This is a genomic window from Olsenella sp. HMSC062G07, from assembly GCF_001811895.1.
In the GTDB taxonomy this organism is placed as follows: Bacteria; Actinomycetota; Coriobacteriia; order Coriobacteriales; family Atopobiaceae; genus Olsenella_F; species Olsenella_F massiliensis.
Map to the genome: position 1 here is coordinate 259,165 of NZ_KV806944.1, position 41,070 is coordinate 300,234.

The following is a 41,070-nucleotide window of genomic DNA, read 5'->3' on the forward strand; positions in this document are numbered from 1 at the left end:
CCTGGCGCTGGGGGCATCCCCATAGGTTAGCGGGTGCCGCGCGTGGGTTCCTATAGGTTCCCATAGGCTCGCGGACGCCACGCGCGGATTCCAATAGGTTTGAGAGTCCCGCGCGCGGATTCCAATAGGTTTGAGGGCGGCACGCGCGGATTCCTATAGGTTTGAGGGCCTCTCCCGTGCAGAGCTATAGGCTTGAGGAAAAAGGAGAATTCCTACCTGGGCAAACGCCGCGACGATTCCTCAAACCTATAGGTCTGTCTCCTCCGGCCTCTCAAACCTATAGGTGCGCGGTGTCGCCGCCCTCAAACGTATAGGTGCGACTCGTCGCGGCTCTCAAACGAATAGGTGTGGCACGATGCTGCCCTCAAACCTATAGACGCCCGCCGCCGCGGCCCTCAAACGTATAGGTGCGGCAGGTCGCCGCCCTCAGGCCCAGAAGACGGCCCGCGCGTCGCGCGCTGCGGCCTCCACCCATGTTGCGCGTCGCCGGCGTCAACGACCTGTTGGTGCGCAACGGCTAGGCGGGGCATGGCTGAGCGGCCGTCATCGGTTGCCGACGACCTCCGCGTCCGCCGGCCTGCGTCGGGGCGTACCTGGTACGATGTGCGCACGTCAAGTTCGCGGGCATGTCCATGATGGGAGGCACCATGGTCCAAACGCTGGTGTTGGTACGCCATGGGGACGCCGAGCGGCGGGGTCCCGAAGGCGACCGAAGCCGCCGGCTGACGCCGGGCGGTCTTGAGACGCTGCAAAAGACGTATCCTCGGGCGTTCGCGCCCCTGCGTGGGGTGGCGGGTCTTGAGCTCTGGTCAAGCCCCGCCGTGCGTGCGCTGCAGACCGCCGAGGTCGTCGCCGACGCCCTCGGCGTCGACCGTGCCGACATACGCCAGATACCTTGCCTCTACGATCAGGATGACCGCGCGTTTCTCGACGAGCTGGAGGCGTGTCCCGCTCAGACGCTCGTGGCGGTGGGGCACGTGCCCTTCATGAGGGACCTTGCCGCTCGCCTGGCCCAGGCGAGCGGGCCCTTCCCAAAGGGGCAGGTCATGGCCGTCTCCTGGGACGAGGGCCGGCCGTGGCCGTGCGGCGGGCGCGTCCTATGGACCGTGACGCCCTGACGCGAGCCTGCGCGCAAGGGGAGTCCTCATTCTCGCGTCACGAGGCATTCGCGCCACGAGACATCCGCGCCACGAGGTAGCGGCGCCCGTCCGTGCCTGGCGGCCGCCGCCCGCGTCCAGCCACCCCGCGCCTGCGCCTGACGGGCCACCCCTGGCCTGGCGAGTCCCCGTCGCGCTATCCCTTGCGTCGAGGCGCCCGCGAGCCGGCGCTCGTGCCGGCCCCCTCCTGCAGCCCGTTCGCCACGGTCGAGGGGTCGCCTCCCGCATCGACGGTGGCCATCAGCGCCATCGTCGCGTCCTCGTCGGCTATCACGTAGCTCACGCTACCGATGACGGCCGTGGATGACGGAATGCTCGCCGACCAGATCGTGGGCGACTGGAGCGACATGCGCAGCAGCAGGGGTATGAGGTCATAGCAGTGATAGGTCGTCGAGAGGGTGCCTCCCAGCGCGTTCGCCGCGGCGGGCATGAGCGTGGGGTTGGCGCGCAGCTTCTGCACGATTGCCTGCATGAGCAGGCGCTGGTCCGCCTGACGCTGATAGTCGCCCAGGGCAAAGCCATGGCGGACGCGTGAGAACAGCGTCGCGGTGGCACCGTCCATCTCGTGGGTGCCCGCAGGGAGCACCAGGCCGGTATAGTCGGGGTCGTTGACGTCCACGGGCACGTTGACCGTCACGCCGCCGATGGCGTCGATGAGCGAGGACAGGCCGTCGAAGTCAATGACCGCCACCTGGCTCACCCGGATGCCCAACAGGTCCTCCACGGCGGCGACTTCGCCCGAGACGCCCCCAAACGCGTAGGCGGCGTTGATCTTCTGGGTGCCGTGACCGGGGACTTCGACCTTGGTGTCACGGGGCACGGACACGAGCGTGACCTTGTTGGCGATGGGGTCGACGCGGGCGACCATGATGGTGTCGGTGCGGGAGGAGTCGCCGTCCTCGCGGCGGTCAGAGCCCAGAAGCAGCGCATAGTAGGGCGTCACGGGCGTGCTCGGCGAGAGCATCCCCGAAAGCGCCCGGCTGTCTTCGTCCCCTAAGGCGATCTTGCGGTCGATGGGGGAGAGCAGCACGACATAGGCGACGATCGCCGCCGCCATCAGCCCCAACAGGACGAGCAGGACGATGCGCCCTGGACGCCGTTTCCGGGACGGCTTGCCGGCCGCCGCGCCAACGCGCTGCGCGGCCTGTGCGCCCCTCGCAGGCCTATGCACCATCTTCCGCTCGCCCGCGTCGCCCAAGCGCGCCTCGACGCCCCGTCGGACGCTCTTGGCGGCGCTTCGCGCCTCGTGCCTGCTGCGGTTGGCCCCAACGTAGCGGGCGGGGTCGCTGTACGGCGAGCCGTCCGCCTCGCCGCGCGCGTGGGGGGCGGCCTGCGCCTCTGCCTGACGTTGGCGTCGAACCAAAGGAACGTTTGCGGGAGCGCCCGCGCCGTGCCTGCTGAACCTGCTTCCCTGCTGGAAGGACCCTTTGGGATGCTGGGGTCGCATTTCGTCGTCAGTCATGTCACTCCATGGTGCGCTTGGTCAGGTCTGGCGCTCCCTAGCCTACCATGAACGGTTCATGGAGCCGTCACCGACGCCGCGACCCTCAAGGAACCACACGCCGAAAGTCACGCGTCACGCTCGGCGGCGTTTTCGCCCTCGAACGCGAGAAACCCGTCCCATCGCACGTTCGCGCCCGAAAAGCGCACGCTCGCGGAAAGCGGACGCCTGTCTCGACGGGACCGTGACGGCTTGTTCGTATACTGCGGATAAGGAATTGGAAACGTTTCCGGGAACGTTGCCAGAATCGTTTTCAGCACATGTTCGCGCTGAGCTGAGAGGGGGAGGGCATGACGATCAAGGATGTCGCGGCGTACTGCGGCGTGTCAATCAGCACGGTCTCGCGCGTCATGAACGACCATCCCGACGTCTCGCAGGCCGTGCGCGAGAGGGTGCTCGACGCGGTCGAGCGTCTTGGGTACGTTCCCAACCGGACGGCGCAGGACCTGGTGCGTCCCCAGGAGGATTGTGTGGGCGTGGTGGTCCGCGGCATGGGCAACCCCTTCTACGCCCCCATCATCCTCGCCATCGAGCACGCCTGCCGCGAGCGGGACTATACGATGCTCACCCACTTCATCAGCGAGCAGGACGACGAGGTCGCCCTTGGCGCGGAGTTCGCCAACGCGAAGCGCGTCAAGGGACTCATCTTCCTTGGCGGCCACTTTGACTACGGCAGGCGCGAACAGGCGCTCATCCGCCTGCCCTTCGTCTGCTGCACCTACACCAACCAGTTTGGACATCTGGACGAGATAGCCTACTCCTCAGTCTCCATCGACGACGTGACTGAGGCGATGCGCGCCGTGCGCCTCCTCACCGAGCTCGGTCATCGCAAGGTCGCCATTCTTCTGGGCTCGCCCACGGACCAGTCCATCAGCGAGCTGCGCTATCAGGGCTACGCGAACGCCCTGGCCTCCGTCGGCGTCTCCGTTGACCCCGCGCTCGTGTGCGAGGTCTCCTCGTTCTCCATGGCCGACGCCTACCGGGCCGTGAGCGGTCTCCTCGAGGCCCGCCCGGACGTGACGGCGGTGTTCTCGGTCTCGGACGCCATGGCGATGGCCGCCATCAAGGCTCTCGCAGACCGGGGCCTCAGGGTCCCCGCCGACGTGTCGGTCATCGGCATCGACGGCATCGAGTCGTCAATCTACACCATTCCCACGCTGACGACGCTCGTCCAGCCCAAGGAGGAGCTGGGCGCGTGGGCGGTGAGCGTGCTCGTGGACCAGATCGAGGGCAGGGAGGCGGCGGGACATCGCATCCTCACGGCCGACCTGCGCGCGGGCGGCTCCATCGGCCCGGTCAGGGCGAGCTCGGCCCGGGACGGCTGATGACGCGCCTTCAGGGTGTGCAGGGGGCAGGCAGGCGATTCCGCATCAACGGGATGCGTGAGAAGCATATCGACAGGACAAGAAGGGCACGACGAGAGGAGCGACAATGAGCGTCAACGGATGGAAGCTTTCGAGGAGGTCGTTTGTGGGCGGCGCCGGCCTGGCCGTTGCCGCGGGGCTTGCCGCCTGCAGCTCGGGAACCTCGAGCTCGGGCGGATCAACCTCAGGGTCAGACCGTGCGGGCAACGTGTACTGGCTCAACTTCAAGCCCGAGCTTGATGCCACCCTGCAGAAGCTTGCCGGGACCTATATGGAGAAGTACCCCAACGTCAAGGTGAAGGTCACGACGGCGGCGGCGGGCACGTATGAGCAGACCCTGACCTCCGAGATGGACAAGTCCGACGCCCCCACGCTCTTCGTCATCGGCAACACCGCCGGGGTCAAGGAGTGGGGCGACTTCGCGATGGACCTCAAGGACAGCGACATCGCCAAGCTCCTGAGCACCGAGGACTACAACCTCTCCGATGACGCGGGCAAGCTCGTCTCCATCCCGTACTGCTATGAGTGCTTCGGCATCGCCGTCAACACCGACCTCATCGAGAAGGCCGGTCACAAGCTGGATGAGATCAAGGACTTCGCCTCGCTCAAGGCGGTCGTCGAGGACCTGCACGCCAAGGCGGCCGAGAACGGCTTCGACGCCTTCGTCGCCACCGACATGGACGACTCCTCGAGCTGGCGCGTGACCGGCCATCTCACGAACCTCATGTTCTTCTACGAGGCGCGCGACGACGGCGGCTGGGAGGAGGCCCCCGCCACCATCAAGGGTACCTACGTCCCCAACTACCGGAAGCTCTACGACCTCGCCATCAACAACGGCACCGTGGAGCCCAGCGCGCTCGCGACGGGCGGTCATGACCCCCTGACGCAGTTCACGAGCGGCAAGGCCGCGTTCTTCCTCACGGGCTCGTTCGGTTATGCCGACGTCAAGGACAAGGTCACGAACACGGCCTGCATCCCGTACTACTGCGGCGTCCAGGGCGAGGAGAAGGCCGGCCTCAACTGCGGCACCGAGAACTGCTGGGCCATCAACGACAACGCCTCCGACGAGGACAAGAAGGCGACCATGGACTTCATGGTCTGGCTCGTCTCCGACGCCGACGCCGCGCAGGCCATGGTGGACGGCCTGGGCATCCTTCCCTACAAGAACGCCCCCGCCAGCGCGAACGTGTATCTCGCGAACGCCCAGAGCTACGCGGACGCCGGCAACTACAACCTCGACTGGGACTTCAACTACACGCCCAATGTCGAGCAGTACCGTGCGAACCTCGTCTCCGCGCTCAACGCCTACAACGCCGCTCCCTCCGACGCCAGCTGGGAGGGCGTCAAGACCGCCATCGTCGATGGGTGGGCGACGCAGTACAAGGCCGCCAACGCCTAGGGTCCCGCGCGTCCGACGCGCATGACAGTCGCGGCGGGGGTTGGGAGGGTGCTCCTGGCCCCCGCGCGCCGAGGAAGTGATGACATGAGCACCAAGCCAAGGAGGGAGACCTCGCGCGTTCGTGCCACCCGACGCTGGAGCTGGCTCTTCATGGGCCCCGTCGTCGCGGCCTTCTCCATTGGGTTCGTGTGGCCGTTCCTGCAGGGAATCTACCTCTCGTTCTGCAGCTTCAAGACCACGAGCAACGCCAAGCTCATCGGCCTCTCCAACTATGCCTCCGCGCTGGCGGACCCGAGCTTCCAGTACTCGTTCTGGTACACGGCGGCGACGGCCCTCATCAGCCTGGTGCTCATCAACGTCGTCGCGTTCGCCGTCGCCTACGTGCTGACGCAGTCGGTGAGGGGGTCCAACCTCTTTCGCACGGTGTTCTTCATGCCCAACCTCATCGGCGGCATCGTTCTGGGCTACATCTGGTCGATGATCTTCGACGGCATCCTCCAGGCGTACGGGACGTCCATCCTGCTTGACACGACCCTCGGGTTCTGGGGCCTGATCATTCTCATGTGCTGGCAGCAGATCGGCTACATGATGATCATCTACATCGCCGGCATCCAGGCCGTTTCCGAGGACATGATCGAGGCGGCCCGCATCGACGGCGCATCGAACCTGCAGACGCTCTTCAAGGTCATCATCCCCAACGTGATGCCCTCGATTACGATCTGCACGTTCCTCTCGCTCACCAACGGATTCAAGCTCTTTGACCAGAACCTGGCGCTCACGGGCGGGCAGCCCTTCAAGTCCACCGAGATGCTGGCGCTCAACATCTTCAACACGTTCTACACGTCGGGTGCCGCGAGCCGCGGCACTGCCCAGGCCAAGGCGGTCGTCTTCTTCCTGCTCGTGGCGGGACTGGGCCTGGCGCAGCTCGCCTACACCCGCAAGAGGGAGGTGCAGCAGTGATGGCAGGTTCAAACTCCACCGCGCTCAAGGGGGAGAGGCGCACGCAGCGGCTCCTCTCCGCGCTGTTGGCCGTCGTGTGCGTCATCTGGGTGCTTCCCGTGATCTCCGTCATCGTCAACGCGTTCAAGCTCAACACCTACGTGAAGACCGAGACCTTCGCCCTTCCCACCGCGGAAAGCTTCGCGGGGCTCTCCAACTTCGTCACGGGCATGACCTTCGGCAACTACCCGTTCTGGAAGTGCATCGCCTACAGCTCGCTCATCACCATCGCCTCCACCGCCCTCATCCTGCTGTTCTGCTCGATGGCGGCCTGGTACATCGCGCGCGTCGACTCGCTGTTCTGCAAGGTCGTCTACTTCCTGTGCATCTTCTCGATGGTCGTGCCGTTCCAGATGGTCATGTTCACGCTCTCGAAGACGGCGGACATGCTCAGGCTCAACACGCCGATCACCATTCCCATCGTCTACCTGGGCTTTGGCGCGGGCCTTGCCATCTTCATGTTCGTGGGCTTCGTGAAGTCCATCCCGCTCGAGATCGAGGAGGCGGCGGCGATCGACGGTTGCGGCCCCCTGCGCACCTTCTTCCTCGTCGTCCTGCCCATGCTCAGGCCCACGCTCATCTCGGTGGGCATCCTCGAGATCATGTGGGTGTGGAACGACTATCTCCTACCGTACCTCGTGCTCGACATCAACACCTACCGTACGATTCCCATCCACATCCAGTACCTCAAGGGCAGCTATGGCACCGTTGATCTCGGCGCGACCATGGCCCTCGTGCTGCTGGCCATCATCCCCGTCGTCGTCTTCTACCTCTGCGCGCAGAAGTACATCATCAAGGGCGTCGCCGCCGGGGCTGTGAAGGGGTAGGCATGAGACGGTCGAGTGGGGTGCTGCTCCCCCTGTCCTCCCTGCCCTCGCCGTATGGCATCGGGTCCTGCGGAAGGGAGGCGCGCGAGTTCGTCGACTTTCTCGCCCGTGCGGGTCAGAGCTGGTGGCAGCTTCTGCCCGTGGGACCCACGAGCTTTGGCGACTCCCCCTACCAGAGCCCCTCGAGCTTTGCCGGCAACCCGTACTTCATCGACCTCGACGAGCTCGTCGTCCGCGGCGTGCTGAAAAGGCGCGAGGTCGAGGCCGTAAGATGGGGCGCCGACGCGTCGAGCGTGGACTACGCCGCCCTGTACGAGCGCAGACTGCCCCTGCTCAGGACCGCCTTCGAGCGCTCCCGAGGCGAGGACGTGCGAGAGGTGGATGCGTTCGCGCGCGCGAACGCATCCTGGCTGGCAGACTACGCGCTCTTCATGGCCCTCAAGCGACACTTTGGCATGGTCTCCTGGACACAGTGGCCCAACGAGGCGCTGCGCCTGCGCGACGAGGGGGAGCTCGACCGCTGGCGCGAGCGGCTCGAGGACGACGTCGCGTTCCACTGCTGGCTCCAGTGGCTGTTCCTCGCGCAGTGGCAGGCGCTGCGCGCCTACGCCCAGGTGCGCGGCGTGGGCATCATCGGCGACGTCCCCGTGTACGTCGCCCTCGACTCCGCCGACGTGTGGGCCTCTCCCGAGGTCTTCCAGCTGGATAAGGACAAGCGGCCCGTCGCCGTCGCCGGCGTGCCGCCCGACTACTTCAACGCCGAGGGCCAGCTCTGGGGAAACCCCCTTTACGACTACAAGGCCATGGCTCAGGACGGCTTTGCGTGGTGGGTGCGGCGGATGGGCGGCGCGGCGCGCCTCTTTGACGTCGTGCGCATAGACCACTTCCGTGGGTTCGAGAGCTACTGGCGCGTGCCGGCCGGCGCGGCCACCGCGCGTGGAGGCACGTGGGAAAAGGGGCCGGGGATGGCGCTCGTCGGCAGGCTCATCCAGGCGTACCCCGAGGTCAGCTTCATCGCCGAGGACCTGGGCTATCCGTCTCGTCAGGTGGAGCAGCTGCTGGCGGACTCCGGGCTGCCTGGCATGAAGCTCCTCGAGATGGCGTTTGACGCCCGCGACGAGAGCGACTACCTGCCCCATCGCTACGAGCGCAACAGCGTCTGCTATGTAGGCACCCACGATAACGCGCCCATCATGGGATGGCGCGACGAGGCCGACCCCGCAGACGTGCAGAAGGCCGTCGACTACCTGGGCATCGGACCGAACGAGGGCTTCAACTGGGGCGTCATCCGCGGCGGCATGGGCAGCGTCGCCGACCTCTTCGTGGCGCAGATGCAGGACCTCCTGGGACTCGGCAGCGAGACCAGGACGAACACGCCGGGCACGCTCGGCGTCAACTGGCGCTGGCGCCTCCGCGCGGACCAGCTCACCGACGAGCTCGCGGACCGCCTGGCCACCATGACCCGGATGTACGGACGATAAGGAGCGAACCATGGCAGAGGTAACTCTCAGGCACATTCAGAAGGTCTATCCCAACGCCGAGCGCGGCAGCAAGGCGCGCAAGGGCAAGGGCCGATTGGCCACCAACCTCAAGGTCACCGACGAGGGCGTCGTCGCCGTCGATGACTTCAACCTCGACATCGCCGATCGAGAGTTCGTCGTGCTCGTGGGTCCGTCGGGCTGCGGCAAATCGACCACGCTCAGGATGGTCGCGGGACTCGAGGAGATCTCGGGAGGCGAGCTCTCCATCGACGGCAGGCCCATGAACGACGTCCCCGCCAAGGACCGCGACATCGCCATGGTCTTCCAGAGCTACGCGCTCTACCCCCACATGTCCGTCTACGACAACCTGGCGTTTCCCCTCAAGCTGCGCAAGCTCCCCGCGAGCGAGATCGACGAGAAGGTGCGCGAGGCGGCGCAGATCCTGGGAATCACCGAGTATCTCCACCGCAAGCCGAAGGCGCTCTCGGGCGGGCAGCGCCAACGCGTCGCCATCGGGCGTGCCATCGTGCGCAACCCCAAGGTGCTGCTCATGGACGAGCCCCTCTCGAACCTTGACGCGAAGCTGCGCAACCAGATGCGCGCCGAGCTCATAAAGCTGCGGCAGAGCATCAACACGACCTTCATCTACGTGACGCACGACCAGACGGAGGCCATGACCCTGGGCGACCGCATCGTCATCATGAAGGACGGCGTCGTGCAGCAGGTGGGGACACCCCAGGAGGTCTTCGATCGGCCCCAGAACATCTTCGTGGCCGGCTTCATCGGCGTGCCGCAGATGAACTTCTTCGATGCCACGCTCTCGGTCAAGGCGGGGAGGGTCTCGCTCGCCGCCCCTGGGTACGACGCCGTGGTGCCCGCCGACGTGGCGAGCCGCATCGAGGGCAACGGCGGCGCCGACGGCCAGGACGTCACGGTGGGCGTCCGTCCTGAGCAGCTCGTCATCAGCAAGAGTGGCGAGGCGGGGGCCCTCTCGGGCTTCGTCGAGGTCACTGAGCTCATGGGATCGACCGTTCACGTCCACGCCACGACGGAGCTGGGCCCCTTCGTCCTCGTCGTTCCGACCGTGGACCTGGGAGGCGCCAGCTACCTTCCGGGAACCCCCCTGAGCTTCAGGTGCGCGCCCGGCGCCCTTCATGTGTTCGACCGCGCGACGGGGGAGAGCCTCACGCGCTAGTCGCGCACATGGTCGCAGCTCGAGGGGGCGCGTCCCGGGACGCGCCCCCTTGCGTCCTGCCGCGCGCGCCTGCCGTTCGCCCGCCACGTCGGCAATCCGGCGCCCTGGGGCCGGCCGACTTGCTAGCATGGACGCACAAGCGCATAGCTCGGATGACGGGGTCGGGAGAGGTCGTCGCGCGGTCGGTTGCGCGGACGAGGCCGAAGGGGAGGCAGAAACTCTCAGGCAAAAGGACCGATCCTCGACGAGAACCCGGAAAGGCACCGACACCGAAGAAGCAATCCCGGCGTGGCCCTCGCGGCGCGCGCGAGAGAATCTTTCAGGTCAAAGACGGGAGCATGGACGCCAGGGCGGCCCTCGGGACGCCAGGCGCCCATACCGCTCGCCCGCTTTGGAAGGCTGCCCATGGACCTGAAGACGCCCCTGTACGAGACCCACGTGAGGGAGGGCGGCAGCATCGTGCCCTTCGCGGGGTACCTTCTCCCCGTGCAGTATCCCGACGGCATCCTCGCCGAGCACGAGGCCGTGCGCGCGGCCTGCGGGCTCTTTGACGTGTCGCACATGGGCGAGCTGCTGCTGAGCGGCCCAGGGTCCCTTGCCAGCGTCAACCACCTTGTCTCCAGCGACTGCACGAGCCTGCGGCCCGGACGCATGCGCTACGGCGTCCTCATGAACGAGCGGGGCGGCTGCGTGGACGACCTCATCGTCCACTGCCTGGGACCGGATGAGTACCTCCTGGTCGTCAACGCCGCCAACCGGGCCAAGGACCTCGCCCACGTCCGCGCGAACGTCCTTGCGAACACGGAGGTGCGCGACCTCTCGGACGACGTCTGCCAGCTTGCCCTGCAGGGTCCCCTGTCCCGGGAGGTCATGGCGGACGTCGCCGACGTCTCCCAGCTGCCCGGGCGCTATTACTCGTTTTGTCGTCACGTGCGCCTCGCCGGCGTTGACTGCCTGGTGTCCCGGTCCGGTTACACGGGCGAGCTTGGCTATGAGATCTACGCCGAGGCGTGCCAGGCCTCCCGGCTGTGGGAGGCGCTGCGCGTCGCGGGCAGGGACCGAGGCCTCGTTCCCTGCGGCCTGGGCGCCCGTGACACCCTGCGCCTTGAGGCGGGCATGCCCCTGTACGGCCACGAGATAGACGAGGACGTCTCTCCTCTCGAGGCGGGGCTCTCGTTTGCCGTCAAGCTGGACAAGGAGGAGTTCATCGGTCGCGAGGCGCTCATCGCCGCCGGCACGCCCGCTCGCGAGCGCGTGGGTCTGCGCGTGACGGGCCGCGGCATCGCGCGCGAGGGTCAGGACGTCTTCTTGGGCGACCGACGCATCGGTCGCACCACGTCGGGCACCTTTGCGCCGCATCTTCGGCAGGCCGTCGCCATGGCCCTGGTGAGGCGGGGCGTCGTCAGGCCGGGCGACGCGGTGGAGGTGGACGTTCGCGGCAGGCGCCTCGCCTGTGAGGTCGTGACCCTGCCCTTCTATCACCGGGACTAGCGTTAGCACCAACGACGCCCGCCACGACGCGTGACGGGCGTGAGGACGGCATCACACGCAGAAAGGACCTCTCATCATGGCACAGACACCCCAGGACCTGCGCTACGTCAGCTCGCACGAGTGGCTCAGGGACGAGGGCGACGGCACCCATGCCATCGGCCTCACGGACTTCGCCCAGCGAAGGCTCGGCGACATCGTCTTCATCAACCTGCCCCAGGAGGGAGACGAGCTGGTGGCCGGCACGCCCTTCTGCGACGTGGAGTCGGTCAAGGCCGTCTCCGACGTCTTTGCCCCCGTCTCGGGCCGCGTCGTCATGGTCAACGAGGGGCTTGCCGACGACCCCGGGGCCATCAACGAGGACCCCTACGGCGCCTGGATCTGCCGCGTGAGCGACGTGTGCGACGTCGACGGTCTCATGGACGCCGCATCCTACGACAGCTACTGCGCGACGGCGAAGGAGTAGGCATGGCAGGCTACGTCCCCGTCACGCGCGGCGAGCGAAAGGAGATGCTCGACTATCTGGGCATCTCCTCCGTTGACGAGCTCTTTTCGTCAATACCCCCCGAGGTGCCCCGCACCGAGATTGACCTGCCCCGGGGCGTCTGCGAGCTTGAGGCGCTACGGGACATGACGGGGCTTTCTAAGAGGAATCGGCGCTTTGACCAGGTCTTCAGGGGTGCCGGCGCCTATCGTCACTACATTCCCTCCATCGTCGATGCCGTCAGCTCAAAGGAGTCGCTCGTCACCACCTACACGCCCTATCAGGCCGAGATCAGCCAGGGCGTGCTGCAGTCCATCTTTGAGTACCAGACGCAGGTCTGCGAGCTTACGGGCATGGACGTGTCCAACGCCTCCGTGTATGACGGCGCCTCTGCGGCGGCCGAGGCCCTGCTCATGTGCGTGGGGCGCACGCGGACGTCCGTCGTTCTCTCCGGGACGACCGACCCCCAGGTCGTCGATGTCGTGCGCAGCTACTGCGCGAGCAGGGGCGTGCGCGTGGAGGTGGTGGCGCCCCTTGCCGACCTCTCGAGCGACGTCGAGGCGCTACGCCGCGCCCTCGGCGCCGACACCGCCGCGCTCTACGTGCAGAGCCCCAACTATTACGGCGTCATCGAGGACATGGACGAGCTGGTCGGGCTCGCCCACGACGCGGGGGCCAAGATGGTGATGGGCTTCAACCCCATCGCTCTGGGCATCCTGCGCTCGCCCGGCGAGCTGGGCTGCGACGTGGCCGTGGGGGAGGGCCAGCCCCTGGGTCTTCCGCTGGGCTTTGGAGGTCCGTATCTGGGCATCATGGCCGCCACGGGCAAGCTCATGCGCAAGCTGCCGGGGCGCATCGTGGGCCAGACGACGGACGCGCGGGGACGTCGCGCCTTCGTGCTGACGCTACAAGCTCGCGAGCAGCACATACGTCGCGAGAAGGCCTCGTCGAACATCTGCTCGAACGAGGCGCTCTGCGCCCTGCGCGCCTCCGCGTACCTTGCGTCTTTGGGGCCGGAAGGCCTGGCACGGGTGGCTCAGGGCTGCGCCGCCCACGCGCATTACCTCGCGGAGCGCCTCGCCGGCCTCACCGGCTTCACGCGAGTGGGCGAGCGCCCCTTCTTCCATGAGTTCGTGACCACGAGCCCCCTGCCGCCGACGGAGCTCGAGGGGCTGCTCGCGGACAGGGGCATCCTCGGCGGCCTGCCCGTGCGGCTGCCTGCGGGAGGCGAGGGGCTGCTGTGGTGCTGCACCGAGCTGAATGCCAAGGGTGACATCGACGCGCTCGTGCGCGTCCTCAGGGAGGTGGCGTCCCGATGACCGAGAAGGACCCGACCGCGACCAAGGCGGTCGAGCGCGAGGAGCCGCAGGCGGCAAAGGCCATGGAGCTCCTGTTCGAGCGGAGCGTCCCCGGACGCGGCTGTGACCTCGTGCCGCCGCCGGACGTGCCTGCCGTCGACTTTGGTGAGGAGCTGCTGCGCAAGCGGCCCCCGCGCCTTCCCGAGCTGAGCGAGGTCGACCTCAGCAGGCACTACTCCAAGCTCGCCCGCCATGCCCATGGGGTCAACGACGGCCCCTATCCGCTGGGTTCCTGCACGATGAAGTACAACCCCAGCGTCAACGAGAGGGTTGCCGCCCTGCCCGGCTTCGCCGACCTGCATCCCCTGCAGCCCCTGAGTAGCGTCCAGGGCGCGCTCGCCGTCCTGCACGAGCTCGAGACCCTTCTGACGCGGATCTGCGGGATGGACCGTGCCACCTTCCAGCCGGCCGCCGGCGCGCAGGGCGAGTACACGGGCCTCCTGCTCATCCGGGCCTGTCTCGCGGCGCGCGGCCAGGCGGGCAGGACCAAGGTCATCGTGCCCGACTCCGCCCACGGCACCAACCCGGCCTCGGCGACGATGGCGGGCTTTGCCGTGGTGAGCGTCGGCTCGACCGCGGAGGGAGGGGTCAAGCTCGATGAGCTGCGCGCCGCCCTTGGCCCCGACACGGCGGCGCTCATGCTCACCAACCCCAACACCCTGGGCCTCTTTGACCCCAACATCGTCGAGATCTGCCGCCTGGTCCATGACGCGGGCGCCTTCTGCTATTACGACGGCGCCAACCTCAACGCCATCATGGGACAGGTCCGTCCGGGCGACATGGGGTTTGACTGCATGCATGTGAACCTGCATAAGACCTTTTCGACCCCGCACGGCGGCGGAGGGCCCGGGTCGGGCCCGGTGCTCTGCAAGGAGTTCCTCGCCGAGTTTCTCCCGGGGCCCGTGGTGCGGGAGCAGACGGCACAAGACGGCAGCGTGCGCCTTGGGCTTGCCACCCCGGCGAAGAGCGTGGGAAGGGTGCGCAGCTTCTACGGCAACTTCCTCACCTGTGTGAGGGCGCTCACCTACCTCAAGCGCCTGGGGGCCGAGGGCGTCTGCGAGGCCTCCGCGCAGGCCGTCCTCAATGCCAACTACCTCGCGAAGCGGCTCTCGGCCGCCTTTGACCTGCCCTTTGGTCAGCGTTGCATGCACGAGTTCGTGATGAGCCTCGCCCCGCTCAAGGAGCGCACGGGCGTCACGGCGATGGACGTGGCCAAGCGCCTCCTGGACTTTGGCATCCATCCGCCCACCATGTACTTTCCCCTCATCGTTCACGAGGCGCTCATGGTGGAGCCCACCGAGACGGAGGACAAGAAGAGCCTGGATCATGTCGCCGACGTGCTTCTGGACATCGCCCGGGAGGCCCAGGAGCCGGGCGGGCGGCTCCACGAGGCCCCCTTTGGATGCTTCGTCGGCAGGCCTGACGAGGTGACGGCCGCCCGCCATCCCCTGCTGCGCCACGAGGCGTCGCCGTCACGCCCAGAAAAGACTCGGGCATGATCGGCCAGCTTGCCTGCCTGGTGACGAGTGACACCGATCCCTACCTCAACCTCGCCCGCGAGGAGCTGCTCCTGCGTCGCGTGCGGAGGGGCCAGTGCATTCTCTATCTGTGGCAGAACGAGCGCACCGTGGTGATCGGTCGCAACCAGAGCGCTCATGACGAGTGTGACGTGGAGGCGCTCGAGGCGGACGGCGGGCATCTGGCCCGTCGCCTCTCGGGCGGCGGCGCCGTCTATCACGACCTTGGCAATCTCAACTTCACCTTTCTTGTTCCCACGGAGGACTTTGACGTGGCGCGACAGAGCGAGGTCATCTTGCGTGCGGTTCGCGCCGTGGGCGTCAGTGCCGAGCGCTCCGGTCGCAACGACCTCGTCGCCTGCGGCCGAAAGTTTTCCGGGAACGCCTTCTACCACAGCGGGGGAAGCTGCGCCACGGGTGTGAGCTACCATCACGGCACGCTCATGGTGGACGTGGACCCCGTCCCGCTCGTCCGCTACCTGCGCCCCTCGCCGCTCAAGCTTGCCGCCAAGGGCGTCGCGTCCGTTCGCTCCCGCGTTGTCAACCTGCGCGAGCTGGCGGGCGGTCTCACGACAAGCGCCCTCGAAGACGCGCTCGTCGAGGCGTTCGGGGAGGTCTACGGATGGCCCGTGACATCCCTGGCCCCCGACGCCCTCTCCGTCGCCGAGCTCGAGCGCCGGCGCCGTCGCCTTGCCGACGACGCCTGGCTCTTCAAGACGGAGGGCCGCCTCCGACGTCCGCGGCTGCCGCTGAGCGGTGCCAGGCGCTTTGGGTGGGGAACGGCGCTCATGGGCCTGGAGCTGCGTGACGGGTGCATCACCGCCTGCGAGCTCTGGTCCGACGGGCTTGACGCCGACGTGCTCGAGCGGGTGCCCCCCGCTCTCAGGGGCTGCGCGCTCGAAGCGCGCGCGCTCAAGGCGCGCCTGACGGGCGCCGCCGGCGCGCATGAGCCCCTGGCGCGTGATCTCGTGGTCCTCGCCTGCCAGACGGCTGCCGGCGAGCGGTGCCAAAACGGCGCCCAAAACGCATGAGAAGGACGGTCGCGACGAAGGGATGATACCCATGGGACGGGAGCGTGTGGACGTCATCGTCATCGGCGGGGGGCCGGGAGGCTACACCGCCGCCCTCGACCTTGCACGCAGGGGAAAATCCGTCCTGCTGCTGGAGCGAGACGAGCTGGGGGGCACCTGCCTCAATCGGGGCTGCGTCCCCACCAAGGCGCTCATAGACGCCGCACAGGCGTTCGCGGCCGCGCGCGGAGGGACGGACGGGACCGTGATCTGCGAGGGCGTGCGCTTTGACGCTAGACGTGCCCACGAGCGCGCCGCCGAGGTCGTGGGCACGCTCCGCGCGGGCGTCGCACGGCTTCTCGCCGACAATGGGGTGCAGGTGCTCGATCATAGCCCGGCACGGGTCGTCGCCGCAGACGATGACGGCGGCACCGTGGCGTCAGGCGGCGAGCTGCTGAGGGCGCGCGACGTCGTGATCGCCACGGGCTGCGTGCCCCAGACCCTCCCCGTGCCGGGCGCCATGCTGCCCGGCGTGCTCAGCTCCGACGACGTCCTGGCGGGCGCCGCCGCGAGCGCCTCCTCGATCGCGATCGTGGGAGGCGGCGTCATCGGCGTCGAGATGGCCCATGCGTTCTCGCTGACGGGGCGGTCGGTGACCGTCGTCGAGGCGCTCGACCGGGTGCTGCCGACCTTCGACCGCGAGGTCTCGCAGCGCGTCGCCGCCCAGCTCAAGCGTCAGGGCGTCATTGTCCACGTCAAGGCGCGGGTGTCCGCCATGGCGGGAGCCCCCGGCTCCATGGAGCTGGCCTTCACGGACCGGAGCGACAGCGAGCAGCTCTGCCGCGCGGCGGTGATTCTCGTCGCCACCGGGCGACGCCCGGCGACGGGCGAGATCTTCGCCCCGTCCGTCGCGCCGCGGCTCGAACGGGGCTGGCTGGTCTGCGACGGGGACGGGCGCACGAGCCTGCCCCATCTGTGGGCGCTGGGCGACGTGCGGGTGGGGACGCCCCAGCTCGCTCATGTCGCGCAGGCCCAGGGACGCAACGTCGCAGCCGCCATCTGCGGGCAGCCGCCCGTCGTGGACGAGGGGACGGTGCCCGCGTGCGTGTACCTCTCGCCCGAGGTGGCGAGCGTCGGCCTCGACGTGGCCACGGCGCGGGCGCGGGGACTGGACGTCGTCAGCTCCAAGCGGCCCACGGGCGGCAACGCGCGCTGTGCGATCGCGGGAGGCGGACCCGGCTATGTGAGGCTCTGCGTCGAGCGCTCCTCTCGCCGCCTCGTGGGCGCCCAGCTCGTGTGCCCCAGGGCGACCGACCTGGTGGCGGAGCTCACCCTCGCCGTGCGCCTGGGCCTCTCGGTGGACGAGCTCGCGCGGACGATTCATCCGCATCCCACGCTGAGCGAGATGGTCATGGGCGCCGCGACGGACCTCTGCGCCGTGCGACCGGCAAGGGCAGGCGACTAGGCGTCCGCGCGACCGGCGGCCTTGGCCAAGAAGCGCTCGGCGTCCACGATGACGCGCTCGTGTGTGCCGCGCGCCACGAGGCCTGCGTCGTCATGGGCCTCAAAGGCAAACATGAGCCTGCGCCCCTCCACGGCCATGAGCGTCGTGGCGCAGCTGACGGTCATGCCCAGGGGCGTCGGTGCCAGATGCTCGAGGACGAGCTTGGTGCCGACGCTGCTCTGGCCCTCGTCAAGCTCCGTCGCCACGCTGCGCCATGCCGCCTCTTCGACGAGGGCCGCGAGTTTGGGGGTGGCGAGGACGTCAAGCTCGCCGCTTCCGATCGCCCGGGCGCTCGCCGGCGCGTTGACCGTAGCCTGTGACAAGCCGTTGATGCCACTCTTGAGCATGGTCTCCTCCTGGGGTCGCTGTGAGTCTCTCGCTGTGGGCCCACCCATTTTATAAGATGGTCTTTCCGGGCGACGAGGGGCACGGGCAGGCGGCGGGCGCTCGGCGCGGCTCGGGTTCGCCCCTGTGCGAAATAGCCTGCGCCGCCCGGGGAATAAGGTCTTGAGCACGAGCGCGTCCTCGGCCTCGGCGGCCGACGTGACGACGGCGAGGAAGGGGGCGTCCATGGGCGCGACGCGGGACATCTATCTGGCGGGCGGCTGCTTCTGGGGCATCGACGAGTACTTCTCGCGCATGCCCGGGGTGACGGCCACGCAGTGCGGCTACGCCAACGGGCCGAAGGGGCGCCCGAGCTACGAGGACGTCTGCGCGGGCTCCGGCCACGTCGAGACGGTGCGCGTGAGCTATGACCCTCGCCAGGTGGGCCTTGACGTGTTGGTGCGTCAACTGTTCAAGGTCATCGACCCAACATCACGCAATCGCCAGGGCAACGACCGCGGGGTGCAGTATCGCACGGGTGTCTACTATACGGACCCCGCCGACCTGCCCGTCCTTGAGGCCGCCTTCGAACGCGAGCGTCAGTGTCTGACGGCGCCCCTCGTCACCGAGCTGGCGCCTCTCGCGTCGTTCTTCCCTGCGGAGGAGTATCACCAGGACTACCTCAAGAAGCATCCCGGCGGCTATTGCCACGTCAACCTCTCGAGCCTGAGGGAGGTGGGGGTATGAGCGCGGGCGATGCGGGACGCTACCGGCGCCCCAGTGACGAGGACATCCGCGCGTGCCTCTCCCCGCTGCAGTTTGAGGTCACGCAGCACGCGGCAACCGAGCGTCCCTTCACGGGCGCCTACGACCGGTGCTTTGAGCCAGGCATCTACGTGGACGTGGTGAGCGGGGAGCCGCTCTTCTCGTCAGCCGACAAGTTTGACGCCGGCTGTGGCTGGCCCGCCTTCGCGCGCGCCATAGCGGACGACGCCGTGAGCGAGCGGCGGGATGGCAGCTTTGGGATGAGTCGGGTCGAGGTGCTGAGCCGCCTGGGCCAGAGTCATCTGGGCCACGTCTTTGATGACGGCCCGCGAGAGCGAGGCGGGCTGCGCTACTGCATCAACAGCGCCTCGCTGCGCTTCGTGCCCCTGGACCGCATGGACGAGGAGGGGTATGGTTCTCTCAAGGACCAGGTGACGAGACCCCCGCGCTGAGGGGTCGCATATGCGAGGGAGAGGGGATGCACATGCTCGGCATCGCCTTTGACATCGACGACACCCTCTATGACCTCGCGGACCCATATCGCACGGCGTTGCGGGACTGCTTCGGGCCCCTGCCGGGCGTCTCCGCCAGCGAGCTCTTCGCCGCCAACCTCCGCCACTTTGACGAGACGTATGAGCGCGCCAGGGCCGGCGAGCTGGCGATGGATGACATGTTCGCCCATCGCCAGCTGTCCGCCTTTGCCGAGCAGGGAATGAGCATCTCGCTCGAGGAGGCCCTCTCGTTCCAGCGTGTCTACCGCGATCTGCAGTGTCGCATCTCGCTCACGCCCCTCATGCGGGGGCTGCTCGACGACCTCGCGCACGCGGGGGCACGCCTGGGCGTCGTGTCAAACGGCTACAGCGACAACCAGTGGCGCAAGGTGCGGACCCTGGGCCTGACGCAGTGGTTTGCTCCCGAGGTGATCGTGGTCTCCGAGGATGTGGGCGTCGCCAAGCCCGACCGACGCATCTTTGACATGGCGGCGGGCCGCATGGGGACAGACCCCTCGACGTCCTGGTTCGTCGGGGACGCGGCGCGCAACGACGTTGACGGCGCGGCCTCGGCCGGATGGAGGACCATCTGGTTCGACCGGGGGCGTGGGGCCGGGGAGCCGTCCCGTCGCGCCGCCGACCTGAGAGTGGGAAGCGAGGAGGAGCTGGCCCGTGTCGTCAGGGGGCTCCTGGGCCGCGACTGCGGTCCGAACGCGCAGGCCCGAACCGCGCCCGGCGCCATCAAGGAGGCCTGACCATGCTGCTTTCGCGTAACGTCGCCGGCCCGCACGCCTCACGGGAGGCGCCTCGGCCGGTCCAGCCGCTCGTCACGCATCGCTTCGTGGCGACGGGCGAGCTCAATCACCATGGCACGCTCTTTGGGACCGTCATGGCCCAATGGTTCGTCGAGGCCGCATTCCTCTGTGCGGTCGACACGGTGGGCGACAGCGACAGCGTCGTGTTCGTGCGTCTGCACGATATGGACTTCGTCACCCCAGTCCATCTGGGAGAGACCCTGCGCTTTGAGGCCGTGCCCCTCGTCGCGGGGACCACGAGCCTGACCGTCCATGCGCGCGCCCGGGTGGGGGAGCGTCCCGTCACGCGAGGCTTCGTGACCTTCGTGCACGTGGATGGACAGGGGCGGCCCCTGCCCCATGGCCTGCGCCTTGAGCCCTCAAGCGACGAGGAGCGCTCTCTGGTGCGCGAGGTCCAAAGCTATCTGGGGGCCTGACGCGCACGGGGACCTGCACCTGCCGCCCCGTGCGCGTCGTCGCCCCCTGAGCGCCGAGTGCCCCTAGAAGGCCGACTCGTAGATCGCTCGCGCGTCCTCCAAGGTCAGCGGCATGAACTCGCCGAAGCGCTCCCCCTTGTTCTGTCGGAGCGTCACGAGCCAGGTGCGCACGTCCTCGGGGGTCACGTCGAGGTCTCCCAGGGTGCGCGGCATGCCGAGGCTCACGAAGAAGCGCTGCAGCTCGTCAATCGCGAAGGTGACGGCGTCGGCGACGGCCTCGTCCGTCTCGTCCACGGGCTCCACGTCAAAGACTCCCTTGGCAAAGTCCAGGAAGCGCCCTGGGTTTGCGTGCCAGACGTGACGCATCCAGGCGGGCAGGATGACGGCAAGCCCGGCGCCATGGGTCACCTGGGGGGAATGGGCCGAGATCTCGTGCTCGAGGCCGTGGCTCTCCCAGCCGCCGGCCCGACGCTCGGGCGACCGGTCCCTGCCGCAGCCGCAGAGGTCGTTATGGGCCAGCGTGCCCACCCACATGACGGCGGCGCGTGCGTCGTAATTCGTAGGGTCGTCCCTCACGACGGTCGCGGCGTCCATGACGGAGCGAATCAGGCTCTCGCAGATGCCGTCGGTGACGGGAACCGCCCCCACGGCGCCAAAGTAGCGCTCGCAGATGTGGCAGATCATGTCGGTCACGCCGGCCGCGGTCTGGTACTGCGGAAGCGTGAAGGTGAGCTCGGGATCCATGATGGCCAGCCTCGGGCGGAAGACGTCCCCGGAGACGCCCTTCTTGAGGCTAAGGGCGTCGTTGCTGATGACGCAGGACGCGGAAGCCTCCGAGCCTGCGGCGGGGATGGTGAGCACGACGGCGAGCGGCAGGCAGGCACCCATCTTTGCGGCGCCGCTGAAGAAGTCCCACACGTCTCCGTCATAGGGGACGCCAAACGCTATGGCCTTGGCGCAGTCGATGACGGAGCCGCCGCCCACGGCGAGGATGAGGTCGACGTCATGGGTCCGGGCGAGCTCGATGCCCGTACGCACCAGCCCGACCTCCGGGTTGGGACGCACGCCGTCAAGCTCGACGGTCTCGACGCCCTCCGCACTGAGGGACGACATGACCCGCTGAAGGGTCCCGGTGCGGCGCACGGACCCGCCGCCGTAGACCAAAAGGACGCGCTTGGCGCCCAGGGCGGCCACCTCGGCGCCGGTGCGGTCAACGAAGCCCCGGCCAAACACGAAGCGCGTGGGGGAGCAGAAGACGAAGTCGTTCATGGCTGTCCTTTCGACGAGGATGTGAGGACGGGCGGCTAGTCTCGCGGGGGAAGGATCTCGATCCAACAGCCGTCGGGGTCGGCGATGAAGTAGAGGCCCATGGAGGGGTTCTCGTGCACGATGCAGCCCATGGACTCGTGCAATGCGTGGGCTGCCTCGTAGTCGTCCACCTCAAAGGCGATGTGCGTGTCGCCGCCGCCGTTGTCGTACGGCTCAGTGCGTCCGCGGTTCCAGGTGATCTCGATCTGGAAGGGGGACGTCTCGCTCTCAAGGAACGTGATGGCCCACGAGCCGTCCTCGGGGCCCTTCTCGCGCACCACGCGCATACCCAGCGCCCTCTCGTAAAACGCTATGGTCTTCTGCTTGTCGAGGGAATGCGTGCAGTGATGCAGGAACGTGAACTTCATGCGGGCCTCCTTGTCGGTGGGTGCAAGACGTGTCGTGCTCCTGAAAAAGACGTGTTGGACTCCTGAAAAAGATGATACCCAACGGCGCCGCTCGTTCCTCCCGAGCGCGATGCGTGCTCCGGCTAGGGGCAAGGCGGCAGGTGTGCTCGCGGGCTCCATGAGCTGCCGGCCTCAATGGGCCGTGTGGGTCTAGAGGGCCGCCAGTCCCAAGGCACAATCGTCACGAGGCGCGGAAAGGTCTTGACATAATCAATAATAATTACTACTATTTAGAAGAGGAGAGGGGATGAGATGCCAACGGAGTTGCGCTACAGTCGTCAGCGCGCCGCCATTTGGGAGTGGATTCGCGACAGGCGGGACCACCCCACGGCCGATGAGGTCTACGTTGCCCTGAGGGAGCAGTTCCCGCACCTGAGCCTTGCCACCGTCTACCGCAACCTCATGGTCCTCTCGGACCAGGGAAAGCTCAGGCCGGTGGTCGCGGGCGACAAGGTCACGCGCTTTGACCCCAATACGGCGGAGCATCAGCACTTTCGCTGCACGCGCTGCGGGCGGGTCCTTGACGTGGAGGCTCCTGAGGTCGGTCGGGCCGTCCGCAGGCTTGACCTGGGGACCGTCGGCACCTTGACGGACTTCAGCCTGTGCCTGGAGGGCGTCTGCACCGCGTGCGCGCAGGTTTTGGAGGCGCGCGGCGAAGCCCTCGCCCCGGGTATGTGACGTGTCGCGCAGGTCGGCAGACGGCCGCGAGGGGCGCCGCAGCGTGATCGGACGTCTCGGATGACGGGTATGGTCCAAGCAAGTGCCATGAGGCGGCAGAGGGCCGTCTGGCAATAAGGGAAAGGGAACACAATGGCTGAGGCAAAGTTCTTCCGTTGTACCAAGTGCGGGAACCTGGTCTATGTCGCGCACGATGGCGGCGGCCCGCTCGTCTGCTGCGGTGAGCCCATGGAAGCGTTGAAGGCAGGCTCCACTGACGCCGCCACCGAAAAGCATGTCCCGGTGATCTCCGAGGCACCGCACGGTCACATCACCGTCAAGGTCGGCGAGGTCGAGCATCCCATGACCGAGGAGCATTACATCGAGTGGGTCTGCGTCGTCACCGACGGCCGCGCCTCGTTCAAGTTCTTCAAGCCCGGCGACAAGCCCGAGGCCACGTTCGGCGGCGTCGCGGGCGCGTCCGTCACCGCCTACGCCTACTGCAACCTGCACGGCCTCTGGAAGGCCGAGGCCTAACATCAGCATGTCTCCGCCGGCCGCCCGGTCGCGCGGAGGGGAGAGAGAGTGGTATCCAAACTAGGGAAGGGAAACGTTCATGGCAGTCGATTTCGCAAGCTCACAGACGAAGAAGAACCTCGAGGCCGCCTTTGCCGGCGAGTCTCAGGCCACCAACAAGTACTCGTACTACGCCAGCAAGGCCAAGAAGGAGGGCTACGTCCAGATCTCCGACATCTTCACGGAGACCTCGGGCAACGAGCGCGAGCATGCCAAGCTCTGGTTCAAGTACCTCCACGACGGCGACGTCCCCGACACCCTGACCAACATCAAGGATGCCGCCGCCGGCGAGAACTATGAGTGGACCGACATGTACAAGGGCTTTGCCGAGACCGCCGAGCAGGAGGGCTTCAAGGAGATCGCCGCCAAGTTCCGCATGGTCGGCGACATCGAGAAGCACCATGAGGAACGCTACAACAAGCTCGCCGAGCGCGTCGAGAAGGGCGAGGTCTTCGCTCGTCCGGGCGTCAAGGTCTGGAAGTGCATCAACTGCGGCCACCTGCACGTCGGCCCCGAGGCTCCCGCGGTCTGCCCGGTCTGCAAGCACCCACAGGCGTTCTTTGAGGAGCAGGGCCTGAACTACTAGCCCGCCTTTGACGTCCCGCGCCGCGCTGCGGGGCCATGTTGGCAGCGACGCCCGTCACCATCTGGTGGCGGGCGTCTCTCATGGCGCGGTGGTGACGACGTTCCCGCATGGCAGGCACGTTGGTCGAGCCGTACGAAATCAGCGGGAGGAGACCCCCTGCGTCAGGTTCCGCTCCTCCGGGTAGAGAAAGCCCCACTCATGGCGCAGGCGCGTCATGACGTCCATCACGTCGGCCGACGTCTCGATCTGCCGCCGCGCCGCGACGTCGCCGGCCACCGCCGCCTCAAGGTCCGCCATCGCGTAGCTCAGGGCGTTCTCCCGCCTGCCGGCCTGCACCCGCTCGCGCTCGCCCGTCTCGGTCCAGACAACGTCCGCCGCGTCCGCACGGGGATACTCCATGATCTCCACGTAAGCCTTGTCGGCGCTGATGACGGCTCGCTTGGGCTGCTTTGAGTGAAGGGACAGCGATAGCACGACGAGCTGCCCCTCGGCGTTGCGCATCAGGATGCCGTCAGTCTCGTCCACGCCCGTCGGCGCGGGGTTCATGAGGGAGGCAAGCTCGTGGGGCGAGCTCTGCAGGAAGAGTCGTGCGAGCGTTATCGCGTAGACGCCGATGTCCAGCAGCGCGCCGCCGGCAAGCTTGGGGTTAAAGAAGCGGTTTTCCATGTCGTATGCCTTGTAGCTGCCAAAGTTCCCCTGGATGAGGTTGACGCGCCCAAAGTCGCCCGCCGCCGCACGGCGCGTCAGCTCCTTGTAGAGGGGCATGTGGAGGATGGTGCAGGCGTCCATGAGGACGACGCCCGCACGTTTAGCAAGCTCGCGAGCCTCGGCGAGCTCGTCCGCGTTGAGCGTGATCGACTTCTCGCACAGGACGTGCTTGCAGGCGGCCAGGGCGTTGCGCAGGTAGGTGATGTGGGTGTTGTGCGGCGTCGTCAGGTACACGGCGTCCACGTCCGTGTCCGCGAGCAGCTCGTCGGCCGTCGCATAGACCTTGCCGACGCCGTAGCGCTCCGCAAAGGCGACAGCCTTCGCATGGGTCCTGTTGGCGACTGCGTCAATCGAGCGGCCCTCGCGCTCGAGCGTCTGCGCCATCTCGTTGGCGATGACGCCGCAGCCGATGACGCCCCATCTTAGACGGGGTGACGATGCGTGTGCGTTCGTAGTCATGGCATGTCTTTCGGTGGGAGTGCCGTCAGAGAAGGACGTACGCCCATCCTACCGCAAGCCGGGGCCACGGCACCGTCTTTGGGGGCGGCCGGCCGGGCGGCGCCTAGGCCTACGCCCCAGGACCCCGCGCGTCGGACCCCACACGACATGCCTCATGCGTCATGCCCAGACGGCCATCACCACGGTTGACACAACGATGAGCGCAAGCCCCGTCAGCGAGCGGGTTGAATATCTCTCCTTCAGGACAATGGCCGAGAAGGCCATGGAGACCACGATGGAGAGCTTGTCTATGGGTACCACCACGCTGAGCGGTCCCGTCTGAATGGCAAGGTAATAGCAGAGCCAGCTTGCCCCCGTGGAGACGCCCGAGAGAATGAGGAAGGCCAGCTCCCCCCTGTCCAGGGACGCAGGGCGCGCATGAGGAAGCTTGCCTCTCAGCGCAACGATACCCCAGGCCATGACCAGCACGACGCAGGTGCGAATCGCCGTGGCGAGGTTTGAGGGAACCTGGGCGACGCCCACCTTTGCCAGGACGGACGTGAGGGCGGCACATACCGCGGAACCTACGGCAAAGACAAGGTACGAGGATCCTCGCGCACGGTCCGCGGTGGCGGGCCGCCTTTTGACCATGAGGAGGGTTCCCACAAGGATGCCAAGCGAGCAGGCGAGCTTGAGGGGGAGCAGACGGGTCTCCCCAAAGAGGACGATGGCAAGAAGGACCGTGAGCACGGAGGAGGTCTTGTCCATGGGGACCACCTTGTTGACGTCTCCCATGGAGAGCGCCTTGAAGTAGCACATCCAGCTTGCGCCGGTGGCCACCCCCGAGAGCGTCAGAAAGACCCAGGACCGCAGGCTGATGGCGCCGATCGAATCAAACTGTCGGGTGATGAGGGCCATGAGCCAGGAAAAGGCAAGGACCACCAGCGTCCGCATGGCGGTCGCAACGTCTGAGTCGGTCTTGCGGATGCCCAGCTTGGCGAGAATTGCGGTGATGCCGGCAAAGAGCGCGGATCCGGCTGCGGCAACCACCCACATGGGCATCTCCCTCCCGACCAGGTCGTGCGCGGCGTCAGGTCGCGTTGCGGGCCCGGGTCGTGCGGCGAGCTCAGGCCGTGCGGCCCCGTGGACGACGGCTCCGCCCCTCTCGACGCCGTGGACGACCCACGCCCCTCCGGCGCAAGGCAAGTATAGGACCGCGGTGGACACGGCGTCCTTTGGCGTGATGTTAGCCCTGCGACCTCGGCCTCGCATGCATGCGGAGGTGGCGCTCCGACACGGCCTTTGGGCGACGCGCCAAAGCGAATCCGGCCCGGACTCGGGAGCAATGGGCGCGACATGAGCATCGGGTGCGATATAGTGAGGAAGATGATGCCGCCTTGGCCGATTGCCTTGCCACGTTTCATCGGAACGGAGATTGCGATGGGTATGTTCGACAACATGAGAAAAGAGTCCTCGTTCAGCGGCGCCTCGAGAACAGACAGGCCCTATGTGGTGCTCCAGGTTACGCTCAAAGAGAAGCTCATGGGAACGGGGTCAGGCAATCTCTCCGAGCTCGAGAACGTCATTAACGCACAGGCCGCTAAGGGCTATCGGCTTCATACGATTTCGACGTCAAACGGGGGCAGCAAGGGGCTCGTGGGCGGAGATCGCATCCAGGCGACGCTGGTCTTTGAGCGACTGTAGACGGCTCTTGTCAGGCTCCGGGTGCCCGTATGCCTTGTGTCTGCGGGTTTTTGCCCTTGGCCTCGGCATGCTGCTTGAAGTGACCTTACATTGCGCAAACGCTCAGCTGTGTCTTGGCAGGGTATCTTCTCCTTGCAAACTGATGTCTTGACGGCGCCTTGGGCGCCCTGAAGGGATGCGCGCGTGATACGACTCATTGCCTCGGACATGGACGGCACGCTGCTTGACGAGAACTCCGAGGTGCCTCCCGAGACCTTTGACCTCATCCTGCGCCTGCGCGAGCGGGGCGTTCTCTTTGCCGTGAGCTCCGGACGCAGGTATGACACGCTCCAGCGCTTCTTTGAGCCCGTGATCGACTGCATGGACTTTGTGGCGTCCAACGGGACGCAGGTCTATGTGGGCGGGCGGATGGTGGGCCGCGAGGTGTTCAGCCATGCCGCGCTACAGCGCCTGGTGCGGGTCGTCGACCGCTTTGACTGCCTGCACCTGGCGCTCTTTGACGCCTCGCGCAGCTTTCTCTTTGACGAGGACGAGAAGTACGAGCGAGAGTTTGACAAGAACCTTCCCAATCCCGAGCAGATATATAGCCTTCCCGACCCCGGCACGAGCATCATCAAGGCGTCCCTCTTCTGCGACGACGAGAAGAACCTCATGGACATGGCCTACGTGCTCGGTCGCGAGCTGGGCAGCGACTTTACCTTTGCACCGTCGGGCAGGAAGTGGATCGACACGATGCCGGCCGGCATCAACAAGGCCACGGGCATTCGCCAGGTGATGGATGTCCATGGGGTGGACGCGAGCGACGTCATGGCGTTTGGCGACTCGATGAACGACTACGAGATCCTGCGCCTGGCGGGACATCCCCGTGCGATGGGCAACGCCCGCTACGGCATCAAGCGCATCGCCCGAGACATCGTCGCCACCAACGCGGATCATGGCGTGCAGCGCGAGATGCGCAAGCTTCTGGATGAGCTGGGCTAAGGAGCAGTCGGCGCCTGCCGGTTCCGGGAAATTATCAATGACCGAGTCGGCTTCGATTTTGTCATTAAATTCTCGCTTCCTGGGCAAACGTAAATTTAATGACCAGACGGCCGGCATCTGGTCATTGATAATTCCGGGCTTCGGCGGGCGGGATAGCCTAGACGGACGGGCTGCGCGCCGAGAGCTTCCCTGAAGGAGAAGGCGCGGCGCTAGTGCCGTAGCCGGAGTGTCGCTGACGCCAAGGTGTCGCTGATGCCGGAGTGTCGCTGACGCCGAAGTGCTGCTGACGTCAAGCCGGTTCGTTTGATTTCATCGACGACCAGCTCTGCTTTGCGATGTGCCCCTCCGGCCGTCCACCCCTTCCTGCAAAATGAATATTCTCACGTTTTCGCTCTGTCTAGATTTGCCTATCTGCCTGGTAAATTATCAAAATCTGTCTCTCATGTTGGCATGAATGATGACTCAGGTGACACGCCTTGCTGCAAACATCGCAGCTACCTTGCGGCAACCTGCATCACGTGGCGACACGAGATGCCGTACCGTCATCGCATGGATATCACCTTTTCTCACAGAGCCGCTCTTGCCATCATCCGCGCCCAAAGGATGCGGAGGGCGACCTGCGGACGAACGGACGCTCGCCGCCAATCGTTCGCGACGTCTGACACTCCGCCCGTTCCGTCAGCCTTGCCTTCCGGTCAGACGATTCGCAGGAGTAGATGGTCGCGGACGCTGGTCACTGAGTGTCTCTGCCGTGCCGGCCTTACCTCGGACGATGCCCGCGAACTCTTTTCTCTCGAACATGTTGACGTACTCAAGAGGGAGGGGGTGAGAAGAACCAGGGTTTTTGGTTGCCGCAGCTGGGACGACCGTAGTGGCGTCGCGCTTCCCGAGGGCATTTCGACCAGCACCGCCCCTCACGTGCTCGCCCAGTTGGCCGAACTGATGCCCCTTCCGGCTCTCATGTGCGTCGCGGCGGAGCTGATGGGCGCGTATGCCCTTCCGCCGCTGGCACCGCCCGTCGGCACGGCGAGAGGGTCCACCACCTTTGGGGTCGAGGCCCTCGTCACGAAGGTCGAGCTGCTTCATGAGCTTGCGATGCACGCCCCCTTTCCTGCGGCGTTGCGAGCGCTGCGCGCCGTCGTCTTCGCGGGAGAGCGGGCATGGTCTCCTCAGGAGGCTCTTCTGGCCACGATGCTCGCGCTCCCCGGAGGCCGGGGAGGCTATGAGCTGGGCAACGCGCGCGTCATGACGGGCATCAGCAACGCCATGACGCGTGCCTCTCGCGTGCCCGACATCTTGCTTGCCTGCAAGACGGTTGGCATCAACTACGACGGATGGGGGCACTTTGGCATCATGGAGCTGGAGCGCGCCGCCGTGGGACTTGGGCAGGACCCGGGAAGCGACCAGAGGGCTCACGAGCTTGCCGTGCAGCGTCGGGCACTTCGCGAGAAGTACGTGGACGACCGTCGTCGGGATCGTGAGCTGCTGGCGGCGGGCGTCGAGACCCTCGTCGCGACGAGCGAGGACCTTAGGGACGTGAGCACTCTCGACCTCCTCGTGCGGCAGCTCATCGTACGTGCGGAGGCAGCGGGAGGGCAAAGGATGGCACGACAGCGAGCGCTGCTGGAAAGTGAAAGCCTCGCGCACCGCCGTGCCGAGGTGCTTGCGAGCCTGCGGACTCTCACGTGACGCGTGACAGCTGGGCCACTTGGTGGCTGGATGAGGCGTCTGCCGCCTGCGTTGGCGCTGACCATGTAAGCGCTGACCACGAAAGCGCTGGCTATGGAACACATCCGGAGAGGTGAGCGGCATCTCGGCCTGCGATCATGCCCGCAGGTGACCCCGCCGACATTCCTAAACGCATTTGTCCCCTGGTCCGCCGGCCCGCTCAGGCGACCCCGCCGATTCTTCCAGGCGACCCCGCCCGCCGAAGCCCGGGATTATCAATGACCAGATGCCGGCCGTCTGGTCATTAAATTTACGTTTGCCCAGGAAGCGAGAATTTAATGACAAAATCGAAGCCGACTCGGTCATTGATAATTTCCCGGAACCGGCAGGCGCCCATATCTAGCGGTCGTGTGCCAAGCTATGCGGTAGGCCGGGGCCGCCCCTGTTCGTCGTCGGCGCCGGCGGGCGCTCTCGACATCCCCATCCAGAGCGAGACTGCCGTCACGACAAGGAACCCGACGGCGAGGTCCGGCCCCAGACGCAGCAGGAACGCCGACAAGAGCGTGTTGAGAAACCCGTGCAGGACGGCGCACCAGAGCAGTGAGGCGCCGCGCCGCCTGAGCCCGGCGAGCCAGAAGGAGAGCAGCACCGCCTGAAGGGCAAACGTTCCATATGGCATGGCGAGGTGGGGATCTTGCGGCGTAAACCAGAGCGGCAGGTGCCAGGCCGCCCAGATCACGCCTACGGCCAGCGTGGCCACGGGATAGGGAAGGCGCGTCTCGAGCTCCGGCTGCAGGACGCCGCGCCAGCCGAGCTCCTCGTTGCCGCCGCCCGCGACGGTGGTGATCACGAAGAGCGTGGGAAGCACGAACAGGGGTATCTGCGGGTTGAGGCCGTCGGACCCAAGCGTCACCGCGGCAAGGACGAGGCTCGCCAGCAACGCGAGCCAACCTAACGAGCCTCGTGAACCCGCCAGCAGAAAGTGGGCGCATCCGTTGCGCGTGCGCGCGTCGGGCCGGACCACGAATGCCGCGATGGTGGGGCCAAAGCCTCCCAAGACAAAGAGGGGCATGACCGCCGGCGCCCCGGCGTCGACGACTCCTGCGACGCAGAGCATCGCCCTGAGCCCCCAGCACGACCAGGTGATGAGAAAGGTGAGGGCAAGGTAGCGTTTGGCGATGTCAGACATGCAGCTCATGACACCAGTCTAGCATTGCGTCGGCGGCGCTTCGTAAGGGGGTTGTCAGGTCTGGCCGGCGAGGCGGTGCGGACCGTGAGCGGACCGTGCGTTTTTGCAATATGTCTTTGCGTTTGCCCAGATAAGCATTGTGAAGAGGGCCCCAAACGCACACTTTCCAGACGCACGCTTTTGATGAGAACAAGGGCCGCATGTCGCGGGAGGCTGTGCCATAGTTTTCCCAACCAGCGCGGCGCAGTCAGGACCCGCCGCCATCGGCGTCGTGCCACACGACGGAGGCAGGGAGGATCGCATGGACATCTCGCGCCAGGCGCGCTCTCTATGGGGTAAGTCGGACTATGGCGCGGGGGAGGCGTGGCTGCCTCTCGCGATACACATGCTTGACTCCCTTGGCGTCGCGGGTCTGCTGTGGGACGCGTGGCTCCCCCAAGGAACGAGGGAGACGCTCTCGCGGCCGCTCGGGGGCGACCAGCATGTGGCAAGGAGCCTCCTCATGCTGCTTGCCGGCCTGCACGACTTGGGCAAGGCCACGCCCGTCTTTCAGTCGACGCCCTCGCGGACGGCGTCATCATGGGACGAGACGTTGCCAGACAGAGTCATCCGCGCGGGGCTCTGCCTTCGCGCCGACTTCGCCGAGAGGAGGCTGCCCGCTCACGCCGTCGCCGGCGAGGCCCTCGTGCGAGAGCTCCTATGTGCGCGTGGATGGGGCGGGCGTGCCGCCAAGGCCCTGGCGAGTGTGATCGGCTCTCATCACGGGACGTTTCCCCAGCAGAAGGCGGCACAGGACGCCAGGCTGCTGTACGCGACCGAGATGGGCGTCATCGGTCACGGCAGCGAGGAGTGGGCACGAGTCAGAAAGGAGCTCTTTGAACTCGTCATATGTCGGGCCGGCGTCTCGTCGGACCTTGTTTCCGCCCTGAGCGAGGACGTCCTGCCCGCTCCCGTCCTGAGCCTGCTTGCCGGGATCGTCACCATGGCGGACTGGCTTGCGAGCAATCAGGAGCTCTTCCCTCTCTTTCCTTTGGGTGAGGATCGGTGGGACAAACGGATCTCTGACGCCTTCCTGGAGGCGCGCCTTGCGCAGGGTTGGGAGTGCGCGGACCTACCAACTCCGTGGCGCACGAGCCGGACGGCCGTGCCCCTGGACGAGACCTCGTTCAGGGAGCGTTTTGGCCTTCCTGCCGGCTGCGTGCTCAGGCCCATCCAGGCCGCCATGGTCAAGATCGCGCGGGAGCACGATGACCTTGGCATCGTCGTGCTTGAGGCGCCCATGGGAGAGGGCAAGACCGAGGCCGCCCTGGCTGCTGCGGAAATCATGTGCGCCCATGGCGGTATGGGGGGCGTCTGCGTGGCCCTGCCAACGATGGCGACGACCGACGCGATGTTCGGCAGGGTACGTCACTGGCTTGACAGGCTGCCGCATGTGGACGGCGAACACGACAAGAGCGTCACACTCGCACACGGCAAGTCTCAGCTCAACGAGGAGTTCCAGTCCATCAAGGCGGCCTCGCGCCGACGACAGGGCTCGGCGCGAGGCGGAGGCGGCATCGAAGGCGACGTGTTTGCCTCCGACTGGATGTCCGGCAGGAAGAAGGGCATGCTCGCCAACTTCGTCGTCTGCACGGTGGACCAGGCGCTCATGGGCGCCCTCGACATGAGGCACCTTTCGCTGAGGCAGGTGGCGCTAGCCAACAAGGTGGTCATCATCGACGAATGCCATGCGTATGACTTGTACATGCGCCAGTATTTGGGCAGGCTGCTCGAGTGGCTGGGCTACTGGCATAACCCCGTCATTTTGCTCTCCGCGACGCTTCCCTCGCAGCTCAAGAAGGAGATGGTCGATGCCTACCTGGCGGGGAGAAAGGCCTCGGGAGCTCAGTTCGCGACGCAAGCCCGTCGTCCTCGGCCTGTGTCCCGATGGGCGCAGACGCCCCCTGCCGTGGCGCCTTCCGCCGGGCCGACCGCGGCCGCGACGCCCCCTGCCGGGCCGACCGCGGCCGCGACGCCGTCGTCCGTCTCGCCCAGCCCGGAAGGCGCGGCACGCGGCGACGCCTACCCACTCATCACCTACACCCGCGGCATCGAGAGGCGCGAGCTTTCATGTGCGACGTCAGGGCGCAGCATCAGCCTCAACCTGGCGCTCATGGCAGACGATGAGTCCGAGCTGGTCCGCCTGCTTGAGGAGAGGCTTGTTGAGGGCGGCGTCGCGGGCGTCATCTGCGACACGGTCGCGCGGGCGCAGCGTGTCTTCCAGGTCGTGCGCGAGTCCTTTGGTGAGGCAGACGTGCTGCTTGACCACGCCCGGTTTATTGACCTTGATCGTTTGCGCATAGAGCGGAGCATCCGCAGCCTCCTTGGCCCCGCCGCCACCCGCGCAAACGGGCGGCGTCCAAAACGGTTTGTCGTGGTAGGCACGCAGGTGCTCGAACAGTCTCTTGACATAGACTTTGACCTGCTCGTGACCGACGTAGCCCCCGTTGACCTGATATTTCAGCGTCTGGGGCGCACCCATCGTCATGCGCGGGGTGACGGCGAGAAAGACCGCCCTGACCGCCTGCGCACGGCACGTTGCTATGTGAGGGGCATCACGTCCTGGGAGGGGGGCGTGCCCGCCTTCATGGATGACGTCACCAAGGTGTACGGGGAAGCCACCCTGATGGAGGCGCTCTCGGTGCTGGAGCTGACCGATGCCGGCGGGCGCAGGGACCTTGCACTGCCTCAGGACATTGCCCCCCTCGTGAGGGCCGCCTACTCAAAGGGGGTAAGCGGTCGCGTTCCCGAGGGCTGGCAGGAAGGATATCAACGCGCCTGCGCGCAAAGAGAGAAAAAGCGGCGCGAGAAGATGGCGCGAGCTCGCGTCTGCCTCCTGCATTCTGCCGTCGCCGCCGTCACCAACGAGTGGAACCTGGGCGACCTCGCCTCAAGCCACTGCCTGGGTGACGCCGCCGACCTTGACGCGGGCGAGCGTGCCGTGCGCGACACGCAGGAGACGGTAGAGGTGCTGCTGCTCAGACAAGGTGCGGACGGCGCGAGCCTGCTCCCGTGGGTTGGTGACGATAGGCGGGGCATTCTCCCCGGCGTCTCGGTACCCGTGCATGCCTGCCCCGAACCGGCGCTCGCCCGCCTCGTTGCCCAAGGCTGCGTTCGTCTTCCTCTGAGCCTGTGCAACTCCCAGAAGATAGACCTTCTCATCAGGGAGCTTGAGGACAAGAGCGGGGAGATCGTGTCGTGCTGGCAGGATTCTCCCTGGCTGGCGGGGCGAATCGCACTTCTCATGAGGGAGGAGAAGAACGGGTTGCTCGTGACCACGATTTTGGGTCAGCGGCTTGAGTACTCCGCTCAGGTGGGCTTGCAGACCGTTTACGGGTGAGAGATGACTGGCAGTTCTATCGTGATAACGTTCCAACAAGACACATAATATTCTCAATTATTGAGATGATCCTATTATGTGTCAGGTTGAGGTAGTGTTCCCCGCCGCTGCGGGGCAGTTCCATCGGCATCCATCAGATGGGAGCGTCTATGGCCGGACCTGAGCAACCCCTGTCGTTCAACCTGCTTGAGGAGGGATGGATTCCCGTCGTCTATCGTGACGGCAGTCAAGGTGAGCTGCCGCTTGGGGACGTCTTTGCCCAGGCGCCGCGCATCCGAACCATAGAGGGAGACGCGCGCCAGCAGACCTTCGTTCTCTTGCGCCTTCTGCTTGCCGTCCTGTACCGCTCCCACCTTGACTTTACCGGCACCGAGGCCGACTTGCGCCTGTTTTGGAAGGAAGCCTGGGGGGACGGCGCGTTTGATCTCAATACGATCGATGCGTATCTGGACAGGTTCCACGACAGATTTGACCTCTTTGACCCTGAGCATCCCTTCTTCCAGACGTTCGGCCTGCGCTATGTGAGCAAGGAGTACGATTCTGTCGGGGAGATGGTCGCGGACGTTCCCAAGCCCGAAAAGTTCCTCTTTTCGATGAGGGACCAGCACCACCTTGACTCGCTCGGCTTTGCCGAGGCAGCCCGCTGGCTCGTCTTCATGCAGGCCTTTGACCCGGCGGGCATCAAATCTCCCGTCGCGGGAAACATGCACCAGAAGGCGGGAAAGGTCTACGCCCCCCAGGGCGCCTTGGGAACGGGCGTCGCGGGTGCCCTGGGCGGCATCTTCGTCGAGGGCGACAATCTCTTCCAGACGCTCATGCTCAACTGGGTGCTCTACGACTCGGTCCGCAGCAAGGAGCACCCACTGCTGGGCGTCGAGCGCGACCTGCCACCCTGGGAGCAGGACGACTGCAGCTGTGACATGGTGATTCAGGCGGCGGACGAGCCCTACAGCCCGGTGGGCATGTACGTCGCGCAGAGCAGGAGAGTGCGCCTGGTGCCCGATGCGTCCGCCCAGGTCGTCAGGGGCGTCATCTCCTGCTACGGTACCGTCGGCAGCGTTCTTGACAAGCAGCATGTCGAGCCGATGACCGCCTGGCGGGAGAGCCCCGCCCAGCAAAAGAAGCTCGGCCTGTCCCACGTGCCGCTCATGCCGCTGGCCCATGACCCCGCCCGATCGCTCTGGCGCGGACTGGGGTCCGTCATCGCCGCACGCGGCGCAACAGGCGAGCAGGACCTGCGCCCGGGCGTTATTCGCTGGATCGGCGCCCTTGAGGACGCTGACGTCTTTGAGGGCGCTTCGCCGCTCGTGACCCTCCATGCCCAGGGTATGGTGTACGGGACTCAGAGCAGCGTGTTTTCCGAGGCAATCGATGACTCGTTTGCCATCCCCGCCATGGTCCTCAGAGACGCGTCGCGAACGCGCGCCCTTGCGGTGCAGGTCGTGGAGCAGGCAGCCAATGCCGCAGACGCCCTGGGTCGCTTCATGAACAACATTCGTAGGGCTGCGGGTGACAGGAGCGACGCCTCCCAGTACAGGGCCAAAACGACCAGGGTCAAGGAAGAGGCCTTCCGCGAGATGGACGGCCTCTGCAGGGAGTGCCTGCGCAATCTGGACAAGGCGGAGCAAGACGAAGGCTACTTTGACGCCTGGCGCAACGGGATTCGTCGAATCATATGGGCCATCGGCCATCGATCGCTTAGCACCATGAGCGTCTCTTACTTTGAGATGCATGACAAGATGTCCGTCGGGCGCGCCCTGCAGCTCTTTGAGCAATCGTTGGACAAGGAGCTTCCCGGCACGTCAAAGAGGCGCCAGCAGAAGGCGACCTATCGATTTGGCCAGACGATGGCGGAAAAGGAGGATGAGGAGTCGTGAATCCAGGCAGGTCAAGCACCAGCTCGTTGGTCAGGGCATATGTCAGCCGCAAGGTGGCGGAGCTTCAGGGTTCGTTCCTAGCGAGGTCAAGCTCGGCTCGCGCGCAGTTGGCGAGGCTCCGCAGGCTCGACGCCCCGGGAGCCGGCTCGTGGATGAGCGTGGGAGAGACCGTCTTTGCGGACATGCCCCTCGATGGGCTGCAGGATGCCGATGCTGAGCGGTTCATGCGCTCTGCCAAGCTGGCGCTCAAGCTCTATGCGCTGCATCAGCAGTCCAAGAAAAAGCCCATGGCAGTGCTTTTTGACAAGGACGCCCCGTGGCGGGGGACTCTGGGGTCCGCCTGCTTCCAGGCGGGCCATCAGCATGGCGACAACACGGATGCCGCAGGCATCGTGAGGCGCATGTCATCGCTCGAGGCGGCGACTGAGTGGGGCGCGGTCGAGGTCTGCCTGCGAGCTCTGATGCAACTGCTGCGCGCGCAAGACGTTCCGCTTGACTACGGCAGGCTCGCGCACGACCTCTATCTTCTGCAGATTCCGGAGGCCAAAGACGGCGTGCACATGAGCTGGGCGCGGGATTACTTTGCGTATCGGCCCACGCCAGAAGACGTCGACAAGGAGTAGTGACGCAGGTCGCCTGCAATGCGGTTTTCATGTCCAAATGAGGAGGAGCATCATGTTCGTTGACATCCATGTAATCCAGAATGTGCCGCCCAGCAACATCAACCGAGACGACACGGGCACGCCCAAGACCGCCGTGTTTGGCGGCGCGCTCCGTGCTCGCGTGTCAAGTCAGGCCTGGAAGCACGCCATGAGAAAAAGCTTCATGCAGTACGTCCCAGCAGACGAGCTGGGGTGTCGCACGGCCCATGCTTGCGAACTCATCGCCGTGCGCATCGTCGCGCTCGATCCCGGACTCGCCGAGGTTGCCGATGCGTGGGCGCAGGCCGTGCTGAACGCGGCAGGGGTGAAGACTGAGAAATCTAAGCGCAAGGGCAAGGAGATGGGCACGCAGGTCACTCAATATCTCATCTTTATCGCAGAACGAGAGCTGGACAAGCTGGCAGCCCTTGCCGTCCGTCACGCTCGTGCCGGCGAGGACGCGTCCAAGCCTCCGAAGGAGCTCAAGAAGGAGGTGTCAAAGGCGTTTCACGGCAGGCAGGCGCTCGACATAGCCCTCTTTGGCAGGATGCTTGCCGACGCCCCCGACCTCAGCACTGATGCATCGGCCCAGGTGGCCCATGCCATCTCCGTCGACAAGATCACCCAGGAGTATGACTACTTCACGGCGCTCGATGACTGTTCCGCCAGTGACAACGCCGGCGCGTCCATGATCGAGTCCGTGGGCTTTAACTCTTCGACGCTGTATCGCTATGCGACGGTAAACGTTGACTCTCTCCGTGAGCAGCTGGGCGATGACCAGGCGACCGTCGTGGGCGTCGAGGCATTTGTCAAGGCGTTCGTGCGCTCCATGCCCACGGGCAAGCAGAACACCTTTGCCAACAGGACCGTCCCCAGCACCGTCATCGTGGCGCTTCGGTCCGACCAGCCCATCAATGCCTCCGCGGCGTTCGAGAAGCCCGTGCGCGCGCAGGAGGGCGCCTCAATTTCCGAACGCGCCGAGGAACGTCTGGTCGAGCGTCTGATCAACACCGAGCGAATGTATGGTTCCAAGGCAAGGCGGACATGGATTTCCTCCATTGACGGGCAGAGTCCGAAATTGGACGAGCTGGGGGTCGTTGAGGAGCTCCCTCAGATCTTCGAAGACGTCAAGGCAGCCGTCCTGGCGGAGCTGAAGGGTGACGAGCAGTAATGGGCGTCTTGATGCTCAGGCTGGCGGGACCCCTTCAGTCGTGGGGGGACTCCTCGCGCTTCACGCGCAGGACCACACGACAAGAGCCCACCAAGAGTGGTGTCGTGGGGCTTGTGGCCTCGGCGTTGGGAAGGAGTCGGGAGGAGTCCGTCGAGGACCTGGCCCTTCTCGACTTTGGCGTGAGGATTGACCAGCCGGGACGCCTGCTCTCTGACTTTCAGACGGAGCATCCTCTGGGCGACACGAAAAGGTCCATGCCTCTCACCACCAGGTACTATCTTGCTGACGCCAAGTTCCTGGCCGCACTCGGGGGAGACGACGAACTGCTGCGGGACATTGCTCGCGCGCTCAGGGCCCCCCGGTGGCCGCTCTTTCTGGGACGAAGGTCATGTCCGCCAGGCGAGCCGATCCTCATGGAGGCTCAGGAGTCCTACCAGGACGTGAGGGACGCGCTGTCCCGGCATCCCTGGATTGCCTCGGAGCATGAGCGACGACGTGTCGGCCAGACGGAGCTGCCCGTGCTGTGCGACGCCCGGGAGGGCGAGCCGTGCACAAGCCAGGCGGACTTTCCGTTGAGCTTCTCGGGGTCGGGACGTACGTACGCACAGAGGGCGGTCTTCCACTTTGTCGTTGATGTCGCATCCCTGCGCGCCGCGCAGGAAGGCGCGCAGGCTGACACGACGCCGGTGCGTGGGCATGGCGGGCCGCCACGGCTGGGGGATCACGACCCCATGAGTTTTGTATAGGAGGGTGTCAACGTGTACATATCCAGGGTGCCGCTTAACGTGGCACGGCCCAATACGCTCAGGCTCGTGGCCTCATCGTACTTTGTGCATGCCGCGGTGGAGCACTGCTTTCCTCCCACGGCCCGACGCCTTGACGAAAAGGGGAGGGTGCTATGGAGGATTGACGCCAATCCCAGGGACAAGGACTCGCTCTGGCTGTATGTGGTGAGTCCCGAAAGGCCCGACTTCACCCATGTCGCCGACCAGTATGGGTGGCCCGGCGCGGCGCCGGGCGAGACGAAGGACTACTCCCCGCTTCTGGACAAGGTCGCGAAGGGGCAGAGCTGGCAGTTCAGGCTCAAGGCCAATCCTACGCGCCTCGTGCGGACTGACAAGGGCAAGCGCCCCAACGAGAAGGTCGTGGGCACCATTCAGGGGTATGTGACCGAGACGCAGCAGATTGACTGGCTGCGGCGACAGGGCAACGTCCATGGCTTTGAGCTTGCGGTGTGGGAAGATGCGGTGCCTTATGTGACTGTGACCCAGAGGCGTAAGGAGCGCTTCTCGCGTCAAGGCTCTACCGTGACGATATCGACTGCCGTGTTCGACGGCGTCCTCACCGTCACCGACGCGTCGGCGTTTTCCAGGGCGCTCTGTCAGGGGGTGGGCAGGTCAAAGAGCTTTGGGTGCGGTCTGCTTACCATCGCCCCCTGGAGCAGGGGATGACCGGCCCCAAGGGCGTCAATCGAGAGGCGGGATGACATGAGCCTGGGCAAGGGGGGAGCTAGGGGGACGCCTCCTCCCGACATCGTCGCGCTGGCACGAGCGGAGGACAGGCTTTCCTTTCTGTATGTTGAGCGCTGCAAGATTGGCAGGGACGAGAATGCCATCACGGTCTTTGACGCCGAGGGAGCGACGTATGTTCCCTCAGCCACCCTGTCGGTGCTCATGTTGGGCCCCGGCAGCTCCATCACGCATGACGCGATGACGGTCATCGGGGAGAGCGGGTCCACGGTCGTGTGGGTTGGCGAGCGTGGCATACGCCTGTATGCCTTTGGGAAGCCGCTCACCCACTCGTCAGCCCTGTTGCAGCGTCAGGCTGCCTTGGTCTCCAACCGCCGTGCGCGGCTTGGCGTGGCACGGCGGATGTATCAGCTGCGATTTCCTGACGAGGACGTCAGCGGGCTGACGATGCAGCAGCTCAGGGGAAGGGAAGGGGCGCGGGTTAGGAGGGTCTACCGGAACATGTCCACGGAGACGGGCGTTGAATGGAGTCGCCGCGAGTACAATCCCAATGACTTTGATGATGCCTCGGAAATTAACAAGGCGCTGTCTGCGGCCCATGTCTGCCTGTATGCGCTGGCCCATTCCGTCATCGTGTCGCTCGGCTGCTCGCCAGGGCTTGGCTTTGTGCATGTGGGCCATGAGCGCTCGTTCGTCTATGACGTTGCGGACCTGTATAAGACCGAGCTCTCCATCCCTGTCGCGTTTAGGATTGCCGCGCTCAAGCCTTCAAATATTGGGTCTGCGGTGCGGCGGGGCATGCGAGACGCCGTGTATGACCTGTCGATTCTCTCCCGCATGGTCAGGGACATCAGGTCGCTGCTCATGGGGGACGCCGCGGAGGGGGCCGTCGGGGAGAATGGGGAGGATGTCATTGCCCTTTGGGATGAGCGCGCGGGCGAGGTCCCTTCTGGACGGTCGTATGGCCGAGGTTTGGGGGAAGGTTGAATGGTTGTCATAGTGCTGACCGCCTGCCCTGCAGGCCTGCGAGGTGACTTGACGAGATGGCTGCTTGAGATTTCTCCCGGCGTGTACGTGGGGCACCTCTCTGCCCGCGTTCGCGAGGAGCTTTGGAGTCGTGTGACCTCCCTGGTGAGGGAGGGAAGGGCGATGATGGTTCATTCGGCACGGAACGAGCAGCATCTGGCATTCAGAGTCTTTCGACCAGACTGGGAGCCTGTGGACTGTGAGGGCGTGACCCTGGTGTCGCGGAGGTCGGACGATGCGTATCATGGGTTCCAGGGCAAGATGAAGCCCGGCTGGAGCCATGCGAGCCAATATAGAAATGCTCACAGGTTTCGTGCTCAAGGAAAGAAGAACTATTTTTTGCCAGACGAGCCGGCAGATGAGAAAGTGAACGGATAAGCCGCTGCGGTATGCTTGACGCGCTGGAAAATAAGCGTGCTCCCCGCACATGCGGGGATGATCCCGTCACTTTGCCGCTGTAGTAGCGCGTAACGTGGGTGCTCCCCGCACATGCGGGGATGATCCCCAACCAACCACCAACCAACGGCCCCTGCAATGGGTGCTCCCCGCACATGCGGGGATGATCCCTGAGAGCGTGTTGCTATCGATCATGGTGAGCGGTGCTCCCCGCACATGCGGGGATGATCCCCCGACGTCGGACAGCGCGTCCTTCCATCCTTCGGTGCTCCCCGCACATGCGGGGATGATCCGTCGCACTCGGCGTCCTCGCCGATGCCCTCGGCGGTGCTCCCCGCACATGCGGGGATGATCCCTTCGCCGTGATTGAGGCGACGCTGCCGTCGGTCGTGCTCCCCGCACATGCGGGGATGATCCTACTTGACTACCTAGGTAGTCGGGTATACTATGAGTGCTCCCCGCACATGCGGGGATGATCCCAAAAACCAAACAATTTTAAATGGAAGCGTTGCGGTGCTCCCCGCACATGCGGGGATGATCCTCCCACGCTGGAGGCGAGCGAGAACTGGTGGCCGGTGCTCCCCGCACATGCGGGGATGATCCTCGAATACGGATATTGCGACGAGGGCGGAAACGGGTGCTCCCCGCACATGCGGGGATGATCCCGGCAAAAAGGCCGAAAACGCCCCATTTTGCAGCGTGCTCCCCGCACATGCGGGGATGATCCCGCGCTCTCCACTGGCGGCCTTTCCATCAAGTCCGTGCTCCCCGCACATGCGGGGATGATCCCTAGG

Annotated in this window: 38 protein-coding genes, 1 CRISPR repeat array and 1 riboswitch; of the genes, 31 read left to right on the forward strand and 7 right to left on the reverse strand. The window is 65.8% G+C overall.

Annotated features, from left to right (window positions below; all coding sequences use genetic code 11):
- Positions 1-647 precede the first annotated feature (647 nt).
- On the forward strand, positions 648-1,118 hold the full coding sequence (locus HMPREF2826_RS01900; protein WP_070638712.1) for a SixA phosphatase family protein: 471 nt from the start codon (positions 648-650) through the stop codon (positions 1,116-1,118).
- Positions 1,119-1,293: 175 nt separating this feature from the next.
- On the opposite strand, the gene HMPREF2826_RS01905 is transcribed toward HMPREF2826_RS01900, so the two are convergent.
- Positions 1,294-2,619 (reverse strand): LCP family protein, encoded by a 1,326-nt coding sequence (locus HMPREF2826_RS01905; RefSeq protein WP_083307175.1) that lies wholly within the window; start codon positions 2,617-2,619, stop codon positions 1,294-1,296.
- A 329-nt stretch (positions 2,620-2,948) separates the two neighbouring features.
- Between HMPREF2826_RS01905 and HMPREF2826_RS01910 the strand changes: the two genes are divergently transcribed.
- The 12 genes from HMPREF2826_RS01910 to HMPREF2826_RS01965 all read left to right on the forward strand — a co-directional run bounded on the left by HMPREF2826_RS01910 (position 2,949) and on the right by HMPREF2826_RS01965 (position 17,245).
- Positions 2,949-3,983: a LacI family DNA-binding transcriptional regulator gene (locus HMPREF2826_RS01910; RefSeq protein ID WP_070638715.1), complete on the forward strand. Its 1,035-nt coding sequence runs from the start codon at positions 2,949-2,951 to the stop codon at positions 3,981-3,983.
- 106 nt (positions 3,984-4,089) lie between these two features.
- Positions 4,090-5,421 carry an ABC transporter substrate-binding protein gene (locus HMPREF2826_RS01915; RefSeq protein ID WP_070638717.1) on the forward strand — a complete coding sequence of 444 codons (1,332 nt, stop codon included), beginning with the start codon at positions 4,090-4,092 and terminating at the stop codon, positions 5,419-5,421.
- An 84-nt stretch (positions 5,422-5,505) separates the two neighbouring features.
- Entirely contained in the window at positions 5,506-6,381 is an 876-nt protein-coding gene (locus HMPREF2826_RS01920) for a carbohydrate ABC transporter permease (RefSeq protein ID WP_070638719.1), read from the forward strand.
- The gene (locus tag HMPREF2826_RS01925; protein WP_083307176.1) at positions 6,381-7,247 is read left to right on the forward strand and encodes a carbohydrate ABC transporter permease; all 867 of its coding nucleotides are present in this window, start codon (positions 6,381-6,383) and stop codon (positions 7,245-7,247) included. The genes HMPREF2826_RS01920 and HMPREF2826_RS01925 overlap by 1 nt, the downstream gene beginning before the upstream one ends.
- 2 nt (positions 7,248-7,249) lie before the next feature.
- Entirely contained in the window at positions 7,250-8,728 is a 1,479-nt protein-coding gene (gene malQ, locus HMPREF2826_RS01930) for a 4-alpha-glucanotransferase (protein ID WP_070638721.1), read from the forward strand.
- Positions 8,729-8,738: 10 nt separating this feature from the next.
- Entirely contained in the window at positions 8,739-9,923 is a 1,185-nt protein-coding gene (locus HMPREF2826_RS01935) for an ABC transporter ATP-binding protein (RefSeq protein WP_070638723.1), read from the forward strand.
- Positions 9,924-10,075: 152 nt separating this feature from the next.
- Positions 10,076-10,170, forward strand: a riboswitch (glycine riboswitch).
- A 158-nt stretch (positions 10,171-10,328) separates the two neighbouring features.
- A complete protein-coding gene (gene gcvT, locus HMPREF2826_RS01940; RefSeq protein WP_070638725.1) occupies positions 10,329-11,414 on the forward strand; it encodes a glycine cleavage system aminomethyltransferase GcvT in 1,086 nt (361 codons plus the stop codon).
- Positions 11,415-11,490: 76 nt separating this feature from the next.
- Positions 11,491-11,877 (forward strand): glycine cleavage system protein GcvH, encoded by a 387-nt coding sequence (gene gcvH / locus HMPREF2826_RS01945; RefSeq protein ID WP_070638727.1) that lies wholly within the window; start codon positions 11,491-11,493, stop codon positions 11,875-11,877.
- Between the two features lie 2 nt (positions 11,878-11,879).
- Positions 11,880-13,214, forward strand: a complete 1,335-nt coding sequence (gene gcvPA / locus HMPREF2826_RS01950; protein WP_070638729.1) for an aminomethyl-transferring glycine dehydrogenase subunit GcvPA — start codon at positions 11,880-11,882, stop codon at positions 13,212-13,214.
- Complete coding sequence (gene gcvPB, locus HMPREF2826_RS01955; RefSeq protein WP_210388950.1) at positions 13,211-14,752, forward strand: aminomethyl-transferring glycine dehydrogenase subunit GcvPB; 1,542 nt, start codon at positions 13,211-13,213, stop codon at positions 14,750-14,752. The genes gcvPA and gcvPB overlap by 4 nt, the downstream gene beginning before the upstream one ends.
- On the forward strand, positions 14,749-15,801 hold the full coding sequence (locus HMPREF2826_RS01960; protein ID WP_070638731.1) for a lipoate--protein ligase: 1,053 nt from the start codon (positions 14,749-14,751) through the stop codon (positions 15,799-15,801). Before gcvPB ends, HMPREF2826_RS01960 begins: the two co-directional genes overlap by 4 nt.
- A gap of 31 nt (positions 15,802-15,832) precedes the next feature.
- On the forward strand, positions 15,833-17,245 hold the full coding sequence (locus HMPREF2826_RS01965) for a dihydrolipoyl dehydrogenase family protein (protein ID WP_070638733.1): 1,413 nt from the start codon (positions 15,833-15,835) through the stop codon (positions 17,243-17,245).
- Here the strand turns inward: HMPREF2826_RS01965 and HMPREF2826_RS01970 are convergent.
- Complete coding sequence (locus HMPREF2826_RS01970; RefSeq protein ID WP_070638735.1) at positions 17,242-17,631, reverse strand: thioesterase family protein; 390 nt, start codon at positions 17,629-17,631, stop codon at positions 17,242-17,244. The genes HMPREF2826_RS01965 and HMPREF2826_RS01970 overlap by 4 nt on opposite strands.
- Positions 17,632-17,791: 160 nt before the next feature.
- Here HMPREF2826_RS01970 and msrA point away from each other — a divergent pair, with 160 nt between their 5' ends.
- From msrA to HMPREF2826_RS08980, 4 genes are read left to right on the forward strand one after another with little or no spacing between them, the layout of a single operon-like run.
- Positions 17,792-18,355 carry a peptide-methionine (S)-S-oxide reductase MsrA gene (gene msrA, locus HMPREF2826_RS09540; RefSeq protein WP_246824644.1) on the forward strand — a complete coding sequence of 188 codons (564 nt, stop codon included), beginning with the start codon at positions 17,792-17,794 and terminating at the stop codon, positions 18,353-18,355.
- Positions 18,352-18,825: a peptide-methionine (R)-S-oxide reductase MsrB gene (gene msrB / locus HMPREF2826_RS09545; protein ID WP_210388951.1), complete on the forward strand. Its 474-nt coding sequence runs from the start codon at positions 18,352-18,354 to the stop codon at positions 18,823-18,825. The genes msrA and msrB overlap by 4 nt, the downstream gene beginning before the upstream one ends.
- 32 nt (positions 18,826-18,857) lie before the next feature.
- The gene (locus HMPREF2826_RS01980) at positions 18,858-19,619 is read left to right on the forward strand and encodes an HAD family hydrolase (protein WP_168163960.1); all 762 of its coding nucleotides are present in this window, start codon (positions 18,858-18,860) and stop codon (positions 19,617-19,619) included.
- A gap of 2 nt (positions 19,620-19,621) precedes the next feature.
- The gene (locus HMPREF2826_RS08980; RefSeq protein WP_168163961.1) at positions 19,622-20,095 is read left to right on the forward strand and encodes an acyl-CoA thioesterase; all 474 of its coding nucleotides are present in this window, start codon (positions 19,622-19,624) and stop codon (positions 20,093-20,095) included.
- Between the two features lie 63 nt (positions 20,096-20,158).
- On the opposite strand, the gene HMPREF2826_RS01990 is transcribed toward HMPREF2826_RS08980, so the two are convergent.
- Positions 20,159-21,364: an iron-containing alcohol dehydrogenase gene (locus HMPREF2826_RS01990; protein WP_070638739.1), complete on the reverse strand. Its 1,206-nt coding sequence runs from the start codon at positions 21,362-21,364 to the stop codon at positions 20,159-20,161.
- A gap of 35 nt (positions 21,365-21,399) precedes the next feature.
- Entirely contained in the window at positions 21,400-21,771 is a 372-nt protein-coding gene (locus HMPREF2826_RS01995; protein WP_070638741.1) for a VOC family protein, read from the reverse strand.
- Between the two features lie 291 nt (positions 21,772-22,062).
- Between HMPREF2826_RS01995 and HMPREF2826_RS02000 the strand changes: the two genes are divergently transcribed.
- The 3 genes from HMPREF2826_RS02000 to rbr all read left to right on the forward strand — a co-directional run bounded on the left by HMPREF2826_RS02000 (position 22,063) and on the right by rbr (position 23,629).
- Positions 22,063-22,488: a Fur family transcriptional regulator gene (locus HMPREF2826_RS02000; protein WP_070638742.1), complete on the forward strand. Its 426-nt coding sequence runs from the start codon at positions 22,063-22,065 to the stop codon at positions 22,486-22,488.
- Positions 22,489-22,620: 132 nt separating this feature from the next.
- A complete protein-coding gene (locus HMPREF2826_RS02005; protein ID WP_058270080.1) occupies positions 22,621-23,004 on the forward strand; it encodes a desulfoferrodoxin in 384 nt (127 codons plus the stop codon).
- Between the two features lie 79 nt (positions 23,005-23,083).
- The gene (rbr, locus tag HMPREF2826_RS02010; protein ID WP_058270081.1) at positions 23,084-23,629 is read left to right on the forward strand and encodes a rubrerythrin; all 546 of its coding nucleotides are present in this window, start codon (positions 23,084-23,086) and stop codon (positions 23,627-23,629) included.
- Positions 23,630-23,767: 138 nt separating this feature from the next.
- Here rbr and HMPREF2826_RS02015 read toward each other — a convergent pair whose 3' ends face one another.
- Positions 23,768-24,796, reverse strand: a complete 1,029-nt coding sequence (locus HMPREF2826_RS02015) for a Gfo/Idh/MocA family protein (protein WP_070638744.1) — start codon at positions 24,794-24,796, stop codon at positions 23,768-23,770.
- A 159-nt stretch (positions 24,797-24,955) separates the two neighbouring features.
- Positions 24,956-25,831 carry an EamA family transporter gene (locus tag HMPREF2826_RS02020; protein WP_070638746.1) on the reverse strand — a complete coding sequence of 292 codons (876 nt, stop codon included), beginning with the start codon at positions 25,829-25,831 and terminating at the stop codon, positions 24,956-24,958.
- Between the two features lie 384 nt (positions 25,832-26,215).
- On the opposite strand from HMPREF2826_RS02020, the gene HMPREF2826_RS02025 reads away from it, so the two are divergent.
- The 3 genes from HMPREF2826_RS02025 to HMPREF2826_RS02035 all read left to right on the forward strand — a co-directional run bounded on the left by HMPREF2826_RS02025 (position 26,216) and on the right by HMPREF2826_RS02035 (position 29,149).
- Positions 26,216-26,479, forward strand: a complete 264-nt coding sequence (locus HMPREF2826_RS02025) for a DUF4177 domain-containing protein (RefSeq protein ID WP_070638802.1) — start codon at positions 26,216-26,218, stop codon at positions 26,477-26,479.
- A 183-nt stretch (positions 26,480-26,662) separates the two neighbouring features.
- Positions 26,663-27,460: a Cof-type HAD-IIB family hydrolase gene (locus tag HMPREF2826_RS02030; RefSeq protein ID WP_070638748.1), complete on the forward strand. Its 798-nt coding sequence runs from the start codon at positions 26,663-26,665 to the stop codon at positions 27,458-27,460.
- A gap of 825 nt (positions 27,461-28,285) precedes the next feature.
- A complete protein-coding gene (locus tag HMPREF2826_RS02035; protein WP_148138302.1) occupies positions 28,286-29,149 on the forward strand; it encodes a hypothetical protein in 864 nt (287 codons plus the stop codon).
- Between the two features lie 397 nt (positions 29,150-29,546).
- Here HMPREF2826_RS02035 and HMPREF2826_RS02040 read toward each other — a convergent pair whose 3' ends face one another.
- Positions 29,547-30,317 (reverse strand): CPBP family intramembrane glutamic endopeptidase, encoded by a 771-nt coding sequence (locus HMPREF2826_RS02040; RefSeq protein WP_070638752.1) that lies wholly within the window; start codon positions 30,315-30,317, stop codon positions 29,547-29,549.
- A gap of 301 nt (positions 30,318-30,618) precedes the next feature.
- Here HMPREF2826_RS02040 and HMPREF2826_RS02045 point away from each other — a divergent pair, with 301 nt between their 5' ends.
- The 8 genes from HMPREF2826_RS02045 to cas2e all read left to right on the forward strand — a co-directional run bounded on the left by HMPREF2826_RS02045 (position 30,619) and on the right by cas2e (position 40,258).
- Positions 30,619-33,696, forward strand: a complete 3,078-nt coding sequence (locus HMPREF2826_RS02045; RefSeq protein WP_070638754.1) for a CRISPR-associated endonuclease Cas3'' — start codon at positions 30,619-30,621, stop codon at positions 33,694-33,696.
- 149 nt (positions 33,697-33,845) lie between these two features.
- A complete protein-coding gene (gene casA, locus HMPREF2826_RS02050) occupies positions 33,846-35,573 on the forward strand; it encodes a type I-E CRISPR-associated protein Cse1/CasA (protein ID WP_070638756.1) in 1,728 nt (575 codons plus the stop codon).
- Positions 35,570-36,196: a type I-E CRISPR-associated protein Cse2/CasB gene (gene casB, locus HMPREF2826_RS02055; RefSeq protein WP_070638758.1), complete on the forward strand. Its 627-nt coding sequence runs from the start codon at positions 35,570-35,572 to the stop codon at positions 36,194-36,196. The genes casA and casB overlap by 4 nt, the downstream gene beginning before the upstream one ends.
- A gap of 52 nt (positions 36,197-36,248) precedes the next feature.
- Complete coding sequence (cas7e, locus tag HMPREF2826_RS02060; protein WP_070638760.1) at positions 36,249-37,385, forward strand: type I-E CRISPR-associated protein Cas7/Cse4/CasC; 1,137 nt, start codon at positions 36,249-36,251, stop codon at positions 37,383-37,385.
- Complete coding sequence (cas5e, locus tag HMPREF2826_RS02065) at positions 37,385-38,131, forward strand: type I-E CRISPR-associated protein Cas5/CasD (RefSeq protein ID WP_070638762.1); 747 nt, start codon at positions 37,385-37,387, stop codon at positions 38,129-38,131. The genes cas7e and cas5e overlap by 1 nt, the downstream gene beginning before the upstream one ends.
- A 12-nt stretch (positions 38,132-38,143) precedes the next feature.
- Complete coding sequence (gene cas6e / locus HMPREF2826_RS02070) at positions 38,144-38,836, forward strand: type I-E CRISPR-associated protein Cas6/Cse3/CasE (protein WP_083307180.1); 693 nt, start codon at positions 38,144-38,146, stop codon at positions 38,834-38,836.
- A gap of 36 nt (positions 38,837-38,872) precedes the next feature.
- Positions 38,873-39,841, forward strand: coding sequence for a type I-E CRISPR-associated endonuclease Cas1e (gene cas1e, locus HMPREF2826_RS02075; RefSeq protein WP_070638763.1), 969 nt, complete (start codon positions 38,873-38,875; stop codon positions 39,839-39,841).
- Positions 39,842-40,258 carry a type I-E CRISPR-associated endoribonuclease Cas2e gene (cas2e, locus tag HMPREF2826_RS02080; RefSeq protein WP_070638765.1) on the forward strand — a complete coding sequence of 139 codons (417 nt, stop codon included), beginning with the start codon at positions 39,842-39,844 and terminating at the stop codon, positions 40,256-40,258.
- Positions 40,259-40,294: 36 nt separating this feature from the next.
- Positions 40,295-41,065: direct repeats of the CRISPR family, unit length 28 nt; unit sequence GTGCTCCCCGCACATGCGGGGATGATCC.
- Positions 41,066-41,070: the final 5 nt, after the last annotated feature.

What these genes read in the sequence shown, in the direction of transcription:
- HMPREF2826_RS01900 (WP_070638712.1), top strand. Translation starts at nt 648, where the DNA reads ATGGTCCAAACGCTGGTGTTGGTACGCCATGGGGACGCCGAGCGGCGG.
- HMPREF2826_RS01905 (WP_083307175.1), bottom strand. Translation starts at nt 2,619, where the DNA reads ATGACTGACGACGAAATGCGACCCCAGCATCCCAAAGGGTCCTTCCAG.
- HMPREF2826_RS01910 (WP_070638715.1), top strand. Translation starts at nt 2,949, where the DNA reads ATGACGATCAAGGATGTCGCGGCGTACTGCGGCGTGTCAATCAGCACG.
- HMPREF2826_RS01915 (WP_070638717.1), top strand. Translation starts at nt 4,090, where the DNA reads ATGAGCGTCAACGGATGGAAGCTTTCGAGGAGGTCGTTTGTGGGCGGC.
- HMPREF2826_RS01920 (WP_070638719.1), top strand. Translation starts at nt 5,506, where the DNA reads ATGAGCACCAAGCCAAGGAGGGAGACCTCGCGCGTTCGTGCCACCCGA.
- HMPREF2826_RS01925 (WP_083307176.1), top strand. Translation starts at nt 6,381, where the DNA reads ATGGCAGGTTCAAACTCCACCGCGCTCAAGGGGGAGAGGCGCACGCAG.
- malQ (WP_070638721.1), top strand. Translation starts at nt 7,250, where the DNA reads ATGAGACGGTCGAGTGGGGTGCTGCTCCCCCTGTCCTCCCTGCCCTCG.
- HMPREF2826_RS01935 (WP_070638723.1), top strand. Translation starts at nt 8,739, where the DNA reads ATGGCAGAGGTAACTCTCAGGCACATTCAGAAGGTCTATCCCAACGCC.
- gcvT (WP_070638725.1), top strand. Translation starts at nt 10,329, where the DNA reads ATGGACCTGAAGACGCCCCTGTACGAGACCCACGTGAGGGAGGGCGGC.
- gcvH (WP_070638727.1), top strand. Translation starts at nt 11,491, where the DNA reads ATGGCACAGACACCCCAGGACCTGCGCTACGTCAGCTCGCACGAGTGG.
- gcvPA (WP_070638729.1), top strand. Translation starts at nt 11,880, where the DNA reads ATGGCAGGCTACGTCCCCGTCACGCGCGGCGAGCGAAAGGAGATGCTC.
- gcvPB (WP_210388950.1), top strand. Translation starts at nt 13,211, where the DNA reads ATGACCGAGAAGGACCCGACCGCGACCAAGGCGGTCGAGCGCGAGGAG.
- HMPREF2826_RS01960 (WP_070638731.1), top strand. Translation starts at nt 14,749, where the DNA reads ATGATCGGCCAGCTTGCCTGCCTGGTGACGAGTGACACCGATCCCTAC.
- HMPREF2826_RS01965 (WP_070638733.1), top strand. Translation starts at nt 15,833, where the DNA reads ATGGGACGGGAGCGTGTGGACGTCATCGTCATCGGCGGGGGGCCGGGA.
- HMPREF2826_RS01970 (WP_070638735.1), bottom strand. Translation starts at nt 17,631, where the DNA reads ATGCTCAAGAGTGGCATCAACGGCTTGTCACAGGCTACGGTCAACGCG.
- msrB (WP_210388951.1), top strand. Translation starts at nt 18,352, where the DNA reads ATGAGCGCGGGCGATGCGGGACGCTACCGGCGCCCCAGTGACGAGGAC.
- HMPREF2826_RS01980 (WP_168163960.1), top strand. Translation starts at nt 18,858, where the DNA reads ATGCTCGGCATCGCCTTTGACATCGACGACACCCTCTATGACCTCGCG.
- HMPREF2826_RS08980 (WP_168163961.1), top strand. Translation starts at nt 19,622, where the DNA reads ATGCTGCTTTCGCGTAACGTCGCCGGCCCGCACGCCTCACGGGAGGCG.
- HMPREF2826_RS01990 (WP_070638739.1), bottom strand. Translation starts at nt 21,364, where the DNA reads ATGAACGACTTCGTCTTCTGCTCCCCCACGCGCTTCGTGTTTGGCCGG.
- HMPREF2826_RS01995 (WP_070638741.1), bottom strand. Translation starts at nt 21,771, where the DNA reads ATGAAGTTCACGTTCCTGCATCACTGCACGCATTCCCTCGACAAGCAG.
- HMPREF2826_RS02000 (WP_070638742.1), top strand. Translation starts at nt 22,063, where the DNA reads ATGCCAACGGAGTTGCGCTACAGTCGTCAGCGCGCCGCCATTTGGGAG.
- HMPREF2826_RS02005 (WP_058270080.1), top strand. Translation starts at nt 22,621, where the DNA reads ATGGCTGAGGCAAAGTTCTTCCGTTGTACCAAGTGCGGGAACCTGGTC.
- rbr (WP_058270081.1), top strand. Translation starts at nt 23,084, where the DNA reads ATGGCAGTCGATTTCGCAAGCTCACAGACGAAGAAGAACCTCGAGGCC.
- HMPREF2826_RS02015 (WP_070638744.1), bottom strand. Translation starts at nt 24,796, where the DNA reads ATGACTACGAACGCACACGCATCGTCACCCCGTCTAAGATGGGGCGTC.
- HMPREF2826_RS02020 (WP_070638746.1), bottom strand. Translation starts at nt 25,831, where the DNA reads ATGTGGGTGGTTGCCGCAGCCGGATCCGCGCTCTTTGCCGGCATCACC.
- HMPREF2826_RS02025 (WP_070638802.1), top strand. Translation starts at nt 26,216, where the DNA reads ATGGGTATGTTCGACAACATGAGAAAAGAGTCCTCGTTCAGCGGCGCC.
- HMPREF2826_RS02040 (WP_070638752.1), bottom strand. Translation starts at nt 30,317, where the DNA reads ATGTCTGACATCGCCAAACGCTACCTTGCCCTCACCTTTCTCATCACC.
- HMPREF2826_RS02045 (WP_070638754.1), top strand. Translation starts at nt 30,619, where the DNA reads ATGGACATCTCGCGCCAGGCGCGCTCTCTATGGGGTAAGTCGGACTAT.
- casA (WP_070638756.1), top strand. Translation starts at nt 33,846, where the DNA reads ATGGCCGGACCTGAGCAACCCCTGTCGTTCAACCTGCTTGAGGAGGGA.
- cas7e (WP_070638760.1), top strand. Translation starts at nt 36,249, where the DNA reads ATGTTCGTTGACATCCATGTAATCCAGAATGTGCCGCCCAGCAACATC.
- cas5e (WP_070638762.1), top strand. Translation starts at nt 37,385, where the DNA reads ATGGGCGTCTTGATGCTCAGGCTGGCGGGACCCCTTCAGTCGTGGGGG.
- cas1e (WP_070638763.1), top strand. Translation starts at nt 38,873, where the DNA reads ATGAGCCTGGGCAAGGGGGGAGCTAGGGGGACGCCTCCTCCCGACATC.
- cas2e (WP_070638765.1), top strand. Translation starts at nt 39,842, where the DNA reads ATGGTTGTCATAGTGCTGACCGCCTGCCCTGCAGGCCTGCGAGGTGAC.